Annotated in this window: 48 protein-coding genes, 1 tRNA gene and 2 pseudogenes (1 of these 51 only partly in view); 35 read left to right on the top strand and 16 right to left on the bottom strand. The window is 64.1% G+C overall.

Annotated features, from left to right (window positions below):
- Positions 1 to 1,080, bottom strand: the 5' portion of a protein-coding gene (tsaD, locus tag NKH13_RS15870) for a tRNA (adenosine(37)-N6)-threonylcarbamoyltransferase complex transferase subunit TsaD (protein WP_352718534.1). It extends 6 nt beyond the left edge of the window; the window shows 1,080 of its 1,086 coding nt (coding positions 1–1,080); it begins with the start codon at positions 1,078 to 1,080; the stop codon falls past the left edge of the window.
- A 104-nt stretch (positions 1,081 to 1,184) separates the two neighbouring features.
- Between tsaD and hemC the strand changes: the two genes are divergently transcribed.
- The 6 genes from hemC to NKH13_RS15840 all read left to right on the top strand — a co-directional run bounded on the left by hemC (position 1,185) and on the right by NKH13_RS15840 (position 7,692).
- Positions 1,185 to 2,111: a hydroxymethylbilane synthase gene (gene hemC / locus NKH13_RS15865; protein ID WP_352912965.1), complete on the top strand. Its 927-nt coding sequence runs from the start codon at positions 1,185 to 1,187 to the stop codon at positions 2,109 to 2,111.
- A gap of 1 nt (position 2,112) precedes the next feature.
- Positions 2,113 to 2,829 carry a uroporphyrinogen-III synthase gene (locus tag NKH13_RS15860; RefSeq protein ID WP_352912964.1) on the top strand — a complete coding sequence of 239 codons (717 nt, stop codon included), beginning with the start codon at positions 2,113 to 2,115 and terminating at the stop codon, positions 2,827 to 2,829.
- 493 nt (positions 2,830 to 3,322) lie between these two features.
- Positions 3,323 to 4,813, top strand: a complete 1,491-nt coding sequence (locus NKH13_RS15855; protein ID WP_352912963.1) for a COG4223 family protein — start codon at positions 3,323 to 3,325, stop codon at positions 4,811 to 4,813.
- An 8-nt stretch (positions 4,814 to 4,821) separates the two neighbouring features.
- Positions 4,822 to 6,438 (top strand): heme biosynthesis protein HemY, encoded by a 1,617-nt coding sequence (locus NKH13_RS15850; protein ID WP_352912962.1) that lies wholly within the window; start codon positions 4,822 to 4,824, stop codon positions 6,436 to 6,438.
- 39 nt (positions 6,439 to 6,477) lie between these two features.
- Complete coding sequence (locus NKH13_RS15845; RefSeq protein WP_352468165.1) at positions 6,478 to 6,957, top strand: tellurite resistance TerB family protein; 480 nt, start codon at positions 6,478 to 6,480, stop codon at positions 6,955 to 6,957.
- An 18-nt stretch (positions 6,958 to 6,975) separates the two neighbouring features.
- Entirely contained in the window at positions 6,976 to 7,692 is a 717-nt protein-coding gene (locus NKH13_RS15840; protein ID WP_292657163.1) for a glutamine amidotransferase, read from the top strand.
- 80 nt (positions 7,693 to 7,772) lie between these two features.
- Here the strand turns inward: NKH13_RS15840 and NKH13_RS15835 are convergent, their stop codons facing one another.
- From NKH13_RS15835 to NKH13_RS15810, 6 genes and pseudogenes are all read right to left on the bottom strand, one after another.
- The gene (locus NKH13_RS15835; protein WP_352912961.1) at positions 7,773 to 9,014 is read right to left on the bottom strand and encodes an MFS transporter; all 1,242 of its coding nucleotides are present in this window, start codon (positions 9,012 to 9,014) and stop codon (positions 7,773 to 7,775) included.
- A 184-nt stretch (positions 9,015 to 9,198) separates the two neighbouring features.
- Positions 9,199 to 9,663, bottom strand: a complete 465-nt coding sequence (locus NKH13_RS15830; protein WP_352468167.1) for a Ros/MucR family transcriptional regulator — start codon at positions 9,661 to 9,663, stop codon at positions 9,199 to 9,201.
- A gap of 164 nt (positions 9,664 to 9,827) precedes the next feature.
- Positions 9,828 to 10,532, bottom strand: a complete 705-nt coding sequence (locus tag NKH13_RS15825) for an ROK family protein (protein ID WP_352912960.1) — start codon at positions 10,530 to 10,532, stop codon at positions 9,828 to 9,830.
- Positions 10,533 to 10,551: 19 nt separating this feature from the next.
- The gene (zwf, locus tag NKH13_RS15820) at positions 10,552 to 11,928 is read right to left on the bottom strand and encodes a glucose-6-phosphate dehydrogenase (RefSeq protein ID WP_352912959.1); all 1,377 of its coding nucleotides are present in this window, start codon (positions 11,926 to 11,928) and stop codon (positions 10,552 to 10,554) included.
- Between the two features lie 22 nt (positions 11,929 to 11,950).
- Positions 11,951 to 12,967: a phosphogluconate dehydrogenase (NAD(+)-dependent, decarboxylating) gene (gnd, locus tag NKH13_RS15815; protein WP_352912958.1), complete on the bottom strand. Its 1,017-nt coding sequence runs from the start codon at positions 12,965 to 12,967 to the stop codon at positions 11,951 to 11,953.
- A 46-nt stretch (positions 12,968 to 13,013) separates the two neighbouring features.
- Positions 13,014 to 15,466, bottom strand: a pseudogene (locus tag NKH13_RS15810) (glucan 1,4-alpha-glucosidase).
- Positions 15,467 to 15,702: 236 nt separating this feature from the next.
- Between NKH13_RS15810 and NKH13_RS15805 the strand changes: the two are divergent.
- From NKH13_RS15805 to NKH13_RS15785, 5 genes are all read left to right on the top strand, one after another.
- Positions 15,703 to 16,716, top strand: a complete 1,014-nt coding sequence (locus NKH13_RS15805) for an ABC transporter substrate-binding protein (protein WP_352468173.1) — start codon at positions 15,703 to 15,705, stop codon at positions 16,714 to 16,716.
- Positions 16,717 to 16,763: 47 nt separating this feature from the next.
- A complete protein-coding gene (locus tag NKH13_RS15800) occupies positions 16,764 to 18,284 on the top strand; it encodes a sugar ABC transporter ATP-binding protein (protein WP_352912957.1) in 1,521 nt (506 codons plus the stop codon).
- A 1-nt stretch (position 18,285) separates the two neighbouring features.
- Positions 18,286 to 19,260, top strand: a complete 975-nt coding sequence (locus tag NKH13_RS15795; protein WP_352912956.1) for an ABC transporter permease — start codon at positions 18,286 to 18,288, stop codon at positions 19,258 to 19,260.
- Positions 19,261 to 19,262: 2 nt separating this feature from the next.
- Positions 19,263 to 20,210 carry an ABC transporter permease gene (locus NKH13_RS15790; RefSeq protein ID WP_023678189.1) on the top strand — a complete coding sequence of 316 codons (948 nt, stop codon included), beginning with the start codon at positions 19,263 to 19,265 and terminating at the stop codon, positions 20,208 to 20,210.
- A 122-nt stretch (positions 20,211 to 20,332) separates the two neighbouring features.
- Positions 20,333 to 22,402 (top strand): 3-hydroxyacyl-CoA dehydrogenase NAD-binding domain-containing protein, encoded by a 2,070-nt coding sequence (locus NKH13_RS15785; RefSeq protein WP_352912955.1) that lies wholly within the window; start codon positions 20,333 to 20,335, stop codon positions 22,400 to 22,402.
- 7 nt (positions 22,403 to 22,409) lie between these two features.
- Here NKH13_RS15785 and NKH13_RS15780 read toward each other — a convergent pair whose 3' ends face one another.
- The gene (locus NKH13_RS15780) at positions 22,410 to 23,222 is read right to left on the bottom strand and encodes a helix-turn-helix transcriptional regulator (protein ID WP_352912954.1); all 813 of its coding nucleotides are present in this window, start codon (positions 23,220 to 23,222) and stop codon (positions 22,410 to 22,412) included.
- Between the two features lie 114 nt (positions 23,223 to 23,336).
- Between NKH13_RS15780 and NKH13_RS15775 the strand changes: the two genes are divergently transcribed.
- The 10 genes and pseudogenes from NKH13_RS15775 to NKH13_RS15730 all read left to right on the top strand — a co-directional run bounded on the left by NKH13_RS15775 (position 23,337) and on the right by NKH13_RS15730 (position 34,358).
- On the top strand, positions 23,337 to 24,467 hold the full coding sequence (locus tag NKH13_RS15775; RefSeq protein ID WP_352912953.1) for an ABC transporter ATP-binding protein: 1,131 nt from the start codon (positions 23,337 to 23,339) through the stop codon (positions 24,465 to 24,467).
- Positions 24,448 to 25,610 (top strand): annotated as a pseudogene (locus NKH13_RS15770) (ABC transporter substrate-binding protein). The gene NKH13_RS15775 and the pseudogene NKH13_RS15770 overlap by 20 nt, the downstream one beginning before the upstream one ends.
- Before the next feature lie 77 nt (positions 25,611 to 25,687).
- Positions 25,688 to 26,551, top strand: coding sequence for an ABC transporter permease (locus NKH13_RS15765; RefSeq protein ID WP_352912952.1), 864 nt, complete (start codon positions 25,688 to 25,690; stop codon positions 26,549 to 26,551).
- The gene (locus NKH13_RS15760; protein ID WP_352912951.1) at positions 26,551 to 27,363 is read left to right on the top strand and encodes an ABC transporter permease; all 813 of its coding nucleotides are present in this window, start codon (positions 26,551 to 26,553) and stop codon (positions 27,361 to 27,363) included. Before NKH13_RS15765 ends, NKH13_RS15760 begins: the two co-directional genes overlap by 1 nt.
- 12 nt (positions 27,364 to 27,375) lie before the next feature.
- Complete coding sequence (locus NKH13_RS15755; protein WP_352912950.1) at positions 27,376 to 28,137, top strand: SDR family NAD(P)-dependent oxidoreductase; 762 nt, start codon at positions 27,376 to 27,378, stop codon at positions 28,135 to 28,137.
- Positions 28,138 to 28,281: 144 nt separating this feature from the next.
- Positions 28,282 to 29,487: a 3-oxoadipyl-CoA thiolase gene (gene pcaF, locus NKH13_RS15750; RefSeq protein WP_352912949.1), complete on the top strand. Its 1,206-nt coding sequence runs from the start codon at positions 28,282 to 28,284 to the stop codon at positions 29,485 to 29,487.
- A 152-nt stretch (positions 29,488 to 29,639) separates the two neighbouring features.
- Positions 29,640 to 30,671 (top strand): BMP family protein, encoded by a 1,032-nt coding sequence (locus NKH13_RS15745; protein WP_352912948.1) that lies wholly within the window; start codon positions 29,640 to 29,642, stop codon positions 30,669 to 30,671.
- 179 nt (positions 30,672 to 30,850) lie between these two features.
- Positions 30,851 to 32,362, top strand: a complete 1,512-nt coding sequence (locus NKH13_RS15740) for an ABC transporter ATP-binding protein (protein ID WP_502908311.1) — start codon at positions 30,851 to 30,853, stop codon at positions 32,360 to 32,362.
- Positions 32,362 to 33,417 (top strand): ABC transporter permease, encoded by a 1,056-nt coding sequence (locus NKH13_RS15735; RefSeq protein WP_352912947.1) that lies wholly within the window; start codon positions 32,362 to 32,364, stop codon positions 33,415 to 33,417. Before NKH13_RS15740 ends, NKH13_RS15735 begins: the two co-directional genes overlap by 1 nt.
- Entirely contained in the window at positions 33,414 to 34,358 is a 945-nt protein-coding gene (locus tag NKH13_RS15730; protein ID WP_352912946.1) for an ABC transporter permease, read from the top strand. Before NKH13_RS15735 ends, NKH13_RS15730 begins: the two co-directional genes overlap by 4 nt.
- Positions 34,359 to 34,372: 14 nt before the next feature.
- Here the strand turns inward: NKH13_RS15730 and NKH13_RS15725 are convergent, their stop codons facing one another.
- Positions 34,373 to 35,140: an SDR family NAD(P)-dependent oxidoreductase gene (locus NKH13_RS15725; RefSeq protein WP_352912945.1), complete on the bottom strand. Its 768-nt coding sequence runs from the start codon at positions 35,138 to 35,140 to the stop codon at positions 34,373 to 34,375.
- 267 nt (positions 35,141 to 35,407) lie between these two features.
- Here NKH13_RS15725 and NKH13_RS15720 point away from each other — a divergent pair, with 267 nt between their 5' ends.
- Both NKH13_RS15720 and NKH13_RS15715 read left to right on the top strand, forming a co-directional pair.
- Complete coding sequence (locus tag NKH13_RS15720; RefSeq protein WP_023678176.1) at positions 35,408 to 35,563, top strand: hypothetical protein; 156 nt, start codon at positions 35,408 to 35,410, stop codon at positions 35,561 to 35,563.
- Between the two features lie 130 nt (positions 35,564 to 35,693).
- Entirely contained in the window at positions 35,694 to 36,641 is a 948-nt protein-coding gene (locus tag NKH13_RS15715) for an LLM class flavin-dependent oxidoreductase (RefSeq protein WP_352912944.1), read from the top strand.
- A gap of 36 nt (positions 36,642 to 36,677) precedes the next feature.
- On the opposite strand, the gene NKH13_RS15710 is transcribed toward NKH13_RS15715, so the two are convergent.
- Genes NKH13_RS15710 through NKH13_RS15700 form a run of 3 tightly spaced genes read right to left on the bottom strand, consistent with a single transcriptional unit; the run spans position 36,678 to position 39,581 of the window.
- Positions 36,678 to 37,628 (bottom strand): dihydrodipicolinate synthase family protein, encoded by a 951-nt coding sequence (locus tag NKH13_RS15710; protein ID WP_352912943.1) that lies wholly within the window; start codon positions 37,626 to 37,628, stop codon positions 36,678 to 36,680.
- Positions 37,618 to 38,613 carry a Gfo/Idh/MocA family protein gene (locus tag NKH13_RS15705; RefSeq protein WP_352912942.1) on the bottom strand — a complete coding sequence of 332 codons (996 nt, stop codon included), beginning with the start codon at positions 38,611 to 38,613 and terminating at the stop codon, positions 37,618 to 37,620. The genes NKH13_RS15710 and NKH13_RS15705 overlap by 11 nt, the downstream gene beginning before the upstream one ends.
- Positions 38,610 to 39,581, bottom strand: a complete 972-nt coding sequence (locus NKH13_RS15700) for a Gfo/Idh/MocA family protein (RefSeq protein ID WP_352912941.1) — start codon at positions 39,579 to 39,581, stop codon at positions 38,610 to 38,612. The genes NKH13_RS15705 and NKH13_RS15700 overlap by 4 nt, the downstream gene beginning before the upstream one ends.
- 100 nt (positions 39,582 to 39,681) lie before the next feature.
- On the opposite strand from NKH13_RS15700, the gene NKH13_RS15695 reads away from it, so the two are divergent.
- The 7 genes from NKH13_RS15695 (at position 39,682) to NKH13_RS15665 (ending at position 46,847) form a co-directional block, all read left to right on the top strand.
- The gene (locus tag NKH13_RS15695; RefSeq protein WP_352669398.1) at positions 39,682 to 40,395 is read left to right on the top strand and encodes a FadR/GntR family transcriptional regulator; all 714 of its coding nucleotides are present in this window, start codon (positions 39,682 to 39,684) and stop codon (positions 40,393 to 40,395) included.
- 32 nt (positions 40,396 to 40,427) lie between these two features.
- Positions 40,428 to 42,008 (top strand): ABC transporter substrate-binding protein, encoded by a 1,581-nt coding sequence (locus NKH13_RS15690; RefSeq protein ID WP_352718397.1) that lies wholly within the window; start codon positions 40,428 to 40,430, stop codon positions 42,006 to 42,008.
- A gap of 66 nt (positions 42,009 to 42,074) precedes the next feature.
- Complete coding sequence (locus NKH13_RS15685) at positions 42,075 to 43,034, top strand: ABC transporter permease (protein WP_352718394.1); 960 nt, start codon at positions 42,075 to 42,077, stop codon at positions 43,032 to 43,034.
- Entirely contained in the window at positions 43,034 to 43,936 is a 903-nt protein-coding gene (locus NKH13_RS15680; protein ID WP_352718392.1) for an ABC transporter permease, read from the top strand. Before NKH13_RS15685 ends, NKH13_RS15680 begins: the two co-directional genes overlap by 1 nt.
- 18 nt (positions 43,937 to 43,954) lie before the next feature.
- Positions 43,955 to 44,872 carry a dihydrodipicolinate synthase family protein gene (locus NKH13_RS15675; RefSeq protein ID WP_352912940.1) on the top strand — a complete coding sequence of 306 codons (918 nt, stop codon included), beginning with the start codon at positions 43,955 to 43,957 and terminating at the stop codon, positions 44,870 to 44,872.
- Complete coding sequence (locus tag NKH13_RS15670; protein ID WP_352718531.1) at positions 44,869 to 45,879, top strand: ABC transporter ATP-binding protein; 1,011 nt, start codon at positions 44,869 to 44,871, stop codon at positions 45,877 to 45,879. The genes NKH13_RS15675 and NKH13_RS15670 overlap by 4 nt, the downstream gene beginning before the upstream one ends.
- Entirely contained in the window at positions 45,879 to 46,847 is a 969-nt protein-coding gene (locus tag NKH13_RS15665; RefSeq protein WP_352912939.1) for an ABC transporter ATP-binding protein, read from the top strand. The genes NKH13_RS15670 and NKH13_RS15665 overlap by 1 nt, the downstream gene beginning before the upstream one ends.
- 16 nt (positions 46,848 to 46,863) lie before the next feature.
- Here the strand turns inward: NKH13_RS15665 and NKH13_RS15660 are convergent, their stop codons facing one another.
- The 3 genes from NKH13_RS15660 to NKH13_RS15650 all read right to left on the bottom strand — a co-directional run bounded on the left by NKH13_RS15660 (position 46,864) and on the right by NKH13_RS15650 (position 48,492).
- The gene (locus NKH13_RS15660) at positions 46,864 to 47,256 is read right to left on the bottom strand and encodes an HAD family hydrolase (protein ID WP_352912938.1); all 393 of its coding nucleotides are present in this window, start codon (positions 47,254 to 47,256) and stop codon (positions 46,864 to 46,866) included.
- Between the two features lie 611 nt (positions 47,257 to 47,867).
- Positions 47,868 to 48,188, bottom strand: coding sequence for a DUF167 family protein (locus NKH13_RS15655; protein ID WP_352912937.1), 321 nt, complete (start codon positions 48,186 to 48,188; stop codon positions 47,868 to 47,870).
- Positions 48,189 to 48,201: 13 nt separating this feature from the next.
- Positions 48,202 to 48,492, bottom strand: coding sequence for a YggT family protein (locus NKH13_RS15650; RefSeq protein WP_023678162.1), 291 nt, complete (start codon positions 48,490 to 48,492; stop codon positions 48,202 to 48,204).
- 164 nt (positions 48,493 to 48,656) lie between these two features.
- On the opposite strand from NKH13_RS15650, the gene NKH13_RS15645 reads away from it, so the two are divergent.
- The 4 genes from NKH13_RS15645 (at position 48,657) to NKH13_RS15630 (ending at position 54,258) form a co-directional block, all read left to right on the top strand.
- A tRNA-Ala gene (locus tag NKH13_RS15645) sits at positions 48,657 to 48,732 on the top strand.
- A gap of 171 nt (positions 48,733 to 48,903) precedes the next feature.
- The gene (locus tag NKH13_RS15640; protein ID WP_352912936.1) at positions 48,904 to 49,362 is read left to right on the top strand and encodes a hypothetical protein; all 459 of its coding nucleotides are present in this window, start codon (positions 48,904 to 48,906) and stop codon (positions 49,360 to 49,362) included.
- Positions 49,363 to 49,483: 121 nt separating this feature from the next.
- Positions 49,484 to 52,696: an AfsR/SARP family transcriptional regulator gene (locus tag NKH13_RS15635; protein ID WP_352912935.1), complete on the top strand. Its 3,213-nt coding sequence runs from the start codon at positions 49,484 to 49,486 to the stop codon at positions 52,694 to 52,696.
- A gap of 92 nt (positions 52,697 to 52,788) precedes the next feature.
- The gene (locus NKH13_RS15630) at positions 52,789 to 54,258 is read left to right on the top strand and encodes an LGFP repeat-containing protein (protein ID WP_352912934.1); all 1,470 of its coding nucleotides are present in this window, start codon (positions 52,789 to 52,791) and stop codon (positions 54,256 to 54,258) included.
- Positions 54,259 to 54,639: 381 nt separating this feature from the next.
- Here NKH13_RS15630 and NKH13_RS15625 read toward each other — a convergent pair whose 3' ends face one another.
- Positions 54,640 to 56,688, bottom strand: a complete 2,049-nt coding sequence (locus NKH13_RS15625) for a M3 family metallopeptidase (RefSeq protein ID WP_352912933.1) — start codon at positions 56,686 to 56,688, stop codon at positions 54,640 to 54,642.
- Positions 56,689 to 56,904: 216 nt separating this feature from the next.
- On the opposite strand from NKH13_RS15625, the gene NKH13_RS15620 reads away from it, so the two are divergent.
- Complete coding sequence (locus NKH13_RS15620; RefSeq protein WP_352718372.1) at positions 56,905 to 57,333, top strand: hypothetical protein; 429 nt, start codon at positions 56,905 to 56,907, stop codon at positions 57,331 to 57,333.
- Positions 57,334 to 57,486 lie beyond the last annotated feature (153 nt).

The following is a 57,486-nucleotide window of genomic DNA, read 5'->3' as shown; positions in this document are numbered from 1 at the left end:
CTTGGCCCCACGCCGGCCCGAGCCGACCATCGGGGCCGAGACGCTGTCCAGCGGCCAGCGCGAGCGCGGCACGAAATCGGCCGCGTTTTCGCCTGATATGCCGGCGCGCAGGCGCTCGATGCCGGCCCAGGCGATCATCGCCGCATTATCGGTGCAGAGGTTAAGCGGCGGCGCGACGAAGCTGAACCCGGCCTGCTCGCACAGGCCCTGCAATGTCGCCTTGATGGTCCGGTTGGCGGCGACGCCGCCGGCGACAACCAGCGCAGGCTCGGCCTTGTCCGGGAATTGCTGACGGAACCGGGTCAGCGCCCGCGCAACACGGTCGCCCAGCGCATCCGCCACCGCCGCCTGGAACGAGGCGCAGATATCGGCAACATCCTGGTCGCTCAGCGGGGCAATCGCGGTTGCCGCCTGGCGCACCGCGGTCTTGAGGCCGGAGAAGGAAAAATCGGGCTGCGCCGAGCCCTTCATCGGGCGCGGAAACGCAAAACGCGCCGCATCGCCATTTGCCGCCGCCTGCTCGACATTCGGTCCGCCCGGATAGGGCAGGCCGAGCATCTTGGCCGTCTTGTCGAAGGCCTCGCCAAGCGCGTCATCGATCGTCGTCGCCCAGCGCTGGTAGTCGCCGACGCCGCGTACGGCGACGATCTGGGTATGGCCGCCGGAGACCAGCAGCAAGAGGTAGGGAAAGCCGAGCCCGTCGGTCAATCTGGCCGTCAGCGCGTGGCCTTCGAGATGGTTGATGGCGATCAGCGGTTTTTTGGCTGCCGCGGCGATTGCTTTGGCCGTCATCAGGCCGACGATCAGCCCACCGACAAGACCGGGACCGGCGGTGGCGGCAATCGCATCGATGTCGGCGAGCTCGACGCCGGCATCGGCCAGCGCTGCCTCGATGATGCCGTCGAGCGCCTCGACATGGGCGCGCGCGGCGATCTCCGGCACGACGCCGCCGAAAGCAGCATGCTCCTCGATCTGGCTGAGCACGATGTTCGACAGGATTTGCGGCGTGCTGCGACCGTCCAGCGCCACCACGCTGGCGGCGGTCTCGTCGCAACTCGTCTCGATGCCCAGAACGCGGATCAATTCGTCGCTGTCCTCGATGATTGTGCAACCGGCCTTTCCCCGATAGGAGAAAGCCCGGAAAACGGCCTCGATCTGCCGGGGGTTATCACGGACGGCGCGTCATGCAAACAACCTTGAAAATCGGAACACGCGGCAGCCCGCTGGCGCTGGCGCAGGCGCATGAAACGCAGGCGCGGCTGATGGCCGCGCACGGCATGCCGGCCGAGGCGTTCGAGGTGGTCGTCATCTCGACCAGCGGCGACCGCATCCAGGACCGGCCGCTGTCGGAAGCCGGCGGCAAGGGCCTGTTCACCAAGGAGATCGAGGAGGCGCTGCTGGCGCGCCGCATCGATATCGCCGTGCATTCGTCGAAGGACATGCCGACGCTGTTGCCCGAAGGGCTGGAACTGTCCGCCTTCCTGCCGCGAGAGGACGCGCGCGATGCCTTCATCGGCAAGGCGGCGCGAACGATTGCCGGCCTGCCACAAGGCGCCAAGGTCGGTTCGTCGTCGCTGCGGCGCCAGGCGCTGATCCGGCGGATGCGGCCGGACGTCGAAGTGGTGATGTTCCGCGGCAATGTGCAGACGCGGCTGCGCAAGCTCGACGACGGCATCGCCGACGGCACCATCCTCGCCTATGCCGGGCTGAAGCGGCTCGGGCTCGAAGATGTCGTCACCGACCTGATGCCGCTCGACGTCTTTCCGCCAGCGCCGGGACAAGGCGCGATCTGCATCGAAAGCCGCATCGGCGACCGCGACGTGGAAGCGATGCTGACGGCGATCCACGACGGGCCGACCGGCGAGGCGCTGGCCTGCGAGCGCGCCTTCCTGGCGGCGCTCGACGGGTCCTGCCGCACGCCGATCGCCGGCCATGCGACGATATCGGGCGGGACGATTTCCTTTGCCGGGCTGATCATCTCGCCCGATGGCACGCAGTCGCATGAAGTCAGGCTGCAAGGGCCGGCGCAGGAGGCGGCGCGCATCGGCGCGGAAGCCGCCGCGACCGTTCGGGCCAAAGCCGGCGAAACATTCTTCGACGGCTGGACCTGACATGCTCCGCGTCCTGGTGACGAGGCCCGAACCGGGCACCTCGCGCACGGCGCGCCGGCTTGCGGATGCCGGCTTTCAGCCGATCCTGCTGCCATTGACCGAAACCGTGGCGCTGGCGGTCGATGCCGGCGCGGTCGCCGATGCCGCCGCCGCGGTCGCGGTCACCAGCGCCAATGCCGTTCGCCATGCGCCGAAAGAGGTCATCGCGGCGCTCGCGGGCTTGCCGTGCCACACCGTCGGCAGGAAGACGGCGGAAGCAGCCCGCGCTGCCGGGTTTCTGTCGGTCAGCGAAGGCCCGGGCAATGCCGAGGCGCTGGCCGATGCACTTGCTGGTGGTTTTGCCGGGCAGACGATCGTCTATCTCTGCGGGCGGGTGCGGTTTCCGGGTTTCGAGGAGCGGCTGCAGGCGGCGGGCGTTCAGGTCCGCGCCGTCGAGACCTACGACGCCGTTGTGCTGGATTACTCCGATGAGGCCGTGCTTGCGCGCCTGTCCGCCCGGCCGGTCGAGGCGGTGCTGCTCTATTCGGCCAAGGCGGCCATGGCGATGCAGGCCCTGGCTGGCCGGCCGGCGCTGCGTGGCCTTTTTCAGGACACGCGCTTTTTCGCGTTGTCGGGGCGCATTGCCGCGGCCCTGGGCGATGTCGCCGGCGAAAGGATCCGGATAGCGCCGGAGCCCAGCGAGGATGCCTTGCTGGGGCTTTTGCAGGCGTCGCGCTGACCGGCACTCGAGGCGGCTCTATCCCTGTCCTCCAGATGTTGACGCCGCCCCTCACCTGCCTGCCGGCATCCTCTCCCCGTATAGTGACGGGGAGAGGGGTGCCTTCGCCGAGGATTTCGCCAATCTCCAGCGTTGCAGAAGAAGCGTCGAGCCTCGTGACAGCCCCTTCTCCCCGTCACTATACGGGGAGAAGTGCCCGGCAGGGCGATGAGGGGCAGCGCCAACATGGACGATTGCCCTCGAGTCACATTTTGTTCTTGCTTTGTGCCGGCAGCTATGCTAGAAAATCACTGATGGTGCTGATTCGCCCCAACGACCCGCCGCCGAGGCGGGTTTTTTGTTTCTGGCCCCGCATGCCGTATCCCAAAACCACTGCGGCGTTTTGCCAAAACTGAACTCCAAGCCGTGGCGTCATCACGCCGCCCCTTTTCACCGCTTGGTGATGTGCTAGACCCTTTCAACCATCCCGAAGCGAATTTTGCGGAGCCCGAGTATGGTCAAGACGCCGAAGATGCGGCATTCCAAGAGCCGCCGTGAGCCGGTGACCATCGAGCTCGAGCCCGGCGCCGTCTCGCGAGTCGCCGACGAACAAGATGTCGCGACCTCGCAGACTGACGAGGCGCGGGCCGAGGAAGCGGCGAACGCCTCGCAGCCCGAGCCGCCTGAAGAGCCGGTGCATGCCGACCAGACCGATCTCGAGCCATGGGAACACGCCGACGCAGCCGCGCGCGCCGGCACGGAAGAGCCGGCGGATGCCGGCACCGATTCTACCAGGGAAACGGAAACCCCTTATCCCGCCGGTTCGGATGCGCCGCCCGGTCGCTCCACGGCTTCCGACTACAGTTTCGAAGATGCATCCAGCGGAACCAGGGCCAACGAACCGGGGATCCCGGGCTCCGGCGAGAAGACAGCCGAGACGAGGGACGACCATATGGCAGCGCAGCCGAAGCGGAGCGGCATCAACGGCATCGCCGCCGGTATTGTCGGCGGCGTCATCGCGCTCGCCGCGGCCGGCGGGCTGCAATTTGCCGGCCTGCTCGGTGCGCCGGGGTCGGGCCCCGTGTCGCTCGACGCCGTCAATGGTGAGATCGTTTCGCTGAAACGCGAGGTCGCGGACCTCAGACAGGCCGGCGCCAACAATGACGCATCGGCCAAGGTGGACGGGCTGTCATCGGCGCTGGACCAGGTCAGGGCGGACGTCGCGGCGTTGAAATCGACGGTCGAACAAGGCGGCGCCGGCGACAATGCCGGGGTGGCAGCACTTGGCGACAAGGTCAGGCAGATCGAGACGGCGGTCGCGGCCCTCGGCAAGGCCGGCGGCACGGCGCCCGTCGATCTCGGCCCGCTCAACGAAAGGCTGGCCGCGCTCGACGCGCTGGTGAAATCCGCCGGCGACACGGCAAAGGCGCAGGAAGGCCGGCTTGCGGCCCTGGAACAGTCGGTTTCACAGCTCTCGGGCAAGGTCGATGCACAGGCTTCGCAGCCGAAGATCGCGCTGGCCATTGCCGCCTCGGCGCTCAAGGCAGCGCTCGACCGTGGTGCGCCGTTCGCCGCCGAGCTCGAAACCTTTGCCGCCATCTCACCCGATGCACCCGAGATCGCGACGCTGCGCGCCTTTGCCGAAAAGGGCGTCCCGACGCGGGCCGAGATCGCCGCCGAAGCGGACACCGCCGCCAACGCCATGGTCGCTGCCGCGACGCCCGTCGAGCAGAATGCCGGCATCCTGCAAAAGCTGCTGTCGAGCGCCGAATCGCTGGTCAAGGTCAGGCCGATCGGCGCCGTCGAAGGCACCGGCGTCCCGGAAACCGTCGCCCGCATGGAGGTCGCGGTCAATCAGGGGGACTACGCCAAGGCGCTCAGCGAATACGAAACCCTGCCTGACGCGGCCAAGGCCGCCGGCGCCGACTTTGCCGGCAAGCTGAAAGCTCGGATGGAGGTCGAGATGCAGATCGAGTCGCTCATCGCCGGCGCGATGAAGGCGTGAGGAACCCAATGATCCGCATCCTCGCCTTCCTCGCCGTCGTCTTTGCGCTCGGGCTCGGCTTCGCCTGGCTGGCCGACCGGCCGGGTGAAATGCTCGTCACCTTCAACGGCTATCAATACCAGGTCAGCCTGATGGTCGCGGCGGTGGCGGTCGTTGCCGTGGTTGCCGCGGTGATGATCGTCTGGTGGCTGGTCAAGGCGCTGTGGAACAGCCCCTATACGATCTCGCGCTATTTCCGCGTGCGTCGCCGCGACCGCGGCTATCAGGCGCTGTCGACCGGGATGATCGCGGCTGGTGCCGGTGATGGCGCGCTCGCCCGCAAGAAGACTAAGGAGGCGGCAAAGCTGATTCGTTCCGACCAGGAGCCGCTGATCCAGCTGCTCGACGCGCAGGCCTCGCTGCTCGAAGGCGACCATGAGGGCGCCCGTGAAAAATTCGAGACCATGCTCGACGATCCCGAAATGCGGCTGCTCGGCCTGCGTGGGCTTTATCTCGAGGCCGAGCGGCTCGGCGACCGCAATGCGGCGCGCCACTACGCGGGTCGTGCCGCGGCAGTGGCGCCGCAACTGGCATGGGCGGCCGAATCGACGCTGGAAGACCTGACCGGCCGCGGCGATTGGGACGGTGCGCTGAAACTGGTCGACGCCCAGAAGTCGACCCGGCAGATCGAGCGCGATGCGGCCAACCGACGCCGCGCCGTGCTGCTGACCGCCAAGGCGCAGGCGTTGATCGACAGCGATGCCAATGCCGCCCGGACGGCGGCTCTGGAAGCCAACCGGCTGCGGCCGGATTTCGCGCCGGCGGCGGTCGTCGCGGCAAAATTGCTGTTTCGGCAGAACGACGTGCGCAAGGGCTCGAAAATCCTCGAGGCGGCGTGGAAGGCCGAGCCGCATCCCGAGATCGCCGAGCTCTATACCCATGCCAGGCCGGGCGATGCCGTGCTCGACCGGCTGAACCGGGCAAAGAAGCTGCAGGACCTGAAGAAGAATCATGCCGAGTCCTCGCTTGCCGTGGCGCGCGCCGCGCTCGATGCGCAGGATTTTTCAACCGCCCGTCGGGAGGCGGAAGCCGCCATCCGAATGGATCGCCGCGAAGGCGCCTATCTGCTGCTCGCCGACGTCGAGGAGGCCGAGAGCGGCGACCAGGGCAAGGTGCGGCAGCTGCTGTCGAAGGCGGTGAGGGCGCCGCGCGACCCGGCCTGGGTCGCCGACGGCGTCGTCTCCGAACGCTGGACTCCGGTATCGCCGATCACCGGCAGGCTCGACGCATTCGAATGGCGGGCGCCGATGGAGCGGCTCGGCCAGTTGATCGACAGCCATGAGGATACGCCGGAGGCGCCGGTGCCGGCCATCGCGGCTCCAGCCAAGCCGGTAGAGGAAACAGCCGAGGCGATCGAGCCCACAGCGGTTGCTGCCGAGACGCCGAGCGCGGCGACCGAGGAGAGGCCGGAAAACCGTGCCGGCGAGGATCATGTGACACCGGTCACCGCGGCGGCATTTGCCGCGGTGCCGGACGATGCCGAAGCCGTCGAGCCGGCGCAGGAATTGACGCGGCTGCCTGACGACCCCGGCGTCGATCCCGACGACGCGGCGGATAAATCGGCGCGCCGGTTTCGTTTGTTCTGATCAGGGTCGAGCGGACCCGGGCTTATTGGGAATGATTTGATGTTCGAACGCGTTCTGTCGTTTCTAAGGGATCTGCCGTCCGGTGGTGGCGACAGCCCCAGCGCCGACGATCCGCGCATTGCGGCGTCCGCCCTGCTTTTCCATGTGATGAACGCCGACGGGGTGCGCCAGGATACCGAATGGGAGCGGTTCAAGAAGGTGCTGGCGGAAAGCTACTCGATCAGCGGCGACGAACTCGACGCGTTGGCGGCTGCCGGCGAGCGGGCCGACAATGAGGCGATCGACCTCTACGCCTTCACCAGCGTGCTCAAGCGCCATCTCGACGCCGAGGCGCGAAAGGCCTTCATCGGCCTGATGTGGGAGATCGTTTATGCCGATGGCGAGCTGCACGAACTCGAGGACAATACCGTCTGGCGGGTCGCCGAGCTGATCGGCGTCGAACGTCGCGATCGTGTCGAGGCGCGCCTCAAGGCGGCCGCCGCGGCTCCTGGTGCTGCCGGAACGTCGAGCGACGAATAGACAGGATCCCGCCTTCCAATGCCGCCCAAGCCAAGCCCGAGACCAAAGATCCTGATCGTGCTGCATCAGGAGCATTCGAGCCCGGGGCGGGTCGGCCATATGCTTATCGAGGAAGGCTTCGATCTCGACATCCGCCGCCCGCCGCTCGGCGAGGCCTTGCCGCAGACGCTGGATGGCCATGCCGGCGCCGTGGTGTTCGGCGGGCCGATGAGCGCCAATGACGGCGACGAGTTCGTCCGCCGCGAGACCGACTGGCTCAAAATTCCGCTCAACGAGAACCGGCCGCTGCTTGGCATCTGCCTCGGCGCGCAAATGTTGGTCAAGCATCTTGGCGGCAGGGTCGAGGGCCATGGCGAGGGCCTGGTCGAAATCGGCTGGTATCCGCTGAAGGCGACCGAAGCGGGCAGCAGGCTGATGCATTGGCCGGAGATGGTCTATCAGTTCCATCGCGAGGGCTTTTCGCTGCCCAAAGACGCGACGCTTTTGGCGACGGCCGAAACCTATCCCAACCAGGCCTTCCGCTACGGCGACAATGCCTGGGGCATCCAGTTCCATGGCGAATTGACCCGGGCGATGATGCAGCGCTGGGTGGTGCGCGGCGCGCACCGCTTCGAACTGCCCGGCGCGCAGCCCGGCCGCGACCATCTCGGCGGCCGGCTGATCTGGGACATGCACCTCAAGCGCTGGCTCGGCGAGTTCCTGCCGATGATTTTTGGCAAGCCGGCGCTGCGGTGAAGTCGGTGCATGTGCCCAAAAGTGTGCAGCGGTCTTGGGAAAACGACATGCACAACAAACGAACTAAAGCGCGTCGCGCTTTAGTTTCGTCCCCTGAGATGACGCACCTTGCGCAGCTGGGGGAACAGCACCGCCCATAGACCGGCGACAGCGATCGCCCCGACGCCGCCGACCACCACGGCCGGAACCGTGCCAATCAACGCCGCCATGGTGCCGGCGCGGAATTCGCCGAGCTCATTGGAGGCGCCGACAAACACCTGGTTGACAGCGTTGACGCGGCCGCGAACGTCGTCCGGCGTCCACAGCTGGATCAGCGTCTCGCGGATGTAGACGCTGAACATGTCGGTGGCGCCGAGCAGGGCAAGGGCTGCGATCGACAGCCAGGTGATGGTCGAGAGGCCGAACAAGACGGTGAACGCGCCGAACAGCGCAACGAAGCCGAGCATAACAAGGCCGGCATGGTTGCGGATCGGGTGTCCGGCCAGCCAGATGGCGACGCAGACGGCGCCGACGCCGGGCGCCGAGCGCAACAGGCCGAGCCCCCACGGGCCGAGTTCGAGGATATCGCGCGCATAGACCGGCAGCAGCGCCGAGGCGCCGGACAGGAGCACCGCGAACAGATCGAGCGAAATCGCGCCGAGCACGATCTTTTCGCTCCAGATGTAGCCGAAGCCGGCGAACAGGGTCTGCACCGTCGGCCTGTCGGTCCGGCTGCGCTGGGCAGGCTTCGGGATGGTGAAGATCAGCACGGCGGCGATGAGCATCAGCACGGCCGCGGTGGTGTAGGCGGCTTCGGCCGAAAGCCCGTAGAGCAGGCCGCCGGCGACCGGCCCGACGATGGTTGCCGTCTGCCAGGCGGACGAGTTCCAGGCGATGGCGTTGGCGAAATCCTCCGGCGGCACCAGATTGGCGAACAACGATGACGAAGCCGGCCCGAAGAAGGCGCGCGCGATGCCGAACATGGCGAGCACGATGAAGACCGGCATCGGCCCGGAGAGGCCGCGCAGCGTCAACAGCAGAAGGGCCAAGGCGCAGCCCGCCTCGACCAGCACTGCCAACGCCATGATCAGGCGGCGCCCGAAACGGTCGGCAACGTCGCCGGTGACCAGCACCAGCAGCAGCGAAGGCAGGAACTGGACGATGCCGACAAGGCCGAGGTCGAACGGGTCGCGGGTGAGATCATAGATCTGCCAGCCGACGGCGACTGACACGATCTGGGTGGAGAATGTCGAGAGAAAACGCGCCGCCCAGTAGCTCAGGAACGGCCGGTGGCGAAAGGCTGCATAACGCTGGTCAGGCGGTACTTGGGATTCTGTGGTCATGGAATAAGGCCCCGTGGCGGCGATGTCGGCCGGCGGGGCACTTCCACGATGGGCGCTGGTCCGGCCAAAAGAGCCTTTAGCGCAGTTCGGCGCGGGACGCGCGCAAAAATCCGGCCTGGATCAACAATTTCCGCTCCGCCGGGCGTTGCCGCTGGCGGAGCGACCGGACCTGATCCGAACGCTTTTAGGCCGTCGCCTTGGCCTTCCTGCCCCTGCCCTTGACGGGCGCGGGCGGGGCGGCTTTGCGGCCGAGGCCGATCGCCTTGGCGAGCTGCGAACGCGAGGCAGCGTAGTTGGGGGCGACCATCGGGTAGTCGGACGGCAGGCCCCATTTGGCGCGATAGGCGTCGGGCGTCAGCCCGAAATGGACGCCGATATGGCGCTTCAAGGATTTGAACTTCTTGCCGTCCTCGAGACAGATGATGTAGTCCGGCGTCACCGATTTCTTGGGATTGACGGCAGGCGTCAGCGGCGCGGCGACCGGCACTGCCGGTTGCCCGAGCCCGCCTATGGAGGCGCTGACGCTGGCGATGAGATCGCCGAGGCCGGAAGCCGGCAAGCGGTTCTTCTCGACATATGCGGACACGATATGGGCGGTCAGCTCGAGCAGGTCGATGTCTTTGCGAGCGTTGTTGTTGTCGTCGATCAATCTATTTCTCCGTCCGTGGGGGTCGCAGAAATTCCTAGTCGGCAAATCTGCGCAATGCAATGACGCCGCACCACGTCACACATTATTTTGAATAATAATACTAACGGCAGCGCGGGATTAACAACCCTGAGCCGGTGCTCGATAATATCAGACAATCAGCAATATCAGATAATCAGGGATTTGTCGCGCCATAGTCGAAATCCGCCTTCGAAGGCGCGTGTGTTGTCGCCGCGTCTGCAATCGGCGGGCAAGTCGGTGAGTTCGTCGACATTGCCGCCGCCGATGACCACGTAATCCGGCTGCATCGCGGTGCGAAGCCGGTCGACGACGTCGAAGACGTATTTGCGCCATTTCTTCTTGCCGCGCTTTTGCAGGCCGCGTTCGCCGACATAGTCTTCGAAACTGCCGCGCTTCTTGTAGGGAAGATGGGCAAGCTCCATCGGCTGGGCGACGTTATCAACGATCATCGCGGCCCCCAGGCCGGTGCCGAGGCCAAGGAACAGCATGCGGCCGCCCTCATAACTGCCGATGGCCTGCATGAGCGCATCGTTGACGACCTTCACCGGCTTGCCGAGCTCAGCGGCGAAATCGCAGCCGACCCAGCCCTTGCCGAGATTGGCGGGTTCGGTCAGCGGCCGGTTGTGGTGCACCGGACCCGGATAGCCCATCGAGACGACATCGTATTGCAGCCCTTCGGCCAGCGTCTTCACCGCCGCGACCATCTGCTGCGGCGTCAGCTCCGGTCCGGAAGCGGTCTTGCGCTCGTCGCCGCCGGCGCTGGTGCGGATCTTGACGTGCGAGCCGCCGATATCGATCGCAAGCACGATCTTTTCTTCGTCCGATGCCTGTTGCTTCACCGCTTTGGCCACCGCTTTCGCCTCCCAGAAATCATTTTGTTGGATTGATCCAGCCGTTCGGCGGCCCGAATCCAGCCATGGCTTCGGCCGGCCCCCACGTCTTTGGCGCGTAGACAGGGGGCGGCGTGGTGTCGCCGAGCACCGGACCGACGATGCGCCAGGCGAGCTCGCTGGCGTCCTGGCGGGTGAACAGCTGGCCGTTGCCGTTCATGGCGTCGCCGATCAACCGCTCGTAAGGCGGCATGTCGCCCTTCGAATCGTCGAGCGCGGTGAGCTCGACCTGCTCGCCGACCATGTCGTCGCCGGGCGCCTTGCGCCGGGCTCCGATCGAGATCGCCACCTGCGGGTCGATGCGGAAGCGCACGTGATTGCAGTCGCCGGGTTTGATTGGATCGAAGACGTCGAGCGGCGGCCGCTTCAGCCGCACGATGACCTCGGTGGCGTGCACCGGCAGGGATTTGCCGGCGCGGATGAAGAACGGCACATCCTGCCAGCGCCAGGTATCGACGAAAAAGCGCACTGCCGCGAAGGTCTCGACCGGCGAATTCGGCGCCACGCCCGGCTCGCTGAGATAGCCGTCGAACTGGCCGCGCACGACATCGTCCCTGGTCAGCGTCCGGATCGCCCGCAGCACCTGCACCTTCTCGTCGATCAGATCGTCGGCCGAGCGGCCGACCGGCGGCTCCATGGCGAGCAGCAAGAGGATGTTGAGCAGGTGGTTTTCGATGACGTCGCGGATGCAGCCGACCTCGTCATAGAAGCGGCCGCGGCCCTCGACACCGAAATCCTCGGCCATGGTGATCTGCACGCTCTCGACGTAATTGCGGTTCCAGATCGGCTCGAGGAAGGAATTGGCGAAGCGGAAATAGAGTAGGTTCTGGATCGCCTCCTTGCCGAGATAATGGTCGATGCGAAAGATCGACTTCTCGTCGAAGACCAGATGCAGCACCCGGTTCAGCCAGCGCGCCGATTGCAGATCGTGGCCGAACGGCTTTTCCACCATCAGGCGCGCGCCCTGGGCGGCGCCGGACTGTTCCAGCCCCTGGACGACGACCTCGAACATGGCCGGCGGCACTGCCAGATAGTGCAGCGGCCGCTCAGCGCTGCCGAGTGCGGCTTTCAGCTTCTCGAAGGTCGCAGACGCACGGTAGTCGCCGCTGACATAGCGCAGCAGCGATGCAAGCCTGGCGAAGATCTTCTCGTCGATGCTGCCGATGGCGTTGACGATGCCGTCGCGGGCGCGCGCCTGCAGCTTGGCGAGGTCCCAGGGATCGAAGGCGACGCCGATCACCGGCTCGCTCAGCGTCCCCTTGGCCACCATGGCGTAAAGGGCGGGGAAGATCTTCTTGTGGGCGAGATCGCCGGTGGCACCGAAAAGCACCAGCGTGTCCGATCGTTCCTGGCTCATGGGCGTGCCTCCCTGTCGCCCGTCACGAGCCGGCCTTGGGTTTTTCGACATGGCCGCCAAAGGCATAGCGCATGGCGGACAGAAGCTTGTCGGCGAATTCGGATTCGCCTTGCGAGGAGAACCTGTCGAACAGCGCCGACGACAGCACCGGCGCCGGCACGCCGGTGTCGATCGCCGCCTTCAGCGTCCAGCGTCCTTCGCCGGAATCCGAAACCCGCCCGCCGAACTGCGTCAACGACGAATCGGCCTTCAGCACGCCGGCCGTCAAATCGAGCAGCCACGAGCCGATGACGCTGCCGTGCCGCCAGACCTCGGCCACTTCAGCGATGTCGATGTCGAACTGGTAATATTGCGGGTTTTCCAGCGGGCTGGTTTCGGCGTCGGCGGTGCGCTGCCGCTTGCCGGCATTCGCCGACTTCAGGATGTTCATGCCCTCGGCATAGGCGGCCATGACGCCGTATTCGATGCCGTTATGGACCATCTTGACGAAATGGCCGGCGCCGCTCGGCCCGCAGTGGAGATATCCGAAGGGAGCGGTTCCGGCGTCCTTGCCGGGGGCAGGCGAAGCGGCGTCGGCGCCGGGCGCCAGCGTTGCGAAGATCGGATCGAGATGCTGGATCGCGCTGTCGGGACCGCCGATCATCAGGCAATAGCCGCGCTCGAGGCCCCAGACGCCGCCGCTGGTGCCGACATCGACATAGCTCAAGCCTTTCAACGCCAGGCGCGCGGCGTGGTCGACGGCCTCGTGATAATAGGAATTGCCGCCGTCGATGATGATGTCGCCCGGCTCCATCAAGGCGGCCACCTGGTCGACGATCCTGCCGGTGATCGCCGCCGGCAGCATCAGCCAGGCGCTGCGCGGCTTCGCCAGCTTGCCGACGAACTCCTCCATCGAGGCGGCTCCGACCGCGCCGGCGCTCACAAGCGCCGCGACGCTCGCCGGGTTGATATCGTAGACGACGCATTCGTGGCCATCACGCAGCAGGCGCCGAACCATGTTGGCGCCCATCCGGCCCAGTCCCATCATTCCTATCTGCATGGTCTCGTCCTGCCTTACTTGAGGGATCGATGATCTAGTGGCGCTGTTATTGAAGCATGATCTTTTCCGAAAACCGGTCTCCACTTTGCGGGATCATGCTCTCTCCGGTATCGCCGATGCCGACAGAAAAGTCAGCGTTCTCCCAACGGCCGGCATCGGACCAGAAGAATGTGAAGACAATGCTATTGCCCGGAGCGGCGTCGGCAACCGGCAACTCCGCGAGATGGATGCCGAAAAGATTCGCGGTGGTCTCGGCGTCATGGATGGTTGCCCAATTGTCGCTGCTCCAATGAACCACCGCCCGGGCCAGAAGTTCGATGCGCAACGCCTTGCCTGCCGGGATGGTACGGATCTTGTGGTTGAAGCGCCATGCCCTGAGGCGCGACACCGTCCTGCCCTCGACATAGCGCTTGACGCCTTGCGGCGGCATGTCGAACACGGCGCCGTCGCGCAGCGAACGCAGCAGTTTGATGTGCTCGGAATGCGCCCAGACCAGCGGCTTGGCGCTGCCGGAGGGCCCGCCATGCCGCAATTCGCGCTCCGGCATGTCGGGACCGTCCCAGACCTGCTCCGGCAGCAGGCCGCCCGGCCCGGCAGAGTTCTCGAACGTCCTGAGCAGGCTTGCCGCACTATCCCTACGGCCCGCCGCCAGCTCGTAATGGGCGCGCTCGCCGACCAGAAGCGGCCAGGGGCGACCCTGGCCGGTTCCATCGAAGGGCGCGCCGTCGGCATGCTCGCCATAGCCGTCGCCATTGTAGCGGTACCAGAGCGGGCCCTGCGGCAGTTCGCAGCGCAATTGCGCGTCGATGACCTTGACCGTGTCGAGGATGCGCGGATCGTCGGCTGCCTCAAGCCGAAGCGGACCAGTGCCAGCGCATCCGGGCTGACGATCGCCTCGGCCGGGCGGTTCGCATCGCCGGGCGGACGGTTCTTGATCGGTACAAAGCCGTCCTTCGGCGATGCCGCGCCGGCCGTCTCGGGCGGGGCGATGCGGACATAGTAGCCTTCGACGCCGGCTTCGTCGCATGCGGCGGTGCCGACGACGTAGGTCCAGCGCTCGATCTGATCGTTCCAGATATCGGCGGTTTCGCGCAGATAGTTTGCCGGCTCTGTTTTGCCGGCGGCGTCGAACATGTCCGCAGCCGCAAGCAGCGCCGCGATCTCGACCGCAAGTGTGAACGGGCTGTAGCCGGCGTCTTCTTCCCAGCGGTCCTCGCCGGTGACCGGGCCGTTGCGCACGACATAGGCGGCAGCGCGCTCGATCATCGGCATGAAGGAGGAGAGTGCGGCATGCGGCAAATGGCCGGCGCGGCGCAGCGCGTCGGCGAGCAGCAGCGGGAAGGCGCATTCGTCCATCTGAATGCCCGGCCAATAGGCCGACCCGTCGAGCCAGGCGTTCTGCGGCCAATGGCCGTCCGGCTGCTGGATCGAGCGCAGATAGCCAAGGATGCGCAAGGCTTCCGCCGGGTCGCCGGCGGCGAGGAAGCCGCCGGCGGTTTCGACCAGATCGCGCGGCCAGACCAGGTGATAGCCGCCGAGGTCGTCGTCGCCCTTGTTGAAGCCCCACGGGATCGACAGGCTGGCAACGGCTGCTCCGGCGGACGAGTGGTGTGCCGCCAGCACCGCCGTGCTGAGGCGGTAGTTGTTGAGCCCGGACGCCGCATGCCGGTCCAGCGGCAGCAATCCAGACTGCCATTGGCGCCATTTGTCGATGTAGGGTCTGGCTGCGGGCCCAAAACCTTGGTTCAGGCTGGCGAAAGCAGTCTCCGCCGCCTGTTGCGGCGTCGTGCCGAAGCCCAGTGCCAGCAATATTTTTGGGTTCGCGGCCGAAAAGCCGATCTCGCCGATCAGCGCGACATTGCCGTCCTCGGCCCTGCGGCAGGCCGGATCGAGCCGGCCGCCTTGACGAAGCTGCTGCCAGCCGTCGGAGACGCCGACATAGCCGGCCGCGCACGCCTTCCACGGCAGCGACGAGACGAGCGCCAGGCAGGTGCCGCGTCCCGATGCAAACAGGACAGGCTGTCCTTCATGGTCGTCGATCCAGGCGGTGTTGCCCATGCCGGCGTTGACGAGGTGCGGCGCCAGCAGCGCGTAGACGCGGTAATCGGCGGCCGCGCCTTTGAGCGGCGTGAACATAATCTGCTGCAGCAAGACGGGACGTTCCGGATCCGTCAGGATGCGCTTTTCGATCCTGTAGGTTCCATCGCTTGCGGTGTTGACCAGCCGGTAGGCAGGCACCCCGTCCTCCAGGGGTTCGATGCTGTGCTCGGCGTCGCGCTTTTCTTCCGAGAAATAGCCGTCCGGTCCGGTGACGATCAGCCCCAGATCGCGGGTGCAGGCGCTGTCGAGGCGGGGATAGTAGATCTCGTTGAGAATACCATGGCTGATGGTGAACCAGATCGGGCACGCCGGCGAAAGCGCGGTGCCGACGCCGCTCTTGGCGCTCGACGTCCAGCGCGCCGGAATGCCGGGTGCACCCGGCGCAAGATTCGCTGCCATTCAATCGGTCTCCAGCGCCATCCCTAGACCAGGAGCCGAACCAGTTTCAATGATTGCACCGCAAGTTGATCGCTGGCCATGGATTGCTGTTGACAGCTTGTCGCCTATCTGCATTTGTCTGATAATAGATAAAAAACAGCATTATGAGCATATCAGCCATTAGCCACCAGCCAGCCATTAGCCACCAGCCAGCCATTAGCCACTAGTAAGACAGCAACTCACGGGAGGAGTATGACATGAAGAAAATATTCGTTTTGGGCGCCCTTGCGGCAATGCTTGCCGCAGGCACCGCGCTTGCCGACACCAGCGGCAAGAAGATCGCCTTCTCCAACAATTACGCCGGCAATTCCTGGCGGCAGGCGATGCTGGACAGCTACGCCATCGTCACCAAGAAGGCGGTTGCCGACAAGGTGGTCGGCGCCGCCGACGTCTTCACGACGGCCGACAAGGAAGTGCCGACGCAGGCAGCCCAGGTGCAGAACCTGATCCTGCAGGGCTATGACGCGATCGTTATCAATGCGGCGTCTCCGGATGCGCTCAACGGCGCCATCAAGCAGGCCTGCGACGCCGGCATTGTCGTCGTCTCCTTCGACGGCATCGTCACCGAACCCTGCGCCTACCGGGTGGTCGTCGACTTCAAGGACATGGGCAAGCAGGAAGTCGAGCAGATGGCCAAATTCCAACCCAAGGGCGGCAACCTCCTGGAAATCCGCGGCCTCGCCGGCACCTCGATCGACGATGCCATCCATGCCGGCATCCTCGAAGGCGTCGCCGCCCATCCCGAGTTCAAGATCGTCGGCTCGGTGACCGGCGACTGGGACCAGACCACGGCACAGAAGGCCGTAGCGACGATCCTGCCGTCGCTGCCGGATGTGGTCGGTGTCGTCGACCAGGGCGGTGACGGCTATGGCGCGGCGCAGGCTTTCGCCGCTGCCGGCAAGCCGCGCCCGACCATCATCATGGGCAATCGCCAGGACGAGTTGCAGTGGTGGAAGGAGCAGAAGGAAAAGGACGGTTACCAGACCTGGTCGGCATCGATCGCACCGGGCGTATCGACGCTTGCCTTCTGGGTGGCGCAGCAGGTGCTCGACGGCCGCACCGACGTGCCGCACGACCTGCTGGTCCCCTATCTTGCCTTCACCCAGGACGATTTCGAGGCCGCGCTGCCGAAGATTCCGAAGGGCGGCGTCGCCAGCCACGAATACACGCAGGAAGACGCCGTCGCGGCGATCAAGGCCAACATCAAGTGAGCATGGCACTATTGTTGCCGCCACAGATAACCGGGTATCGTTAAGGGATGCCCGAGGCCAGTGCAGACATCATCAGGCCTGACGGCGCCGAAAAGCATTTCGGCGCCGTCAGTTTGGACATCATAAGACTGGACGGAGCCGAAAAACATTTCGGCGCCGTCAGGGCGCTCGCCGGTGTCGATTTCAGCGTTCGTGCTGGAGAATGCGTCGGTCTTGTCGGCCATAACGGCGCCGGAAAATCGACGCTCATGCATATGGTGGCGGGCACGCTTACCCCGGACGGCGGGCAGATCGCGGTCCGCGGCGGCGTCGAGGCAAGTTATTCGGTGCCGCGCGCGCAGCAGCTCGGCATACGCTGCGTGTTCCAGGAACTGTCGCTCTGCCCCAACCTCAGCGTCGCCGAAAACACGCGGATCAACCACGCCTCGCTTAATGGCTTCGGCTGGCGGCGCAAGGCGACCGATCTGATCGCCGCCAAGCTCGACGAGATCTTCCCCGGCCACAGCATCTCGGCATCCGACATCGTCGGCGACCTTTCCATCACCAGCCGGCAGATGGTGGAAGTGGCGCGCGCCTTCACGGTCACGCAGGAGCCGCTCGAACTGGTCATCCTCGACGAGCCGACATCCTCGCTCGATGCGCATACCGCCGGCCAGCTGCTGGCGTTCGTGCGCCACTTCATAGCCGCCGGCAAGAGCTGCATCCTAATCTCGCATGTGCTGGGCGAAGTGCTCGGAAACGCCGACCGCATCGTCGTGATGCGTGACGGCAAGGTCGTCGCCGCCGGGCAGGCCGATCAATTCGACCGCGACAGGCTGGTGACGGCGATGGGCGGAGCGGAGGCGCGCGAGAAGGCCGCGGCCGAGATTGCGAGCGGCAAGCCGGAGCCCGGTCCGCTGCGGGTCCGGGCGCGTCCGGCGCGACAGCAGGACGGCAACGAGCTTGTCGCCCGTGCCGGTGAGATCATCGGGCTTGCCGGGCTTGCCGGGCATGGGCAGACCGATCTTTTGCTGGCGATCTTTGCCGCGGCTTCCCGCGCCAAGACCGGCATCGAGGTTACCGCGCCGGTGGCGCTGGTTGCCGGCGACCGCCAGTCGGACGGGATTTTTCCGCAATGGTCGATCGCCGAGAACATCGGCATCCGTTCGCTGGCGCGATTGCGCAACGGCCTTTTGATCTCGCCGCAGCGCGAAGCTGAGCTCGCCGAGCTGTGGCAGCGGAAAATCGGCATCCGCACGCCCGACATGAACAACAACATCTTCTCGCTGTCCGGCGGCAACCAGCAGAAGGCCTTGTTCGCGCGGGCGCTCGGCTCCGACGCCAAGATCGTGCTGATGGACGATCCGATGCGCGGCGTCGACATCGGCACCAAGCTCGAAGTCTACGACCTCGTGCGCGAAGAGGCTCGCCATGGCCGCACATTCCTCTGGTACACCACCGAAACCGAAGAGCTCGACAATTGCGACCACATCTATGTGTTCAAGAACGGCCGGATCGTCGCCAACCTTCGCCGCGACGAACTGACAGAGGAAAAGATCATCCAGTCCTCGTTCGGCGACGCGGCCTGAGATGACAGCGGTATCCATCGAGAATGGGCTAAAATCTTCGGCTCGCGCCACGAGGCGGGCGCGCACGCTGCGCAGCCTGCTGCCGGCACTGTCGCTGGCGCTGGTGCTCATCGCCATTGCCTGGCTCAATCCGCGCGCCATCAGTTATTTTGGCTTCAGCCTGATGCTCAATCTGGCGATCCCGATCGCGCTGGCGACGATCGCGCAGATGTTCGTCATCGCCGGCAACGAGCTCGATCTGTCGATCGGCACCTTTGTCGGCTTCGTCGGCTGCGTGACGGCGACGTGGCTGAAGGACGCGCCACTGCTCGGCGTCGTGATCCTGCTCGGGTCGATCGGCGTCTACGCGCTGCTCGGCGCGCTGATCCATCTGCGCAACCTGCCCTCGATCGTGGTGACGCTCGGCATGAGTTTTGTCTGGCAGGGCCTGGCCATCCTGATCCTGCCGAAGCCCGGCGGCAAGGCGCCGGACTGGCTGCTGGCGCTGATGGCCTTCAAGCCACCCTTCATTCCGTTCCCGATCATCGCGGCATTGCTGATCGCAGCCGTCGTCCACTTTGGCCTGATGCGCACGTCCTATGGCGTCATCCTGCGCGGATCGGGCGGCAATTCAGCTGCACTGAAGCGCGCCGGCTGGTCGCTGCTCCGCACCAAGATCACACTGTTTGCGCTGACCGGCCTGTTCGGCGTTTTGTCCGGCATGGCGCTGATCGGCATCACCACCTCGGCCGATGCCAATATCGGCAATGGCTACACGCTGCTTTCGATCGCCGGCGTCATCCTCGGCGGCGGCGAGTTCGTCGGCGGCCGGGTGTCGCCGATCGGCGCCGTCATCGGCGCGCTGACGCTGGCCCTGGCCGCCTCGCCGCTCTTGACGTTCATGCACATTCCACCCGACTGGCAGGTCGCCGCCAATGGCGCCATCCTGATCATCGTGCTGGCGGCGCGGGTGCTGATCAGCCGCAGGGAGAGGTGAGCATGGCCTCGCTGCGGACACTGCTCGCCAGACCCTGGATCTGGTCGTTCTTCGGGGCGCTGCTGGTATGGCTGGCGACCATCGCCTTCACGGGCGGCTATGGAGGCGGCGGCATGATCACGGCGGCGCTGTCGCTCGCCGTCTTCACCGTCATCGTCGGCGTCGGGCAGATGTTCGTCATCACGCTCGGGCCGGGCAATGTCGACCTGTCGCTGCCGGCCAATATCGGCCTTGCCAGCGCCGTTGCCATGAAGGTCATGGACGGCAATGATGCGATGATCGCGGTCGGACTGCTGGCCGCACTTGCCTGCGGCATGGCGATCGGCGCCGTCAACTACCTCCTGATCTGGGCGCTGCGCATTCCGCCGATCATCGCCACGCTGTCGGCCAGCTTCGTCATCCAGTCAGTCGATATCAGCTATGGGCGGGGCTTGCAGATCAAGCCGCCGCCGGGCTTTGCCGACTTCACCAACTGGCAGGTGTTCGGCATCCCGGTGCTGGCGATCCTCACCGTGCTGTTCACCATCGGCGCCGGCATCGTTTTGCAGCGCATGATCTACGGACGCTCGGTGCTGGCGATCGGCCAGAACATCCGCGCCGCCTGGCTGGCAGGCGTCAATGTCGGCCGCACCCGCTTCCTCACCTACACGCTGTCGGGCGCGCTCGGCGGCCTCGACGGTGCATTGCTCGCCGGTTATTTCCGCGGCGCCAACGTCGATATCGGCAATGAGTATCTGCTGGCCTCGATCGCTGTCGTCGTCATCGGCGGCACGTCGGTGGCGGGCGGCAAGGCCAATGTGCCGGGGGTCTGGGGCGCAGCGCTGTTCCTGGTGCTGCTATTGACCATGCTCAACACGTTCGGCGTCAGCGTCGGCGTCCGCCTGGTGCTGACAGGGCTGATCATCGTCGGCGTCATCACCGCGGCCGGCGGGCAGAAGGCGTTGCGCTAAGGCAAGGCCCGACCCGGGGCGCGAGTATATCGGTCCAGTCCGCAAAACACGTGGTTCCCATCCGCATGCCAGCGCTGTAAATCCCGTCGCGCTATTGGCCAACATCATTGTATGAGGTTTGCGTGTCCGATTTCGTCAGCACTACAAGGCACGGCAACGTCGCGCTGGTGAGCATCGACAATCCGCCGGTCAACGCGCTGAGCTTTCATGTGCGCGAGCCGTTGATGCGGGCGCTTGTCTCGCTGCGCGACGAGCCTTCGGTGGCGGCAATCGTCATCGCCTGCGCTGGCCGGACCTTCGTCGCCGGCGCCGACATCACCGAGTTCGGCAAGCCGGTGCGGCAACCGGACCTGCGCGCCCTGGTCGCCGTGCTGGAAACTATCGCCAAGCCGACGGTCGCCGCCATTCATGGCACTGCGCTCGGCGGCGGCCTGGAACTGGCGCTCGGCTGCCATTTCCGTGTTGCCGACCAAGGGGCAAGGCTCGGCCTGCCGGAAGTCAAGCTCGGCCTGCTGCCGGGCGGCGGCGGCACGGTCCGCCTGCCGCGTCTCGTCGGTCCGCTGAAGGCGCTCAGCATGATCGTTTCGGGAACGCCGATCGTTGCGGCCGAGGCGCTCGCCGACGGCCTGGTGGATGCCGTCTTCCATGGCGACCTGATCGCGCAAGCGGTGAGTTTTGCGGCCGACATGGTCGCCAAAGGCGGTCCGTTCACGCCGGTGCGCGACCGCAATGATCGCCTCGACCAGGCCGACTTGCCGGCCTTCGACAAGCAGGCGGCAGCTCTTTCCAAAAAAGCACGCGGCCTCAAGGCGCCGATAGCCTGTGCGCAGTCGGTCCGCAACGCCCTGACGCTGCCCTTCGACGAAGCGCTGGCGGCCGAACGCGACCTGTTCCTCAAACTTGTCGCCGGCGACCAATCGCGCGCCCAGCGTCATTTGTTCTTTGCCGAACGTGAGGCGGCAAAGATCCCGGGCAAGGATGTCGGCAAGCGCGAGATCGCCCGGGTCGGCGTCATCGGCGCCGGCACGATGGGCGGGGGCATCGCCATGGCATTCGCCAATGGCGGCGTCCCCGTGACCTTGCTGGAAGCGACACAGGAAGCCTTGCAGCGCGGGCTGGCGACGATCGACAAGAATTATGCCGTTTCCGTCATCCGCGGCTCCCTGAGCGAAGATGCCAAGCGCGAACGGCTGGATTTGTTCAGGGGCAGCACCGACTATGCCGACCTCGCCGATTGCGACCTGATCGTCGAGGCTGTGTTCGAGGAAATGGCGGTCAAGAAGGAGGTATTCGGCAGGCTGGATGCCGTGGCCAAACCGGGCGCGATCCTCGCCACCAACACCTCCTATCTCGACGTCAACGAAATCGCCGCTTCGACGTCGCGGCCGCAAGATCTCCTCGGCATGCACTTCTTTTCGCCGGCTAACGTCATGAAGCTTTTGGAAATCGTCCGCGCCGACAAGACTTCGCCCGACGTGCTGACGACCATCGTCGATCTGGCGCGGCGGATCGGCAAGGTGCCGGTCGTCGTCGGCGTCTGCCACGGCTTCGTCGGCAACCGCATGCTGGCTGCGCGCGGTGCGGAACTGGAGATGCTTCTGCTCGAGGGCGCAATGCCGCGCCAGGTCGACCAGGCGTTCACCGATTTCGGCTGGCCGATGGGGCCGTTCGAGATGAGTGATCTCGCCGGCCTCGACATAGGCTGGCGCAACCGCAAGGCGCGCGGCCAGACGGCGGCAATCGCCGATGCACTGTGCGAACAGGGGCATTTCGGCCAGAAGACCGGCAGCGGCTTCTATCGCTATGATGACGGTTCGCGCACGCCGCTGCCCAATCCCGAGGTCGAGGCGCTAATCCGCAACAAGGCTGCCGAGCGCGGCATTGCACCGCGCCCGATCGGCACCGAGGAGATCATCGAGCGGACGCTCTATCCGATGATCAACGAGGGCGCGAAAATCCTGGAGGAGGGAATAGCCGCCCGCGCGTCCGATATCGACGTCGTCTGGGTCAACGGCTATGGCTTCCCGGTCGGCAAGGGCGGACCGATGTTCTGGGCAAGCCTCGAAGGCGTGGACAAGATCATCCGGCGGCTGGATCACTGGCACCAGCAGACCGGCAAGGACGTCTTTCGGGTGGCACCTCTGCTCAGGCAGATGGCCGAAACCGGTTCCTGGGACGGTGCTGCCGGATAAATGTGGACTACCGAATCCGCGCGTCCATGATCTCGACGAAACGTGCGAACAGGCCGGCCTGCGATTTGATCTTGAGCTTGCGGTAAATGTTGCGGCGATGAACTTTTACGGTTCCCGGCACGATGCGCATCGCCCTGGCAATCGATTCCGTGGAATGGCCCTGAAGCACCAGATCGACGACATGCTGTTCGCGCGGCGTGAGCGAAAGGCTCTTCCAGATGTGAGCACGTTCGAACTCGCTGACCGGAGCAATCGCCTCGTCTTGCTTCGTCCCAACCGGTCCGTCAGCCGGAAGGATAGGCCAGCGCAGCCTGATGAGGCTGATCACCGCAGGCGCCATGTCGCGCAGCAACCTGGCATCGGCGGTTCCGAACGGCCCCGAAGCGCGCAATCGCATTAGCGAGAGCACCAGCGCGTCCTTTCCCGGCAGCGGCACGAAGAAGCCGACCTCCTCCGCAAGCCTGGTCTGGCTGTAATAGGAGCGGTAATATTCGCTGGCATAGAAGCGGTCCGGCGCCAATTCGCGCATGCGCCAAAAGCCTTCCTTGCGCTCGACTGCCGCATGGTGGAACGGGTCGAGCAGATAAGGCCCTTCCTGATAGAGCGCGACGAAGACGTGGCTTTCGGCCGGCGAGAATGTCTCGAACAGCAGCGGCGGGCGTGAGGCGCCGCGATAGCCGAAGATCACGCAATGATCGAAGCTGACATGCTGGCGGAGCCAGGCGACCATTGCTTTGCCGAAAAGCTCGCCGCTCGTCTCCCGCGTCGCTGCGATGAGCGCAGCGAGCCGGCTGTATTCATCGCTGCGCGAAACGCTCAATTCATACCCCTCCAAACGAGAAAATAGACGAAATATACCACCTGGGAGGTATATACTAGCTGCCATTGGCTCTGATAGCGTTTCGAGGTTAGCTACCCGCAGGAGCCCGCAGCTTTGACCGCAGTGCCCGATGTCGAGTTTCGCGGGGTCACCAAACGCTACGGCAGCGTGACCGCGGTCAGCGGCATCGATCTTGTCATCCCGCCGTCTGCCTTTGTCGCCTTACTCGGGCCGTCCGGCTGCGGCAAGACAACCTGCTTGCGCATGATCGGCGGCTTCGAACAGCCAAGCGAAGGTGTGGTATTCATCCGTGGCCGCGACATGGCCGGCACGCCGCCCTATCGGCGGCCGGTCAACATGGTGTTCCAGCAATATGCGTTGTTTCCGCATCTGGATGTGGAGGACAACGTCGCCTATGGCCTCCGCCAGGCGCGGCCGCGCCTGTCGTCGCGGGAGATCAGCCTGAAGGCAGGCGAGGCGCTAGCCATGGTTCGGCTTGCCGGCTATGGACGCCGCAAGATCCATGAGCTTTCCGGCGGCCAGCAGCAGCGTGTCGCCCTGGCGCGGGCGCTGGTCAACAAGCCGGCGGTGCTGCTGCTCGACGAGCCCCTGGCGGCGCTCGACAAGAAGCTGCGCACCGACATGCAGATAGAGCTGCAGAATCTGCAGCGCGAGATCGGCATCACCTTCGTCTTGGTCACCCACGATCAGGAAGAGGCACTGTCGATGAGCGATTTCGTCTGCGTCATGAATGGCGGGCGCATCGTCCAGCTTGGGCAGCCGAGCGAAATCTATGACGAACCCGCCGACCTCTTCGTCGCCGACTTCGTCGGCAAGACCAATCTCTTGAGCGGCAAGGTCGTCGGGCTCTCGGGCAAGCTCGTCGAGGTGGCGCTTGCCGACGGCACTGTCATTGCAGCGCGCAAGCGGACTCCGCTAGCTCAGGGTGAAGCCGTTTCGGTCAGCCTGCGCCCTGAATCGCTAAGCCTCGGCGCGCCCGGAAGCGGCCGGCTGAACGGGCTTGTCCGCAACCGGATCTTTCTCGGTTCGACCGCGGAATATGCAATCGAGGTCCAGGGCATCGGGACACTGCTCGCCAAGGCCGATCATCTGGTCGGCGGTGGAAATCTCTTCAAGCCGGGTGAACCCGTCGCCGTCGGCTTTACAGCCGGAACGCCGCTGGCGTTTCCGGAGAATAACGGGACCAACCAGTGGGAAAACAAAAATGTCGAAATCGTATCGTGACGGACTGCCGATAAGCCCTGAAAAATTCGTCGACCAGTTGATGCGCCTCAAGCGCGGTTCCATCGGCCGCCGCGAGTTCCTTGGCCTTACCGGCCTTGGTCTCGCTACCGCGGTAATGGCCCGCGAACTCGGCATCATGCCGTCGCCAGCCTTCGCCCAGGAGGGGCTTGGCGACCGCATGTCGATTGCCACCTGGCCCAATTATCACGACCCGGCGACGTTCGAGAATTTCAAGGCCGAGACCGGTGTTGCCGTCGAGGTCAACGTGTTCGGGTCAAACGAGGAGATGCTGGCCAAGCTGCAGGCCGGCGCCTCGGGCTGGAGCCTTTTCGTTCCGACCAACTACACGATCTCGACTTACAAGAAGCTTGGCATCATCGAAGCGCTGGATATGGCCAAGCTTGCCAATTATGACGGCTCGCAAGAAGACCCGCGCTTCACTGGGGAAGGCACCATCGACGGCGTGACCTACGCTGTGCCGAAGAATTGGGGCACCACCGGCTTTGCCGTCAACACCAAGAAACTGGCCAAGCCGATGACGAGCTGGAAGGAATTCTGGGACACGGCCATGGCGGAGGGCGACGGCCGGACCATGGTTCATGATTACCAGCTGACCACGATCGGCAACGCGCTGAAATATTTCGGCTTCTCGTTCAACTCGCTGAAGCCGGACGAACTCGCCAAGGCGGAGGAATTGCTGCTGAAGGTCAAGCCGCATCTGTTCGCGGTCTCCAGCGACTACCAGCCGTCGATGCGTGCCGGCGACGCCTGGATGACGATGTGCTGGACCAATGACGGGGCGCAGCTCCACCGCGACATCCCCGAAATCGCCTATGTGCTTGGCAAGGAAGGCGGCGAGATCTGGACCGACTTCTACGCAATCCCCAAGGATGCGCCCAACAAGCCTGCCGGTTATGCCTTGCTCAACTATTTGATGAACCCGAAGTCGCGGTCAAGGAGCACCTGGCCAATGGTGCGCCTTCCACCGATGCGCGGGTCAATGCGCTGCTGCCCAAGGAGGTGCTGGAAAATCCGATCCTCTATCCGGCGGCGGATCTGCTGAAGCCACTCGAATTCGGTGCAGCCGCGACCTTGACCGATCCGGGCCGGGCCGAATTGATGGCACGCTTCAAGTCGGCTTGACCGGGGCGGACCATAGGTCCGATGCAGGCAACTCCCCCGGCGGGCAGATGTCCGCCGGCACCGGGGCGGTTTTTTCAATGCGCAGCAATGTTTTTCGTCACAATCTCCTGACCGCCCTGCTGCTCGGTCCGGCGACCGCGTGGCTGTTGGTGTTTTTAGTTTTGCCGTTCGTCGCGATCACCGTCTTCAGTGTCGGCGAGCGGGCGCCGGAAGGCGGATATCAGGCCGCTTTCACCTTGGCGCAGTATGCCAATCTTCCGGCGCGGGCGACCGCCTTCTGGAACACCATGGTGCTGGCGCCGGCGGGTGCACTGGCCTGCCTTCTCGTTGCCTATCCGGCCGCCTATTACCTCGCTTTGCGCGCGCCGGAACGGTGGCGACTGATCCTGCTGGCGCTTGTCGTCATCCCGTTCTGGACCAGCCTGCTGATGCGAACCTATGCCTGGATGTATGTGCTTGGCGGGCGTGGCATCCCGGCTCTGCTGGCCTATGTCGGGGTCGAGGACGTGCGGCTGATCAACACGCCGGGAGCGGTTCTGCTCGGCATCGTCTATGGTTACCTACCGCTGATGATCCTGCCGATTTATGTTAGCCTCGAGCGGCTCGACCGCCGGCTGCTGGAGGCCTCCGCCGATCTCGGCGCGACGCCGCTCTCGACATTCCTCGGCGTGACGCTGCGGCTCTCTTTGCCGGGTGTGATGACCGGCTTCTCGCTGGTCATTATCCTGCTGCTCGGCGAATATCTGATCCCGACACTGCTCGGCGGCGGCAAGGTCTTCTTCATCGGCAACGCGCTGGTCGATCTGTTCCTGCAATCGCGCAACTGGCCATTCGGGTCGGCAATCGCCATCACGCTTGTGGCGGTTTCCGTGGTCGTGCTGCTTGCCGCGAACCGCATTTCGACCCGGCTTTCGGGTGCCCGCCGGGTGGACCTGATCTGATGCGTGCCTTCGTCGTTGCGGTCTTCGCCTTTCTCTACCTGCCGATCGCGCTGGTGGTGCTGTTCTCATTCAACGCCGGCCACCACGCCAGCGAGTTCACCGGCTTCTCGGTGCAGTGGTACGGCAAGGCACTGGCAAACCCTTTCCTGGTCGAAGCGCTGAAGAACAGCCTGTTCATCGCCACGACCAGCGCCTTGCTGGCGGCACTCTGCGGCACGGCGGCGGCGCTAGGCCTGGCGCGTGTTGGCGCCCGAACACGAGCCGTCTTCGATGCCCTCCTGGGGGCTGCGATCGTCGTTCCGGGCGTGGTCATCGGCATCTCGACACTGGTCGCGCTGGTCCAGCTGTTTGGGCTCGTCAACCCGTTTGTCGCTTCGCTGTGGCCGAACGACCAGCCACCGCGCCTGGCGCTTGGCTATGGCTCGATCATCGCCGCGCACGGGCTGTTTTCGATGGCGCTGGTGGCGATGATTGTCGGCACGCGCCTCGGCAGCCTCGACCGCAACCTGGTCGAGGCCTCGAGCGACCTCTATGCCACCCCGCTGACGACGTTCCGCAGCATCGTGTTGCCGCAGATCATGCCGGCGGTAATCGCCGGCTTCCTGCTCGCCTTCACATTCTCCTTCGACGATTTCATCGTCGCTTTCTTCGTCGCCGGCGCACAGACGACATTGCCGATCTATGTCTTTGCCTCGATCCGGCGCGGGGTCACGCCGGAGATCAATGCCATCGCGACGATCGTGCTTGTCGCCTCCGTTCTGCTCGTGGTGCTTGCCCGATGGCAACTGCGGCAACGAAAACCATCACACTGAAAGATAAAAAACATGATTCTGAGAGATCGCATCGCCGTGGTGACGGGTGCCGGGTCGGGGATCGGGCGTGCCGGCGCCATGATGATGGCCAGGGAAGGCGCGCTCGTGGTGATCGCCGACAGGGACCAGGCGGCGGGGGAAGCAACCGCTTCCGACATTCGTGCGGCCGGCGGTCGGGCCGAGGCAGTCGCCACCGATGTCGGCGAGGATGCGGCGGTCGAGCAGCTCATTGCAGGAACGCTGGGCCGGCATCGGCGGATCGACATCCTGCACAATCATGCCGGGATCCAGGTCGGCGGCACGCTGACCGAAGTCGGCGCCGACGGCATGGATGCCTCCTGGCGGATCAATGTGCGGGCGCAGTTCCTCGCGGCCAGGCTGGTCATGCCGTCGATGATCGCGCAAGGCGGCGGGGTGATCCTGAATACCGCCTCGAATTCGGGTGTGTTCTACGACCGCGAAATGATCGCCTACGCAACGTCAAAACATGCAGTGGTGGCGATGACCCGGCAGATGTCGCTCGACTATGCCAAACACAATGTCCGCATCAACGCGCTGTGCCCCGGCTGGGTCGATACGCCCTTCAACGAACCGTTCATCACGCAGATGGGCGGGCGGGCGGCGATCGAAAACTATGTCCGCACCAAGATCCCCATGCAGCGCTGGGCCAGCGCGGAGGAAATCGCCGAAGCGATCCTGTTCCTCGTCTCCGACCGCTCGTCCTTCATGACCGGCCAGGCGCTGGTGATCGACGGTGGCGAAAGCGTCGGCTGATCCGCCGCTCCCCGCATTTAGGAGCGGAAGATATCCTCTTGGCCTAACGGCCGGCGGCGAGATGTGCTTTCGTCTCAAGGAGAATGCGGCCAACATGGCTGGGCCGGGAGCAGAAATCGTCAGCGCAAAAGGGAAGGCTTCATAATGGCCGAGGCCTATATCTGCGACTACATCCGCACGCCGATAGGACGCTTCGGCGGTTCGTTGTCTGCGGTCCGCGCCGACGATCTTGGCGCGATCCCTCTGAAGGCGCTGGTCGAGCGCAATCCCGGCGTCGACTGGGCTGCCATTGACGACGTCGTCTATGGCTGCGCCAATCAGGCCGGCGAGGACAATCGCAATGTGGCGCGCATGGCGTTGCTGTTGGCCGGCCTGCCCAAGGAGGTTCCCGGCTCGACAGTCAATCGCCTCTGCGGTTCGGGAATGGATGCAGTGATGATTGCCGCCCGCGCCATCAAGGCCGGCGAGGCGGAGCTGATGATATCAGGCGGCGTCGAATCGATGAGCCGTGCTCCGTTTGTCATGCCGAAGGCGGAAACCGCCTTTTCGCGCAATGCCGAGATTTACGACACCACGATCGGCTGGCGCTTTGTCAATCCGCTGATGAAGAAGCAATACGGCGTCGATTCGATGCCTGAGACCGGCGAGAACGTGGCGGAAGAGTTCGCGGTCTCCCGCGCGGACCAGGATGCGTTTGCCGTGCGCAGCCAGGACAAGGCGGTCGCCGCACAAGCCAATGGCCGCCTGGCGAAGGAAATCACGCCGGTGACGATCCCGCAGCGCAAGGGCGATCCGGTGGTCGTATCAAAGGACGAGCATCCGCGCGCGGGTACGACCGTCGAAGCGTTGGCCAAGTTGCCGACGCCGTTCCGGCAAGGCGGCACGGTCACGGCCGGCAATGCGTCGGGCGTCAACGACGGCGCGGCGGCGCTGATCGTCGCCTCGGAAGCAGCCGTGAAAAGATACGGGTTGACGCCGATCGCCCGTATCCTCGGCGGTGCCACTGCCGGCGTGGCGCCGCGCATCATGGGCATCGGCCCGGTGCCGGCCACGCAAAAGCTATGTGCCCGGCTCGGCCTGACGCCGCAGCAATTCGACGTCGTCGAGCTCAACGAGGCCTTTGCCTCCCAAGGCATCGCCGTGCTGCGCCAGCTCGGCATCGCCGAAGACGCGGGGCACGTCAACCCGAATGGCGGCGCCATTGCGCTTGGCCATCCCCTCGGCATGTCCGGGGCGCGCATCACCGGCACGGCGGCATTGGAACTGCGCGAACGCGGCGGCCGCTACGGCCTCGCGACCATGTGCATCGGGGTCGGCCAAGGCATTGCGGTGGCGCTCGAGAGATTGTGAGCAAGCGTGGGTTTGCCGGGCCATTTAATGGCGCGTTCCGCCCACTCAAATTTGACCATGTGGACAAAAGCCGGGCACCGCTCCATAGTTCCTTCGCCGATATTCCAGAGAAGAGAGCCGGCTCGACACGGCGCCAATCAGAGGGGCATGCAATGGACAACGGGAAGAGCAGAATCCAATCGAAACGCGAAGGACTTTCGCGCCGCAATGTGCTGGAATTGGGCGCGCTCGGCCTTGCGGCGGCGATGCTGCCGGGCAGCGCCTTCGCTAAGACAAAGAAGCTGAAAGTGGCGGCGATCTTCGCCACGCCGATCGAGGAGCCGTGGGACAACCAGATCCACGTCGCCCTGCAGAAGGCCGAGAAGGAACTCGGCATCGAATACAAATGGTCGGAGAAGGTGCAGACCGCCGATTTCAGCCGTGTCATGCGCGAATATGCGCAAGGCGGCTATGAGCTGGTGCTGGGCGATGCCTTCGCCGCCGAGCGCGAATCGCGCAGGACCGCCAAGCAGTTTCCGAAAACGGCCTTCCTGTTCGGCTCCGGCGCTGGCCCGGCCGAGCCGAATTTCGGCGTTTTTGACAACTGGATCCACGAGCCGGCCTATCTGTCCGGGATGATCGCCGGAAAGATGTCGAAATCGGGCACGATCGGCACCGTCGCGGCGATGGGCATTCCGGAAGTGAACCGGCTGGTCAACGCCTTCTTTGCCGGCGCCAGGGAGGTCAATCCCAACATCAAGAAGAAGGTCGCCTTCATCGGCTCGTTCTTCGATCCGCCAAAGGCAAAGGAAGCGGCCGTCGCCCAGATCGATGCCGGCGTCGACGTCATCTATGCCGAGCGCTTCGGCGTCATCGAAGCGGCGGCGGAGAAGAAGATCCTCGCCATCTCCAACATGTCGGACCAGTCGAGCCTCGGCCCCGACACGGTGATCACCGGGCCGGTCTGGGATATGTATCCGACCGTCGAGCAGGCGATCAAGCTGGTCAAGGCCGGCGTCTTCACGGCGCAGGACTACGGCGATTTCTCGCGCATGGCCAAGGGGGGCTCCTACCTCGCGCCCTACCATAAATTCGACAAGACGCTGCCGGCCGAGGTCAAGGAACTGGTCGAGAAGAAGAAGGCCGAGATCCTCGATGGCAATTTCCGCGTCGACGTGGATGAGAATACGCCGGTCTCGGACTGAGAGATCCCTCCCCCTTGAGGGGAGGGTGGCCCGCAGGGCCGGGTGGGGTCCTCAGCGACGCGCTCCATCGTCTTAAGTCAAAGTCGAGGCAGCTGAGGTGACCCCTCCCGCCTCGCTTCGCTCGGTACCCTCCCCTCAAGGGGAGGGGTATCCGCGCCATCAACCCACCGGGAGCCATCTTGCCCGCCCCTCTCATCGAAATGCGCGGCATCTCCAAGAGCTTTGGCGCCGTCAAGGCGAACGAAGCCGTCGATCTCAGCGTCGCGCCGGGAGAGATCCTCGGGCTGCTCGGCGAAAACGGCGCCGGCAAGACGACGCTGATGAATGTGCTGTTCGGCGCCTATGCGCCTGACGCCGGCGAGATCCTGGTGCAGGGCCGGCCGGTGGCGATCAACAGCTCGGCCGATGCGCTTGCCGCCGGCATCGGCATGGTGCACCAGCATTTTCATCTCGCATCGCGGCTTTCGGTGCTGGAAAACCTCTTGATCGGCATTCCCGGCAGATCGGGCCGGATCGACCGGCCCGGCGGGCTGGCGCGGCTTGCCGAGATCGGCCGCCAGCACGGGCTGACGCTCGACCCGGACCTCCCCGTCGCGGCGCTGTCGGTGGGCGAGCAACAGCGGCTCGAGATCGTCAAGGCACTGTTTCGCGGCGCAAGGCTGCTGATCCTCGACGAGCCGACAGCGGTGCTGGCGCCAACCGAGGTCGACGGACTGTTTTCGGCGCTGCGCTCTATGGCGGCACAGGGGCTCGGCATCATCTTCATCTCGCACAAGCTCAACGAGGTGCGGGCGCTGACGCATCGCTGCGTCGTGCTCAGGCACGGGCGCGTTGCCGGCCGCGTCGATGCGCCGGCCAGCACGACATCTTCGGAGATGGCGCGGCTGATGTGCGGCCACGAGATCGTGCCGCCGGCCAGGGGGCCATCGACGCCGGGTGCGGCGGTACTGACGCTCGACGGCATCTCGACATCGCAGCATTCCGGCATGGCGCTGCGCGACGTGTCGCTGTCTGTACGTGGCGGCGAGATCCTTGGCATCGCCGGCGTCTCCGGCAATGGCCAGCGCGCGCTTGCCGAGGTTATCTCCGGCGTGCGAGCGCCCGATGCGGGACAGATGACGATAGCCGGCAAAGCAGTTTCGCGGTTCTCGCCGCGCGACGTGCAGGCGCTCGGCCTCGGCCGCATCCCGGAAGACCGTATGACGACAGGGCTGGTCACCAATCTGCCGCTCGCCGATTCCATGGTGCTGCCGCGCATCGGCACGGCGGCGTTCAGCCGCAACGGCCTGCTCAAGCCGGATGCGATCCGCGCCTTCGCCGAGGCGCAGATCAAGGCCTACGATATACGTTGCCCCGGGCCGATGACGCGCGCCGGGGCGCTTTCCGGCGGCAATCTGCAAAAGGCGCTTCTGGCGCGCGAACTCGCCTTCGATCCGAAGGTGCTGGTTGTTTCGCAGCCGACTCGCGGCCTCGATATCGGCGCCGCGCGCTTCATCCACGAAAAATTCCTCGACATGCGCGCCAAGGGCTGCGGCATCATCGTTATCGGCGAGGATCTGGAAGAGTTGCTGATGCTCTCGGATCGTATCGCGGTGATGTATGAGGGCCGCATCGTCAGCACGCTGGACAGCGCCGATGCCAGCGTTGCCAGACTCGGGTTGATGATGACTGGGGCGGAGGGAAAGGCTTGATGTTCCGTCTCGAGGCCCGCACCTCAACGCCCACCTGGTTCAATCTGGCGCTGCCGCTGCTCGCCATCGGGGCGGCGCTGATCCTGTGCAGCGGCCTGATCGCATTGGCCGGCGCCGGTGTCGTTGAGGCCTACGGCGTGATGTTTTCGGCGTCGCTGGGCGACAGCTATGCCATCACCGAAACGCTGGTGCGTGCCACTCCGATGATCTTCACCGGGCTTGCCGTGGCGGTCGCCTTCCGCGCCAAATTCTGGAACATCGGCGCCGAAGGACAATTGCTGGCCGGTGCGGTGGCGAGCTGTGCCGTCGGCGCCAGCCCGATGCCGGGTCCGCTCGCCATGCTGCTGATGGCGCTGGCGGGCGCCGCCGCCGGCGCGGCCGTCGCCCTGATCCCTGCGACGCTGCGGGTGAAATTCAGGGTCGATGACGTGGTCAGCTCGCTGCTGCTCAATTCGGTCATTTTCTACGCACTGATGGCGCTGATCGAGGGGCCATGGAAGGATAGTTTCAGCGGCTACCCGATCTCGCCGCCGATTGAGGATACGGCCAATTTTCCGGTGCTGCTCGAAGGCACGCGGCTGCATCTCGGCGTCGTCGCGGCGCTGGTCGCAGCACCCCTGATCTGGTTCGTGGTCGCGCGTACGACGCTCGGCTTCCGCATCAGGGTCATCGGCGAAAACCCCGAGGCGGCACGCTATGGCGGCATCAATGTCGAGCGGGTGCTGATTTCGACGGCGCTGCTGTCTGGCGCATTGGCCGGCCTTGCGGGCGTCGGCGAGGTCGGCGGCGTGCATTTCCAGGTGATGAGCGACATCTCGCCGGGCTATGGCTATTCCGGCATCGTCGTCGCCATGCTGGCGAGGCTCAATCCGCTCGGCGTGGTGCCGGCGGCGATTTTCCTTGCCGCGGTGATGACCGGCGCCGAGGCGATGTCGCGGGCGACCGGCGTTCCGGCCTTCCTCAGCGACGTTATTCAGGGAACGGCGCTGCTCGCCATGCTGGTGGCGCTGCTGTTCACCGCCTATCGCCTCCGCCGCGTGGGAACAGCCAAATGAGCGCGGTGCTGGAGCAGATATTCCAGGTCGGCTTCCTGGCCGCGATTATCCGCATCGCCACGCCGCTTGCCTTCGCGACGCTGGGCGAAATGTTTTCCGAACGCGCCGGGGTGCTTAATCTCGGTATCGAAGGCATCATGCTTTTGTCGGCAATGACCGGCTTCACCGCGGCGAGCCTCAGCGGCAGCCTCTGGCTTGGCGTGCTAGCGGCGGTGCTGACCGGGGCGCTGATGGGCGCCGTGCACGCGCTGTTCACGGTGGCGCTCGGCCTCAGCCAGCATGTCTGCGGCATCGGCGTGACGCTGTTCTCGTCGGGCCTTGCCTATTTCCTCTACCGGCTGATCTTCGGCCAGCAATCGGTGCCACCGAACATCAAGGGGTTCGAGACGCTGCCGATCCCGATCCTGTCCGGCATTCCGGTGCTTGGGCCGGCGGTGTTCAACCAGTTTTCGCTGGTCTACATGGCGATGCTGTCTATTCCCCTGGCCGCCGTCGTGCTCTACCGCACACCGTGGGGCCTGTCTGTTCGCATGGTCGGTGAAAACCCGCGGGCCGCCGATTCGGCAGGCGTCAGCGTCATCGCTACGCGCTTCCAGGCGGTGATTCTCGGCGGTGCCTTGATCGGGCTGGCCGGTGCCTTCCTGTCGATGGCGCAGTTCAACGCGTTCACCTTCGGCGTGGTTTCGGGGCGGGGCTGGGTGGCAATCGCACTCGTCGTTTTCGGCCGCTGGGATCCGTGGCGATCGGCAGGCGCGGCACTGCTGTTTGCCTTCGTCGACGCCTTGCAGTTGCGCATGCAAGCGAGTGGGCTCGGACACATTCCTTACGAGGCGTTCCTGATGCTGCCGTTCATCTTCACCATCGTCGCTATGGCGGTGATGTCGCGCAATGCGGTAGCCCCGTCGGCGCTGCTCAAGCCGTTCCGGCGCGAAGAGCGGTAGCGGCGCTTCGCCTTTCACATCGCGGTGAAGCCGTTGTCGACGAACAGATGGGCGCCGTTGACGAAGCTGGCCTCGTCGCTGGCCAGGAACAGGGCTGCCTTCGCGACCTCTTCCGGCTCGCCGATCCGTCCTTGTTGCGCCGCCATTGCCGCGTCGGAGACATCGACGCCGAGTTTGTCGAGATCGGCGACCTCGCGCAGGCCATGCGGTGTCCTGATGAAGCCTGGACAGACCGCATTGCAGCGGATGTTGCGGTCGCGGAACTCGACGGCAATGGCGCGCGCGAACATGTGGCAGGCACCCTTGGTAGTGTCGTAAAGCACCTCCATCGGCGTTGCCGCCACCGCCGAGATCGACGAGGTGCAGACGATGGAACCGCCGCCGGCGGCGATCATGCCGGGCAGCACGGCGCGCGTCATCAGGAACATCGAACGCACATTGACGGCATGCAGCCAGTCCCATTCCTGCAGCGTGGTCTCCAGGAAGGGCTTGATGACGATGGTGCCGGCGTGGTTGAACAGAACCGTGACCGGGCCGAATTTTTCCGTCGCGCCCGTCACCGCCGCTTCGACCTGCGCCTCATCCGATACGTCGGCGACCCAGTGCTCGGCGACATGGCCGCGTTCCCTGATTGCCGCTGAGGTGGCGGCAGCCGCTTCGCCGTTGCGGTCGATGATCGCCACCTTGGCGCCCTCGGCCGCGAAAAGCTCCGAGGCCGCACCGCCCATGCCCGTCGCGCCGCCCGAAATGATGGCGACCTTGCCGGCCAGTCTTGTGCCCATCTTTTGCTCCCTGCTGCCTTGCCGTGACGTCCCGGCTTTCCGCTGAAGCAGCGATGCTATCCTTCGTCCATTGGATCGCCAAGGAGCCACAGACACGTGGACCTGACATTTTCTGCCGTCATCCCGGCGTGCCTCAAAAGGCAGCGCTAAGCAGTAAAAGCACTAAGTTGTCCGCCGTTTGGAGAAAATTGTTCTAAGGATCGCGCGAAAATAGCACTCGACAAAGTCTACTGATTTTATAGATTAAGCGCCGAGACGGAGGTCGATATGTCCTATAGCCAGAACGCTCAGACTGCCCGCAAAGGCCAAAGGCTGGGTTCCGACCAGGTGTGGCGGCCGGCCTACGCCGGCGCTTTCGCCTATCTCGTCTTTGCCCTTGCGTTTGTATTCACCGGGGCAGTGGTACTGGGGCTGATCCCCTGATTGTCAAGGCTCTGATCATCGAGGCTTCCTCGGGATAGCGGCCTGCCGTTTGCAGAAATTCCGGAGTTGATGAACCGAATGCCGGTGCGCTTTTGCGCGCCCTGATTCCAACGTGATGGAGGAGATGGCAATGCCGATCGAGTTCACGCATGTTCCCGGTAAGATCCACGCTGCCGACGCCAGCTTTTTCTATGACTTTGTCGAGACCGCGACGAAGCTGTCACTGATCGAGGATGCCGGATTCCAGAGGATCGTCATCGACGACCAGGCCGGGCTGCTGACCAATATGGACCTTGCCGCCCAGACGCTGGACCGTACCTCCTCCCTGGAGGTCGTGCTCACGCATTGGGCGGGCGTGATCGAACCAACCGTGGCGGCGCGGCAGCTTGCTGCCCTCGACCAGAGAAGCGGTGGCCGGCTGTCGCTCAGGATGCTCAGCGAGCCGCTGAGCGACGACGATGCCGAGGCACGTCCGGCCGGCCATACGGTGGTCTGGCAACGCATCGACGAATATCTGGTGCTGCTGAAGCGGTTGTGGTCGAACGACAGGCCGTTCGACCATGAAGGCGCCTTTTACAGCGTCAAAGGCGGCTATGTGCCGCACAAGGGGCCGCATGGTGCCGACGTGACCATCCGCATGGGCGGGCAGTCGGGCACCGCGCTCAGGGTCGCGGGCAGGCATGCGGATGTGTTCGAGCTGGCGCCGGGCTCGCTTGCAGAAATCCGCCAGTCAATGGAGCGCGTACGCGGCGCTGCCGCCGAACACGGTCGGGCCGGCAAGCTGCGGTTCGCGCTTCCCGTCCGGATCCGTTCGGAAGACAAACCGGCCGCCTCCTGCCAGAAGGTGGTCGAACTTGCCGAGCCGCCGGCGCAGGTCGCGCTGTCGCTGCTTTCCTACGCCGCTTTGGGGATCAAGGAGTTCATGATCGTCGGCGTCGACAGGCCGCGCGAGATTGCGACTGCCGGCCGCGAGGCGATTGCACTGCTGCGCAACTCGCTGGCATGGCGCGAGGCGGATGCCCCTGCGTCAGGGACGTTTGCGTCACGCGCGATACCGGGCCCGCGAGCCGAGTGCTGAAGAGCCACCGTCGTCACGCACCTTGGCTGACGGACCCTACCACCATTCCGGGAAAGCCGCGTGAGCGGCCCTGGCCAGCGTCGGGATTTCCTGATCGGGAACGGAGCTGTAGGGCCAGAGCAGTCGCGGGCCGAGCGGCGCCCAGCCGCCGGCCGCCGCCATCGCCTTGTCGAGTGCTGCATCGCCGACATCGTAACGGGTGCGAAACGGTAGGACATGTGTGGCGAGGAAGGCCTGTATGCGGGCCTCGACCTCGGCAGCGGCGGCCGTGTCGGTGCGGATCATTTGCCACCATCGTACCGCGCCCTTCGGGTTGAGGCAGGCAACGTTGGAATAGCTGCCATGGGCCCCTCCAGCATAGCCTGTTGCCAGCGTGTGGCCGGGGACGAAGACGGAAAATCCGTCCAGTTTGCGACGCATATCGGCATACCAGCCGGCGTCGCCGCCCGGCAGCTTGGCGCCGACCAGCGATGTCACGGCCGCACGCAGCCTGGCGATGGCGTCGAGCGTCAGGCGGCGCTTGGCGTGCGGCGGGTTGTAGAGCACCAGGGGCGTCTCGGGCGCAGCTTCGCAGAGGCCGCCGGCAAAGCGCATGATCTCGTCGTCACTGGGCGGCCACCAGTCGGGCAAGGTGAATTGAGCCGCCGTCGGGCGAAGTGCGGCGACCCGCGTCAGCCGCTCCAGCGCGACGCGCGGATTGGACTGGCTGATGCCGATCTGGAAAGGAAGGCGCGCGCGGCCGGCTATGGTTGCGACCAACTCACAAAGCCGGTCAAATTCGGGCTCGGTCTGGCAATGGAATTCGCAGGCCGTGCCATTGGAATAGACGCCGTCGACGCCTGAGGCGCAGAGCCGGGCGATCGTCTCTTCCGTCGCCTGCCAGTCGATCGCTCCGCGATGGTCGATGGCCAGCATCACTGCGCCCCAGACGCCGCGCGGCGCGTGTGCGGGCAAGCAGGCCAGGTGGTTGTTAAGGTCAGCGTGCACCGGCGATCTCGTGTTCGCGGCGGGTTTCGTTCGACGCAAAGGCAGCCTCGATAATGGCGATGATCTTGCGTGCATAGATACCGTCGACCGGCACCGGCGTGTCGTCGGCAATGGCATCGCGCATTGCGCTCCATTCGCGCACCAGCGCGTTATGCATCCAGTTCGGCTCAAAGGAACCGGGCAGCTCGGTCCAGACCGTCTCGCGGCCAAGCATCGTGCCGCGATCCATGTCGATGCGCAGCGTTCCCCGCTCGCAGACCAGATCCATGGCGTAGGTGGTGGCGCCGGTGCGATAGCCGACGCTCTGCACCTGGCCGATGCCGCCGCCGGCGAAACGCAATCCAAGCAGGGCGCTGTCGTCTGCTTCCTGGTCATGGAACTTGGCGCCGAGCATGCCGCTCACCGACACGACATCGTCATCCATTAGCCAGACGAGGCGGTCGAGCGCGTGGATGCCGGCCGTCAACAGCATGCCGCCGCCGGTCGTCTTGCGCAGATGCCAATCGCGGCGATTGTGCTCCATCCACAGCTTGATGATCCAGCTCGATCCGGCGAGCGGCCGGCCAAGCGCTCCTTCCTCCAGCTTTTCTCTGGCAGCCATGCAGGGCAGGGCGAAATGCATGAGGTGGGCGACCATCAGCTTGACGCCGCTCTCGGCCACGGCGGCATTGATCGCATCGCAGGCGGCCGCCGTCGGCGCCATCGGTTTTTCGAGCAGGATATGCTTGCCGGCCTTTGCAGCGCCGATGGCCATTTCGGCATGGAGATGGTGCGGGCTGGCAATGAGGACCGCGTCGACCTCCTTGTCGTCCAGCAGCCTTCGCCAGTCCGCGTAGCCGCGGCCGCCATGTTCGACGGTGAATTGCTGCAGCGCATCGGCATTTCCACGAGAGGCGGCAACGAGACGAATGCCTCCAACCTCACGGATTGCCCGCGCATGGGCTGCGCCGAAATCGCCGGCGCCGATAATGCCTATTCCAATCATCGTCCTGCCTTTTCATAAGCGGCGTCGATCAGCGACACCGCCGCAACATAATCCTCGATGGACGCGGACGGAGGCGCGTTTCTCGCCAGCCGGTCAAGCGTATCGCGCATGAACAGACGATAGCGCGTTGCCGGCAGCTCGACCGGCAAGTCGACGATTGCCGCATCGTCGAGCGTTGCGCAGATGGCATGGTCGCCATGATCGACCAGGGTCGCATTGGCACTGACGATGCGCCACTCGAAGTCACCGCCGGGGCGCATCGAAGCAAAGGTGTAGCCGGCCTCGACGATGAACAGCGCTCCGGCCTCGTCTTCCAGCACCAGAAGTACGTGATCCTCGACCGGGCCGGGATGGATGCGGTTCGCGATCGAAACGCTTTTCAGGCCGAGCTTGCCGGTTGCGAGGCTGAGTGCCGCGTCGACGCCGTGTATGCCGAGATTCCTCAACGCACCCCCGCCACCAACCGCCGGGTCGAGGACCCAGGCGACACCGTCGGCGATGTAGCGTTGCGGCGGGCCATTGACCAGCCGGAATTGGCAATGTGCCACTGCACCGGCGCGATCTTGCCGGCGCAGCCGTTCAAATGCCGTGACGGCCGGTCCGAAACGGTTGGGCAGGGGAACAGCGACAAAAGCCTGCTGCTGTCTGGCAATCTCGCGCAGCGCTATCAGTTCCCTCGTATGGCTGGCCGCCGGCTTCTCCAGGATCAGCGGTATCCCTGCCTCGATGATCGCGCGTGCCCGCGCCGGCACCATCGAAGGGTGCCCCATCAACAGGATCACATCCGGCGGGCTGGAGAGTATCTCCGCGAAATCTTCGATAAACGGCAGGTCGCGGTTCGCGGCGAACGCATGCGCTTGGCCAGGATCCTCGTCCCAGATGCCGGCGATCTCCGCACCGTAAAAGCGTGCGGCGTCGAGGTGCATTTCGGCGTGCCAGTGGCTCGAGCCGGCGAGGGCAATCTTCATTCGGAGGCAGCAGGTTTGTTATGGGCTTGCAGGATATCCTACAAGTAGCTATACGACAAGCGGCGGGCAGGCTAATCCGGCGGACGATGAAAGCAGTGGGATGGCGGAATTGAAGTCGATCGAACCGTTGAGCAGACCGCCGCTCCTTCACGTCACCGTGCAGGAAAGCCTCAGGGCCTATATCGAAAGCAACCAGCTCAAGGCCGGCGATCCCTTGCCGCCGGAGACGTTCCTGGCGCAGCGGCTCGGCGTCGGCCGCAACTCCGTGCGGGAAGCCATCAAGGCGCTGGAATCGATCGGCATCCTGGAGACGCGACGCGGCATCGGCGTGTTCGTCAAGGAGTTCTCGTTCAAGCCGCTGCTGGATAACCTGGCATACGGTTTGCAGGATTCGCTGCGCGACGTCGAAGAGCTGCGCGAAATCCGTCGCGTGCTGGAAACCGGCCTCATCGCCAAGACGATCGAGATGATCAGCGCCGAGGACATCGAGGCGCTGCGCCAGTTGACCGAGCGCATGCGGCAACGTGCCGAGCGCCATGAGAGCTTCGCCGAAGAGGACCAGCAATTCCATCAGCTGCTGTTCCGCTGCCAGAACAATCACATGCTGAGCGCGCTGATCGACATCTTCTGGATAGCGTTCAACAAGGCCTCGAATTTCACCAATCTCGACAATCCGACGCCGCTGGCGACATGGCGCGACCATCACGAGATCGTCGAGGCTGTCGCCGCCAAGGATGTCGACCAGGCGCGTGGGCGGCTCGACGACCATTACCGGGGAATCCAGCAGGTTATCGCCAAAAACCGAGCAAGCTGAAGAACAACCTGACTATGCCAAGGGAGGAAACCATGCGCATCAGGACTATCGCATTCTCAGTCGCCGGGCTGCTGCTCGCCAGCATTGCCCCATTGACCAGTGTCCAGGCACAAAGCGCCAAGACCATTGCGGGCGGCTTCGACGTCGGCCCCGGCGGTTTTCCCAAGAACTTCAACCCGCTGGTCGCGACGGGCGGCTACACCTGGCTCAGCACCTATTTTGAACCGCTGGTCATCTACAATGCCGGGCTAACCGATATCGAAGGCGACCTCGCCAAGGACTACAAGATCAGCGACGACCAGCTGAGCTATACGTTCAACCTGGTCAACGAGACCTGGCATGACGGCAAACCGTTCACCTCGAAGGACGTCAAGTTCACCCTCGAGCTTGCCAAGAACAAGGCCTCCGGCAGCCTGTTTGCCGCCCGCCTCGCCAACATCGCCTCGGTCGATGCACCGGATGACCACACCGCAGTGGTGAAGCTATCGAAACCGAACGGCTCGTTTCTATCGATCCTCTCGCAGCTGATGATCCTGCCGGAGCATGCCCTGGCCGCTCTGCCGCCGGAATCGCTGGCGACAAGCACCTGGTGGTCGACCGCTCCGGTCGGCACCGGCCCGTTCAAGTTCAAACGCTACGTGACCGACCAATACGTTGAACTGGCAGCCGATGACGATTATCGCGGCGGCAAGCCGAAGGTAGACGTGCTCATCAACCGCTATTTCGAGTCGCCGGCGGCGGCCGTCGCCGCGCTCCGCGCCGGCGAGATCCAGTTCACCTATGTCGAGCCCGACGATGCGGCATCGTTCAAGAGCGACAGCAATTTCAAGGTGATCGAAGGTGCCTCCTATGTGGTCAACTATATCGGCCTGAACCAGAAGGTCGACCTGTTTAGGGATATCCGTGTCCGCCAGGCGATTATGTATGCGATCGACCGCAACGCGATCATAGACAGCCTCTATGGCGGTGCCGCCAAGCCGGCCAATTGCGGCTATGTCGCGCCGCATCTGGTTCCCGCAGGCCTCGAACCCTATGCTTACGATCCGGTAAAGGCCAAGGCGCTGCTGGCCGAGGCGGGCTGGGACAAGATCAACGGCGACAAGCCGATCACCTTGCTGACCTATTACGGCTCGCCACAAGCGGCCAATGTGATGGCCGCTGTCCAGTCGATGCTGGCCGAGGTCGGCATCAATGTGGTGCCGCGGGTTGTCGATACGCCGACCTATAACGGCATCGTCTACAAGGAAGGCACGCCGGACTGGAACGCATTTCCGATGGTCTATGCCGGCCTGCAGAACGGCCCCAATCCAGCCGGCCTCAATCCCGGGCTCAACAAGTCGCAGATCCCGCCGGCAGGCTTCAACACCATGCGTATCGAGTTCGACGACCTGAGCACCGCGTTGGACGCCGCGCTCGGCCAGACCGATCCGGCCAAGCTCGACGCCTCCTGGCAGGAGGTCTGCAAGGTGATGAACAAGGAGCTGCCCTGGGCGACGTTGTGGGTGGCCAACCGCTATGGCGTGGCCTCCAACAAGCTGCGTGACTTCGTCTGGACGCCGGCGCCGGGCGGCGGCCCCTACGCAGCTCACCCCGAGCGCTGGGACATCCAGTAAGAACCCCGCAACCAAGCGAGCAGGCGGGACCACTTTGGCGCCGCCTGCCACCGCCACGGAAAGCCCATGTTGAGCTTCATCGCCCGCCGCAGCGCCACAGGATTGCTGATGCTGGTCGCGCTCAGCGTCCTCATCTTCATCCTGTTGCGGCTGGCGCCGGGCGATCCGATCGACGCCTACATCAATCCCTCTGTGCCGATGTCGGCTTCCGACCTCGAGGGCCTGCGCGAACGGCTCGGGCTCGATCGGCCGCTTCCCGTGCAATATCTCGCCTGGCTGCGTGCGGCGCTGAGCGGTGACTTCGGCTATTCGATCCAGCGCAGCGGCGTTGCCGTGCTGCCACTGGTCATGGATCGCATCGGCCCGACCGCGCTGCTGATGGGCACGGGCCTGGCGATCGCCATCGTGCTCGGCATTTCCGCCGGCATTTTCAGCGCGGTGCGCCGCAACGAACCGTCTGACATCGCGCTGTCGGTGCTGTCGTTCATCGGCATCTCCAGCCCGGCTTTCCTGACGGCGCTGCTTGGCCTCTATTTCTTCTCGGTGCTGCTGCGCTGGGCGCCGTCCGGCGGCATGCAGACTGCCGGTGCGCCGTTCTCGGCGACGGATGTGCTTGCGCACCTCGTCCTGCCCGCCTGCCTGCTGTCCATCGGCCATGCCGCGCTGATCATGCGTTACATGCGCGCCTCGCTGCTGGAAGTGCTCAACCAGGATTACGTGCGGACGGCGCGTGCCAAGGGCGTGCGCGAGTTCTGGGTGATCATCAAGCACGCGACCCGCAATGCGCTCTTGCCAGTCATTACCCTGATCGGCTCGACCGTCGGTATCGCCATCGGCGGTGCCATCTTCCTGGAAAGCGTGTTTAACTGGCCGGGCATGGGACTGCTTCTGGTCAACGCCGTCGGCACCCGCGATTACCCGGTGATTATGGGCGCCACCCTGGTGATCGGCGTTTGCGTCATCCTGGTCAACCTCTTGACCGACGTCGTCTATGCCGTCGTCGACCCGCGCATTCAGGTGGCTTGATGGCAATCACCGCGCCGGACCCATCGGTCGACCCGGCCGCCGTGTCGAAAACCAAAGGCCCGCTTCGCCGCGCGTTCGACCGCTTTTTTGAAAACCGTGCGGCGCGCGCCGGGCTTTTGATCGTCATTCCAGTCCTGCTGGCGGTTTCGACCTATCCTCTGTGGTGGCCGTTCGGCCCGAACGCCATCGACCTCAGGGCGATGAACAAGGCGCCGTCCGCCATTCATTGGCTGGGCAGCGATGGCGTCGGGCGTGATGTCATGGCCCGGTTGCTGCAAGGCGGGCGGATCTCACTGCTGGTTGCCATCTGTTCGGTCGCTATCTCGACCGTCATCGGCTTCCTGGTCGGCGCCGTCGCCAGCTTTGGCGGGCGTCTCGTCGACGGAATGGTGATGCGCCTGGTCGATCTGGCGATGACGCTGCCGCCGGTGATCTTCCTGCTAGTGCTGGCTTCGATTGCCGGCACCGGCATCGCCCCGACCATCCTGGTGATCTCGCTGCTCTCCTGGCCGGTGCTGTCGCGCATGGTGCGTGCCCGGCTGCTCGAACTGCGCGAGCGCGACTTCGTCGTCGCCGCCCGCGGCATGGGGGCGGGGCTGCCGCATCTGCTGTTCCGGCACGGCCTGCCCAACTGCATCGATATCCTGGTCGTCTACGCCACCTTGCAGATCGCCAACGCCATCCTGCTCGAGGCCGGCCTGTCCTTCCTCGGCCTTGGCATCGCGCCGCCCGAAGCCAGCTGGGGCAACATGCTCAATCTCGCCCGCTCCACCGTCGTGCTCGAACAATACCCGTGGCAATGGATGTTCCCCGGCGCCGCACTGGTGCTCACCGTGCTCGCCATCAATTTCATTGGCGACGGCTTGCGCGACGCATTCGACCCTCGTTCCGATCTCAACTGACCTCAAAGGTTCATCAAAATGCCCCTGTTTACCGGCGTCGTGCCGCCTGTCGTTACTCCGCTCAATTCCGACTTCAGCATCGATTTTGCGTCGTTCACCCGGACGATCGAAAACCTGCTCGACGGCGGCGTTCACGGGCTGTTCGTGCTCGGCTCGACCAGCGAGGTGGTCTTCCATGACGAGGCCGGCCGCAGGGCCATCATCGAGCACGCGGTGAAGGTCAATAACGGCCGGGTTCCGATCTTCGTCGGGGTGATCGATCCGACGACCGATCGTGTCATCAACCACGCCCGCATCGCCAGATCGGCCGGCGCCGACGCCATCGTCGTCACCGCGCCGTTTTATACCCGCACCAGCCAGTCGGAGATCGGCGATCACTTCCGCTATATCAAGGATGCGATCGACATTCCGGTCATCGCCTACGATATCCCGGTCTGCGTTCACATCAAGCTGGAGCGCAAGACCACGGTCGGCCTCGCCAGGGAAGGCGCCATCGCGGGCATCAAGGATTCCAGCGGCGATGACGGCAATCTGCGTTACGTGCTCAAGGACATGGCCGATGACCCGGGTTTCTTCGGCATGACCGGCTCCGAGATCCTGGTCGACAGCGTGCTGGCCATGGGTGCGCATGGCGTCGTGCCGGGCCTCGCCAATGTCGACCCGCATGGTTACGTCAGGCTGTGGAAGCTGATGCAGGCCGGCCAGCATGCCGAGGCCCGGGTGGAACAGGAGCGGCTTTTAAAGCTGTTCGAGATCGTCTGGATATCGCTTGGCAGGACAAGCGCCGGCACGGCCGGCGTCGGCGCCTTCAAGGCAGCGATGAAGAGCCTCGGCATCATCGCCTCGAACACCATGGCGCGGCCGCAACGCAGCCTGAACGAGGAGGAAACCGCGAAGATCGACATGATCCTTCGCGATGTGGGGCTGCTCCGCTGAGTGTCGCGCCGATCCTCTCGATTTCCGGCCTGCGCGCGGTGTTCCGCATTGCGGGGCGCGACATCGCGGCGGTAGCGGACGTCGACCTGACGATCGGCTCCGGCGAGACGGTGGCGCTCGTCGGCGAATCCGGATCCGGCAAATCCGTCACCAGCCTGTCGATCATCGGCCTGTTGCCGAAAAGGGTCGGACATATTGCTGAGGGATCGATCGCGCTACGGAGCAAGAGCGGCACGGTCACCGAGCTGACCAGCCTCGATGGCGAGTCGTTGCGCAAGATACGCGGCAACGAGATCGGCATGGTCTTCCAGGAGCCGATGACCAGCCTCAACCCGGTCTACACGATCGGCGAGCAGATCGCCGAACCGATCCGCATCCATCTCGGCAAATCGCACCGCGAGGCAGAAGCAGACGCTGTGCGGCTGCTGGAGCAGGTCGGCATTCCCGATCCGAAGCGGCGGGCGCGGCAGTATCCGCACGAGCTGTCAGGCGGGATGCGCCAGCGCGCCACTATCGCCATGGCCCTGTCCTGCGATCCAGGCTTGCTGATCGCCGACGAGCCGACGACCGCGTTGGACGTCACTATCCAGGCCCAGATTCTCGATCTTTTGGCCGAGCTGCAGGCGCAGCGCGGCATGGGCATCCTGTTCGTCACTCACAATCTCGGCCTCGTAGCCGAAATCGCCGACCGGGTAGCGGTGATGTATGCCGGGCGTATCGTCGAAACAGGTCCGGTGAGCGAAGTGTTCACCCGTCCGCGTCATCCCTATACCGCGGGGTTGATGCGCTCGGTGCCGCGGCTCGGCCAGGCCACGGCGCTGAAGGCGGCGGGAACGCCGCTGCCGACCATTGCCGGCAATGTTCCCTCGCTCGCCTTGCTGCCCAAGGGCTGTTCGTTCGCGCCGCGTTGCCCGATGGCTATCGCTGCCTGCCGCGCCGCGGTCCCGCCATTGTTTGCGGCGACGCCGACCCAGCAAAGCCGCTGCCTGCGTTGGGAGGAGCTTTGATGGTGGACGCCCCCTTCCTTTCGGTCAAAAACCTGACCAAGCATTTTGCGCCGACAGCGTTCTCGCGTGGCCCGGTGGTCAGGGCGCTGGACGATATTTCCTTTGATGTCGCGCGCGGCCAGGTGGTCGGCCTGGTTGGCGAATCCGGCTCCGGCAAGACCACGATCGGCCGCTCGGTGCTGCGTCTGATCGAGCCGACATCCGGCCAAATCAGCTATGACGGCACCGACATCACCAGGCTGGGTGCCGCCCAGTTGCGCCGCCAGCGCCGCAAGATGCAGTATATTTTTCAGGACCCCTTCGCCAGCCTGTCGCCGCGCATGACGATCGGGCAGATCCTCACCGAAGGCCTGGACATTCAAGGCATTGGCAAGAAGTCCGAGCGGCGGGCGAAGGCCGAGAAGGCGCTTGCCGCGGTCGAGTTGCCGGTCGACGCCTATGACCGCTACGCCCATGAATTCTCGGGTGGCCAGCGCCAGCGCATCGGCATCGCCCGTGCGCTGACGCTCGAGCCGGAATTCATCGTCGCCGACGAGCCGGTCTCGGCACTCGACGTCTCGATCCAGGCGCAAATCATCAATTTGTTGCGCGACCTGCAGCTCCGGCTCGGCCTGACCATGCTGTTCATTTCGCACGATCTGGCCGTCGTCGAGTACATCTGCGACACGGTCATCGTGCTCTATCTCGGGCGCATCATGGAGGTTGCGCCGGCGGCCGAACTCTATGCCCGGCCGCAGCATCCCTACACGCGCGCGCTGCTGTCAGCCATTCCGTCGCTCGATCCGCTGGCCAGGCAAGGCCGGCAGGTGCTCAAAGGCGATATTCCCAGTCCGGCGAACCCGCCGTCGGGCTGTGTTTTCCGGACCCGTTGCCCGTTTGCGCTGGAGGCTTGCGCCGGGGCTGTGCCGCCGCTGAGGGCGACAGCCGAGGGCCATCTGAAGGCCTGCATCCGCGACGACATCGCTTAGGTTTTCTGCCCTCTGCCTACGGGAGAACTTGGGCGAGATGGACAAGGTCGTCGGTCACGAAGTCCCAGCTCTCAAGAGGCGAGAGATCGGTCGTCTGCGCCGGGCCATGCTCTCTTGGCCGAGCAACAAAGGCGGTTCCGATACCGCACCTTCGTGCCGCGGCCAGGTCGTTATTATGCGCGGCGACTAACACGGCCTCCGAAGGTCGCACCCCCAGGATCTCCACTGCGCGGAGATAAGCCTGTGGCGCAGGCTTGTAGGTGCCGAACACATCCGAGCCAAGGACGGTGTCCCAAGGCAGGCCGGCGCGCTTGGCCATATCCAGTAACAGCCGGGTATTGCCCCCCGAAAGGGCGCGATGATGAAGCGTTCCTTCAGCCTCGCAAGGCCTTTCAGCGAATCGGGCCACGGCTCCAGCCGGTGCCAGGCGAGATTGAGTTCCTCAAGTTCGGTGGCTGGCAGCGCGGATGGGGTCAGCCCGAACTGGATGAGAGTGGCGTCCAGATTCTCCCGGTTGATCACGTCGAGTGAAACAAAAGGCCGGTGCCCTGTCCGCACCGCCTCGGTCGAGGCGTCATAGCGCAACGCCCACGCATCGGCGAATTCACCCAGGATCGACCTGCTGTGCACCATTTCGCGCTAGGAAGGCGCCGGCCTCCCTTGCGATACCGCTGCGCCAGTCAACGACGGTTCCCAGAACATCGAAGAATAGGACTCGAGTAGTGGTCATATTGAGCTTCCCGGTCGGGGTTGCGGTGCGTGTCCTGCCGCATCGGTCGCGATAGGACGGATCGGCCTCGTCGAGCTGCTGATCAGATAATCGAGATGTTTAAAAGCCTGTCGCGACGGTGGTTCCCCGACCTCATTGAAACGACGTCGACGCCAACCCATATGCAATCCGCGTCGGATGTTTCCTCCCATTCGTCCGGCGCGTTCCCCTCTGAAGGTTTTCGACCTTCATATCTGGCCGGGCTTTGCAGCCCGGCCTTTTTTCTGCGGGGGTGGGTGAGCGAGCCGAGATCATGGGCCAGGCGTGCCCAGCGTATCGATGCGTTTCGCCAGCGCCGCGGGATCGCCAACCACGCGCAGCGTCTTCAACCGCGCGGTGTCGCCAGCGACGATCGAGACCGCTGAAGCGGCCACGCCAAGCGCCTTGGCGACCAGCCTTTCCAGCGCTCGATTGGCGGCCCCGTTTTCCGGCACGGCGCGGACGCGGGCTTTTAAATAGCTTCGCCCATCCGCCGATGTCTCGATCCCCTCCAGCCTGTCCATCGCCGCTTTCGGCGTCAGCCGGACGAACAGGTCGATGCCGTCGGTGCGCGTGCGGAACGGCGCGCTCATGGGACGCCTGAACTCAGACGACCAGCGAAAGCACGGTGGTGAGCAGGAACTGCCGGATGAAGAACAGGATCAGCAGCAGGATGATCGGCGAGATGTCGATGCCGCCGAGATCGGGCATGAAGCGGCGGATCGGCCGCAGCGCCGGCTCCGTCAGCCGATAGAGCATGTTGCTGATGGTATCGACGAACTGGTTGCGGGAGTTGACGACGTTGAAGGCGTAGAGCCAGGAAAATATCGCCGAGGCGATGATGATCCACCAGTAAAGGTCAAGCGCCATGACAATGGTCTGAATGAGGGCGATCATGCCGGTCTCCGATTGTTGCCGACATGTAGCCACTGTGGGGGAAAGCGGCAAGAGCCGCCTTCCGCCGCATGGCGAAGCCGGACCAACGGCCGAACGGCATTTCGGCAGCAAGCGCAGCCTTGACAGGAAACCGCAGCGGCCGATAAAAGCCCCATCCGCTGGACGGGGCTGTAGCTCAGCTGGGAGAGCGCGTCGTTCGCAATGACGAGGTCAGGAGTTCGATCCTCCTCAGCTCCACCAGCGGATTTTTCGAATCCCTTGCCTGCTTGCATGCCGAAGACCCGCTCATCGCCGGGTGGATTCACATCGGCGACGTAAAGGTCCTCTACACCAGTAGAGTATGCGGCCTATTGCCACTGCGCCTCATCCTTGCCAGACTTGGCCCGTCTTCAAAACCGAGGGGAATTCACTATGACCAGCACGACAAGACGTGATTTTGTAGGTCTTACAGGAGTGGCAGCGACTGCCCTGGTCGGTGCTGTTGCAACACGAGCTACCGCTGCTGAAACCGACGTATCGCCATCGTTCGACGAGGCTCTTCAAGAGTACAGTCAAAACAACACAGAAAGGACTAGATCAAAGCTGGCGATCTATGTGGTGCTTTCTCATCTGCACGCCAGCCTCGAGGAGGAATTTAGTGACCTTGGGCTAGAGCTGCCTTTAGGAAAAAAGGCCTTGCCATCGAATCTGCCGGCCAATTTCGAGGACGCGCAGGTTGCACCCCTTCCTTGGCTCTTCAAGCCCTCGGAAGTTACCGACCAGGAACGAAACGGCTATGCGACGATTGCAATGCGAATGAACGCAGTGATGGCAAGACACACCGCCGACGTGAGTATCGGGGTTTCGCATATCATGTCACACAAGGGATAACCGCGACCCTTGCCGGCGAGCACGGCACGTCAGGCGAGCACAACGCCGGCCGGCGATTTGTTGTTGCGGGCGAATCGATTACCTGTTTTCGCGAGGCGACTGCGCTGCGAGAGTCCTCACAATGGATAAATCCTTCCGGGACGCGCCGCGCGAGATAGCAAAGCTCTCGGCACCCCGGCCAGTGGGAATTGTCAGCCGTCCGCGCGTAGTGGCGCTGCTCTCGCAGGCCCTCGACAGCGGTGCATGCTGGCTGGCGGCGCCTGGTGGATACGGCAAGACCACCGCGGTGATCGACTTTCTGGAACAAGGCGGGCTGGAACACGGCGGGCTGAAGCAAGGCGAATCGGCGTACAACTGGTATCGCGTCGACACCGAGGACCAGGACGTTGCGCGCCTTTTCCACTATCTGACGCTGTCGCTCGACGGCAGGCATGCCGGCATGCCCGTCTTCGGTCCGGAATATGCCGACAATTCCGACGATTTCGCGCGGCTGTTCTTCCGCACCTATTTCTCGCGGCTTGATCCCGGCACGATCCTGGTCCTCGACGATCTGCATCGTGCCGACGCGCCAGGCTTCCGCCGGACGCTGGCGATCCTGTTGCGCGAACGCCCCAACACCATCCGCTGCATCTGCACATCGCGGATGCTGCCCGAGGGCGATGTCGCCGACCTCGTGCTGTCGGGACAGTTGCCGGTCCTCAACCAAACGCTGCTGGAGTTTTCGCCTGCGGAGGCACGCAACCTCGTCGCCGCCCGCTCGCAATCGCCGTCCGAGGTCGGCGACATTTCGGAGGCGCGCGGCTGGGCGGTGGGCCTTCTCCTGCTGGCCAACGCCGGAATGTACTACCCGCTTTCGCAGACCGGCCTTGCCGGAGGCGCCGGCCTTCGGGAGATTGTCGGACGTTATTTCCTGCGCGACATCGCGCCGGAGGACCAGGATCTGCTTATCAGGCTCAACCTTCTGCCGGAGATCAGCACGGAGCTTGCCGATGCGTTCCTGGGCTCGCCGCAGGCTGCTCGCCTGCTGGAGCGGCTGCAGCATCGCCAGCTGCTGATCACGCGCGACGGTCCGGGCGGCGCCGCCTTCCAGCTGCATGACTTGTTGCGCGAATACCTTGCCGGCCTGCTGGACTGGCGCGTGACGGAAGCGGACCGTTCCAGGCTGCGCGAGCAGGCAGCAAAGGTCCTGCACGAGGCAGGCAAAACCGACGCGGCAATCTTGCTGGCGTTGCAGGCGAGCGCCTGGCCGCTGGCACGCCAGCTCATTCTGGAGTGCGCTAACGGCGTTCTCTCGCAAGGGCGCCGGGCCAGCTTCGTCGAATGGTGCAACAGGCTGCCGTCCGACCAGATGGACGGGTGGGTCCATTATTGGCTGGGCGTTGCCTTCGCATCGGACGATGCGAAGGCCGAACCGCACTTCTCCAAGGCATGGCAAGCATTCGAGAACACCGACATGCGCGGCCAATGCCTGACCGTCGCGCGGGCGGTCGTGGTCAAGACCGCCAGCTGGCGTACGCATGAGGGGCTGGCGGAGTGGACGCGCCGAGCCTCACAGCTTCTTGCCAAGGGATTGCCGGATTTGGATCCGGAGGAACTCATGATGGTCAGGCTCGGCATCCTGCGGGCCATCGATTTCGCCGAACCTGGCGAATTCGAAGCCCACGACGCGAAGCGCCTCGTGAATGATATCCAGCAGCGCCTGATACGTCTGCCGATCGAGGATTCGGTCGAGTTGCGCCTGCTGGCAAGCGAAGCGCTCATCGACTACGCGACCTCGTCGGGGCAGCGCGACATTTTTGCCAATGCCGTGGACAGCGTTGCCGCCGATCTCGAACATCCGGATATCCCGCCGCTGGTGCTCGGCATGTGGCTGGTGTCCTTTGGCTCGGCCAGCGGCCGTTACTTCCCCTATTCGCGGCGCGGCTTTGTCTACGACTCGGCCGAGGATGCCTTGCGACGAGCCACGACCATAGGGGAGCAACATGCCTTGCGGGGCGTCGAGTTCAGCGCCCTCTATCAGCTTCAATTGCTGATGAAGCTTCACAACAACTTCTCGGAGTTCAATGCGCTGGTTTCCCGCCTGGGCGAGATTGCGGACAGCAGGTTCACAACCCAGGTCGCGGTGGTCGCCGATTGCCATGCGGCGATGCACACGCGCAATGGCGACTTCGATAAGGCCTATCTCGACTGCGATGTCTTCATGGATGCCATCGAGCGGGCGAACGAGCCGATGATCGAACGCTGGCCGCATTACGTCACCAAATACCAGGTTCTGCTGGCCGATCGGCGTCCGGCGGAGGCCATTGCGCTACTTCAGGAAATCGTCGAAAGGCTGAGCGGCGGCCCCCGCCAGCGTGTCGAACTGAGCATTCTGGCCGCCCAGGCCCTGGAGCAGAAGTGGAACGGCGGCGCGCCCTATGGCGCTCGTCTGGCTGAATTCATGGAGGCGTTGCGCGAGGTAAACCCCTCCGCAATCCTGCTCAACCTGCCGGACTTATTGGCCGATCTGGTCGCCGACGCGCTGGAGCGAAAGATCGACATCGATCTCTGCCGCCGCGTCGTTCGGGCGCGATATCTGGTCCCGCCCGCTGGCCGACCCGCCCAGTGGCCTTGGCCGCTCAGGATCCACTTGATGGGAGGCTTCCGCCTCGAGATCGATGGCGCCGAGGTCGCGCCCGGTGCCAAACCTACCCGCGCGCTCGACATATTGCGCATTATCTGCCTGTCGAGGGACCAGGTCTGTTCTGTGGAAACCCTGCAGGATTGGCTCTGGCCCGACCTCGACGGCGACCAGGCCAGAGCGGCCTTGGAGCAGGCGCTACATCGTTTGCGCAAGTTGCTCGGGCAAGGCGAACTCGTAACGCTGAGAGAAGGCCGTTTGCGGCTCGCTGCCGACAAGGTCTGGATCGATCTGCAGGATTGGGAAGACCGGCTGAAACGCGTCCTGTCGGGCCGAAGAGACAGCGCAATCGAGGAGCAGGAGATGCTGCTGGAAGGCTTTGTCGGCCCGCTTTTCTCGAATGGCCCGACGCCCGCCTGGTCGAACGCCGCGGCCGACCGGGTGCGGGACGGGTTTGTGGAGCTTGCCGTGCGGATCGCCAAACACTGGCAGAGCCAAGGCAACGCGGATCGGGCACGCCAGGCGTGCCGGCGTGCCCTCGATTTCTACCCGGAATCGGCCAAACTCCATGGCACGCTCATCCAGGAGAGCCTCTCCAGGAACGACCATGCCGGCGCCATCGAGGATTACCGGCGCTATGAACGCGCGCTCGCTTCGACCGGCGATGACGAGCCCTCGCCTTTGCTGCGTTCGCTCGTGCGCCCGTTTCTCTAGACCGGTTCATCGTTTCACGGAAACGCCGAACCGCTCTATCTCTTATTTTTGCGCAATCCCGGACGGAAAACCGTTTCACACTTTTCCTGGAATTGCTCTGGCGCAGCTCGGAACTCCGTAAGCCGTCCGTAAGTCGCGGTCTGGGAACCTCGGCCCGTCGATCACAACCGATCGCCGGAGGCCTGAAGCCCCCGATACCAACACTCACAGGAAGGAAAAAGGTCATGCCGTATACTGCCAGAGCAACTTCGAGAGTGCGTGCCGGCGCCGCCCGCGCTGGAGCCACAAGACTTTCCGATCAGCTCAGGATCGGGCCTTGGTCGCTCCTCTCGCCGGAAGCCGTCATACAGCAAAAGTACAACTCCCTTGGAGGCGCCGGCTTCGCTGAGATCGACCGGAAGGACACTGGAAAAGCCTGGTATCTCAAGAATGGCTTATGCATTTGCTACAACGATGCCATGCACAACGCCTTTGAGATCCATGGCGAAATCTATAGGAAATGGATCGCACTTGGCGGTCTCGCGTGGGGGATTCCCTGCACCGACGAAACCGGAACTCCCGACGGCGTCGGCCGATACAATCACTTCAACAACAACACTGCCTCAATCTACTGGACGCCGAATACCGGTGCTCAAGCGATTTGGGGGGCAATTCGCGGCAAATGGGCAGCAATGGGCTGGGAGCGCTCTGTTCTCGGCTATCCGGTCACCGACGAAACCGGAACTCCCGACGGCGTCGGGCGCTACAACCATTTTGCCAACGCCGGCTCGATCTACTGGACGCCGAACACAGGAGCCAACGTGGTTTACGGCGACATTCGAAAGAAGTGGGAAAGCTTGGGCTGGGAGCGGTCATATCTGGGGTACCCAACCACCGACGAGACCGAATTTGCCGAAGGAGGCCGCGCCAATTTGTTTGAAAACGGCGGCATATACTGGTGGCCCGACACCGGCGCGATCGACCTTCGAGATGTCGTCGTCCACTATACCGGCCTCCATTGCTTCGGCGAGACCGACTGGGATCAGGGATCGAGTGCGGATGAACCATATGTCATCGTCAGCGTGACAACGCCGCAGATCGCCGACACCAAGCGCAGCCAGGTCTACGGCGACGTCGATGCCGGAGATACAAGACCCGACCTTATGGAAATCTATCGAGGCAAGCCCTACGGCATCAATATCGGTACGGTGCTGATGGAAAACGATTTTGGCGATCCCAACAAATACAAGGACGAGGTGCAGAAGATCGTCATGGGCGTCCATACGGCCGGTACGCTTGCTTTGGGCTTCATTCCGGTAGCGGGACCTATCATTGCTGCTATCGCCGGCCCGGCCCTAGGAACCTTGATGCCATCGATCGGCGGCGCCATCAGCGATCTCTTCGACTGGGGCGATGACAGGATCGGGAGCACGACAGTGACCATCTCCGCAAAGCAGATGGTGTTGCTCGCGGCACGCACGAACAATACCACCTTCAATGGGATTGGGTTCAAAGTGGAAACACCCCTGATTTCCGGCGACGGGGCTTCCTACAAAGCCTATTTTGGCTTTGTGCCTGCCTAGGCCAATCGCCCCGGCAAAAAGCTTGCCGGGACAATCAACTTACCAGCCCCGCCTTTCCGTTGGCGGGGCTGACAGTTCGCGACTGAGAGATTTATTTCCGTAGCGGTCGTCGCAAGGCTCGGTCCAGATGCGGCAGCGCCGATCAGCATAGCGGGCAAGCTGTCGTTGCCATCCCCCGCACAGCCCGTAGCGCCGCCATCAACCCGGCTCCTTCGGCCGGAACGATGGAGACCGCATTAAGGCAGTCACCTCAACGACGCGGCCGCAGCCAACGAGGCCGAGCGGGACCGGCGGAAACCGGATCAGGCGGTGCGCAACCCGACGCCATGACAGCCGACATCAATCAGATGGAAAGAGAACGGTGACAAGAGCGGGCATGCATCACACCAGCCCGCGCTTGGCCATCATCGCTTCCGGGGAAGGCATCTTGCCGCGGAAGGCGGTGTAGAGTTCTTCCGGGTCCTTTGAGCCGCCGGCGGCGTAGATGTTCTTGCGCAACCGCTCGGCCAGCGCCGGGTTGAAGGGATCGCCTGTTTCCTCGAAGGCGGCGAAAGCGTCGGCGTCGAGAACTTCCGACCACATGTAGGAATAGTAGCCGGCCGAATAGCCATCGCCGGCAAAGATATGGCCGAAATGCGGGGTGCGGTGACGCATGGCGATGGTGTCGGGCATGTTGAGCCCTTCGAGCGTTTCGGTTTCGAAACCAAGCGGCTCTTGCGGCGCATCCCGCCGCGCATGGTAGGCCATGTCGACCAAGGCCGAGGCGGTGAACTCGACCGTGGCGAAGCCGGCGCCGAAAGTGCGCGCCGCCAGCATCTTGTCGACCAGCGCCTTTGGCATCGGCTTGCCGGTCTTGACATGCAGCGCATGCCTTTCCAGCACTGCCGGCACCGTCAGCCAGTGTTCGTAGAGCTGCGAGGGCAGCTCGACGAAATCGCGGCTGACCGAGGTGCCAGCGACCGATGGCCAGGTAACGTCGGTGAGCATGCCGTGCAGCGCATGGCCGAATTCGTGGAACAGGGTCTTGGCCTCGTCAACCGATAGCAACGCTGCCTCACCGGCCGGCGGCTTGGCGAAATTCATGATGTTGTAGATGACCGGCTTGGAGCCATCGCCAAGCTTGTAGCCGGATTTCAGCGCGCTCATCCAGGCGCCGGAGCGCTTCGAGGGTCGCGCGAAATAATCGGCAAGGAACAGGCCGCGCTCGCTGCCGTCGGCATTCTTCACCACGAAAACCCGAGCGTCCGGGTGCCAGGTGGCAATGCCCTTCTTTTCCTCGAAAGAAATGCCGAACAATCGCGTTGCAACGTCGAAACAGGCCTCGATGATGCGGTCGAGCTGCAGATACGGCTTCAGCTCGGCCTCGTCGAAGGCGAATTTCTCTGCGCGCAGCTTCTCCTGATAGAAGCGCCAGTCCCAGGCGGCGAATCTCTCGTTGCTGCCGGCCTCGGCCGCCAGCCGCTGCAATCCGGCCTGGTCGCTTGCGGCCTTTTCCACCGCCTTTTCCCAGACCGGATCGAGCAGCGCGTGCACCGCCTCCGGCGTCTTGGCCATGGTATCGTCGAGCTTCAATGCGGCGTAGGAAGGATAGCCGAGCAGCTTCGCCTTCTCGGCGCGCAGGCGCAGCATGTCGCGCACCACTTCCGTGTTGTCGGTAGCGCCGCCATTCTGACCACGCATGATGAAGGCGCGGAACGCTGTCTCGCGCAGGTCGCGGCGTTCTGAGAAGGTCGAGAACGGCTCGTAGATCGAACGCGACAAAGTGACCGCGTAGCGGCCCTTCTGGCCGCGCATCTCGGCGGCTTCCGCCATCGAGCTTTTCAGGAATTCCGGCAGGCCGGCAAGGTCAGCCTCATCGAGGAACAGCGCCCAGTCGCGCTCGTCGGCAAGCACGTTCTGGCCGAAATTGGTGCCGAGCGACGACAATTCCTCGTTGATCGAGGCGAGCCGCTTCTTGCCTTCGGCGTCGAGCCTGGCGCCGGAGCGGACGAAGTTTTTCCAGGTCTTTTCCAAGACTCGCAGCGTTTCGGCATCGAGCTTCAAGGCATCGCGGCGCTGATAGAGATCGTCGATGCGGGCAAACAGCCGCTCGTTCATCGAAATCGCCGAGAAATGCCGCGACATCTTTGGCGAGATGTCGCGCTCCAGCGCCTGGATCGCCTCATTGGTGTGGGCGCCGGCGCGGCACCAGAAGATCGAGGAGACATGGTCGAGCGCCTCGCCGGCAAGCTCAAGTGCGGCAAGCGTGTTTTCGATCGTCGGCGTCCGGGTGTTGCCGGCAATCGCCTCGATCTCGGCTTCATGCGCCTTCAGGGCGGCGTCGAAGACCCGAGAAAAATCGCCATCGCCGATGCGCGTGAAATCGGGCAGGCCGAGCGGCCCTTGCCATGCGGTCAGCGGATGGGCGGCGAGGTCGACGGTGGACGGCATGGACAAACTTTCGCTGAGTGGGAGGTGGATCGTCACCGATGTAAGGCGGCGGCCGGCTCCACGCAACAGCGCCTGGTAGTGCTAAAGCGTGGCCACATGGTGCTGCGAGTATCGTTCGAGCCGAATTCAATGCCTACCAAGATATTATCTTGTAACATGCATTTTATTTCGACGGAGGCTTCCACTCGCATCCTGACACCATCCAAAGGAACCTTAATGAGAGTAGAATTCCATGGCCTCACCTTCGACCTGCCTGCCGGATGGGTAGACATAGCCGGCGATCTTCCTGAGGGATCGCCACCTACCTTAGCCAAAGAAACGGACGGCTGCGGCGCGATTCAATTCTCAATTGCGAAGTATCGTGGCGGAGAAAAACCAAACGTAGACTTTAACGCTCTGAGAACGTTTATGCTCCAGTTTTGTCAGAATAATTCCATAGATGCAGGGAATATCACAAAGAACGAGTCCGAAAGCATAATCTCTGTTGGCGTATTGTCCGACACCGATGATCAATTGTTGTCTGCCTGGTATTTGTCGAATGGGAATGATGTTGTATTCATGACATACCTTGGTATGGCTAATGATACAGATTGCCTGAAAGAATTGGACGTTGCCCGAGCAATCGTGTCGTCTATATCGTTTTAGAGACCTCGATATTGGGTGGAATTACGGGAACTACGATGACAGTGCGCTTTCTAGGTCGTGAACCCATAAATGGGAATGAGGGAGATGGGTGAAAAGCGATCGTTGCGTCGTTTGACAGATCGCGCATATTGTCGAGGAATGACTGAACTCGCA

This window comes from Mesorhizobium sp. M1348 (assembly GCF_040317925.1).
Taxonomy (GTDB): Bacteria; Pseudomonadota; Alphaproteobacteria; order Rhizobiales; family Rhizobiaceae; genus Mesorhizobium.
Note: the sequence above shows the minus strand (reverse complement) of the source record. Positions and strands in the feature narration are given on the sequence as shown.

Excerpts from the sequence above, each read along its gene's own strand:
- NKH13_RS15625 (WP_352912933.1), bottom strand. The coding sequence starts at position 56,688 with ATGCCGTCCACCGTCGACCTCGCCGCCCATCCGCTGACCGCATGGCAA.
- NKH13_RS15735 (WP_352912947.1), top strand. The coding sequence starts at position 32,362 with ATGTTCCGTCTCGAGGCCCGCACCTCAACGCCCACCTGGTTCAATCTG.
- NKH13_RS15675 (WP_352912940.1), top strand. The coding sequence starts at position 43,955 with ATGCCCCTGTTTACCGGCGTCGTGCCGCCTGTCGTTACTCCGCTCAAT.
- NKH13_RS15850 (WP_352912962.1), top strand. The coding sequence starts at position 4,822 with ATGATCCGCATCCTCGCCTTCCTCGCCGTCGTCTTTGCGCTCGGGCTC.
- NKH13_RS15805 (WP_352468173.1), top strand. The coding sequence starts at position 15,703 with ATGAAGAAAATATTCGTTTTGGGCGCCCTTGCGGCAATGCTTGCCGCA.
- NKH13_RS15685 (WP_352718394.1), top strand. The coding sequence starts at position 42,075 with ATGTTGAGCTTCATCGCCCGCCGCAGCGCCACAGGATTGCTGATGCTG.
- NKH13_RS15665 (WP_352912939.1), top strand. The coding sequence starts at position 45,879 with ATGGTGGACGCCCCCTTCCTTTCGGTCAAAAACCTGACCAAGCATTTT.
- pcaF (WP_352912949.1), top strand. The coding sequence starts at position 28,282 with ATGGCCGAGGCCTATATCTGCGACTACATCCGCACGCCGATAGGACGC.
- NKH13_RS15790 (WP_023678189.1), top strand. The coding sequence starts at position 19,263 with ATGGCCTCGCTGCGGACACTGCTCGCCAGACCCTGGATCTGGTCGTTC.
- NKH13_RS15705 (WP_352912942.1), bottom strand. The coding sequence starts at position 38,613 with ATGATTGGAATAGGCATTATCGGCGCCGGCGATTTCGGCGCAGCCCAT.
- NKH13_RS15730 (WP_352912946.1), top strand. The coding sequence starts at position 33,414 with ATGAGCGCGGTGCTGGAGCAGATATTCCAGGTCGGCTTCCTGGCCGCG.
- NKH13_RS15835 (WP_352912961.1), bottom strand. The coding sequence starts at position 9,014 with ATGACCACAGAATCCCAAGTACCGCCTGACCAGCGTTATGCAGCCTTT.
- NKH13_RS15640 (WP_352912936.1), top strand. The coding sequence starts at position 48,904 with ATGACCAGCACGACAAGACGTGATTTTGTAGGTCTTACAGGAGTGGCA.
- NKH13_RS15745 (WP_352912948.1), top strand. The coding sequence starts at position 29,640 with ATGGACAACGGGAAGAGCAGAATCCAATCGAAACGCGAAGGACTTTCG.
- NKH13_RS15680 (WP_352718392.1), top strand. The coding sequence starts at position 43,034 with ATGGCAATCACCGCGCCGGACCCATCGGTCGACCCGGCCGCCGTGTCG.
- NKH13_RS15650 (WP_023678162.1), bottom strand. The coding sequence starts at position 48,492 with ATGATCGCCCTCATTCAGACCATTGTCATGGCGCTTGACCTTTACTGG.
- NKH13_RS15725 (WP_352912945.1), bottom strand. The coding sequence starts at position 35,140 with ATGGGCACAAGACTGGCCGGCAAGGTCGCCATCATTTCGGGCGGCGCG.
- NKH13_RS15855 (WP_352912963.1), top strand. The coding sequence starts at position 3,323 with ATGGTCAAGACGCCGAAGATGCGGCATTCCAAGAGCCGCCGTGAGCCG.
- NKH13_RS15755 (WP_352912950.1), top strand. The coding sequence starts at position 27,376 with ATGATTCTGAGAGATCGCATCGCCGTGGTGACGGGTGCCGGGTCGGGG.
- NKH13_RS15760 (WP_352912951.1), top strand. The coding sequence starts at position 26,551 with ATGCGTGCCTTCGTCGTTGCGGTCTTCGCCTTTCTCTACCTGCCGATC.
- NKH13_RS15840 (WP_292657163.1), top strand. The coding sequence starts at position 6,976 with ATGCCGCCCAAGCCAAGCCCGAGACCAAAGATCCTGATCGTGCTGCAT.
- NKH13_RS15695 (WP_352669398.1), top strand. The coding sequence starts at position 39,682 with ATGGCGGAATTGAAGTCGATCGAACCGTTGAGCAGACCGCCGCTCCTT.
- NKH13_RS15860 (WP_352912964.1), top strand. The coding sequence starts at position 2,113 with ATGCTCCGCGTCCTGGTGACGAGGCCCGAACCGGGCACCTCGCGCACG.
- NKH13_RS15620 (WP_352718372.1), top strand. The coding sequence starts at position 56,905 with ATGAGAGTAGAATTCCATGGCCTCACCTTCGACCTGCCTGCCGGATGG.
- hemC (WP_352912965.1), top strand. The coding sequence starts at position 1,185 with ATGCAAACAACCTTGAAAATCGGAACACGCGGCAGCCCGCTGGCGCTG.
- NKH13_RS15700 (WP_352912941.1), bottom strand. The coding sequence starts at position 39,581 with ATGAAGATTGCCCTCGCCGGCTCGAGCCACTGGCACGCCGAAATGCAC.
- NKH13_RS15765 (WP_352912952.1), top strand. The coding sequence starts at position 25,688 with ATGCGCAGCAATGTTTTTCGTCACAATCTCCTGACCGCCCTGCTGCTC.
- NKH13_RS15690 (WP_352718397.1), top strand. The coding sequence starts at position 40,428 with ATGCGCATCAGGACTATCGCATTCTCAGTCGCCGGGCTGCTGCTCGCC.
- NKH13_RS15635 (WP_352912935.1), top strand. The coding sequence starts at position 49,484 with ATGGATAAATCCTTCCGGGACGCGCCGCGCGAGATAGCAAAGCTCTCG.
- NKH13_RS15800 (WP_352912957.1), top strand. The coding sequence starts at position 16,764 with ATGCCCGAGGCCAGTGCAGACATCATCAGGCCTGACGGCGCCGAAAAG.
- NKH13_RS15795 (WP_352912956.1), top strand. The coding sequence starts at position 18,286 with ATGACAGCGGTATCCATCGAGAATGGGCTAAAATCTTCGGCTCGCGCC.
- NKH13_RS15845 (WP_352468165.1), top strand. The coding sequence starts at position 6,478 with ATGTTCGAACGCGTTCTGTCGTTTCTAAGGGATCTGCCGTCCGGTGGT.
- NKH13_RS15715 (WP_352912944.1), top strand. The coding sequence starts at position 35,694 with ATGCCGATCGAGTTCACGCATGTTCCCGGTAAGATCCACGCTGCCGAC.
- zwf (WP_352912959.1), bottom strand. The coding sequence starts at position 11,928 with ATGAGCCAGGAACGATCGGACACGCTGGTGCTTTTCGGTGCCACCGGC.
- NKH13_RS15655 (WP_352912937.1), bottom strand. The coding sequence starts at position 48,188 with ATGAGCGCGCCGTTCCGCACGCGCACCGACGGCATCGACCTGTTCGTC.
- gnd (WP_352912958.1), bottom strand. The coding sequence starts at position 12,967 with ATGCAGATAGGAATGATGGGACTGGGCCGGATGGGCGCCAACATGGTT.
- NKH13_RS15720 (WP_023678176.1), top strand. The coding sequence starts at position 35,408 with ATGTCCTATAGCCAGAACGCTCAGACTGCCCGCAAAGGCCAAAGGCTG.